The sequence below is a fragment of the Streptomyces sp. NPDC041814 genome (assembly GCF_055590565.1).
The window spans coordinates 57,402-113,000 of record NZ_JBVJAM010000015.1 but is presented as its reverse complement, the minus strand read 5'-3'; the positions used below and the strand labels follow the sequence as shown (position 1 = coordinate 113,000).

At 72.6% G+C, this 55,599-nt stretch carries 49 protein-coding genes, 1 tRNA gene and 1 riboswitch (2 of these 51 running past the window's edge); of the genes, 19 read left to right on the top strand and 31 right to left on the bottom strand.

The genetic code is table 11. The features are described 5' to 3' along the window. From ACZ6C6_RS30565 to ACZ6C6_RS30540, 6 genes are all read right to left on the bottom strand, one after another. Positions 1–1,600, bottom strand: the 5' portion of a protein-coding gene (locus ACZ6C6_RS30565; RefSeq protein WP_469207439.1) for a catalase. It extends 59 nt beyond the left edge of the window; the window shows 1,600 of its 1,659 coding nt (coding positions 1–1,600); it begins with the start codon at positions 1,598–1,600; its stop codon lies off the left edge, out of view. A 154-nt stretch (positions 1,601–1,754) separates the two neighbouring features. Continuing rightward, positions 1,755–2,000 carry a DUF6480 family protein gene (locus ACZ6C6_RS30560; RefSeq protein WP_469207437.1) on the bottom strand — a complete coding sequence of 82 codons (246 nt, stop codon included), beginning with the start codon at positions 1,998–2,000 and terminating at the stop codon, positions 1,755–1,757. Between the two features lie 118 nt (positions 2,001–2,118). Continuing rightward, a complete protein-coding gene (locus ACZ6C6_RS30555; RefSeq protein ID WP_469207435.1) occupies positions 2,119–2,385 on the bottom strand; it encodes a DUF4235 domain-containing protein in 267 nt (88 codons plus the stop codon). Continuing rightward, complete coding sequence (locus ACZ6C6_RS30550; RefSeq protein ID WP_469207434.1) at positions 2,382–2,696, bottom strand: hypothetical protein; 315 nt, start codon at positions 2,694–2,696, stop codon at positions 2,382–2,384. The genes ACZ6C6_RS30555 and ACZ6C6_RS30550 overlap by 4 nt, the downstream gene beginning before the upstream one ends. A 251-nt stretch (positions 2,697–2,947) precedes the next feature. Next, positions 2,948–4,492, bottom strand: a complete 1,545-nt coding sequence (locus ACZ6C6_RS30545) for a pectate lyase family protein (RefSeq protein WP_469207432.1) — start codon at positions 4,490–4,492, stop codon at positions 2,948–2,950. A 205-nt stretch (positions 4,493–4,697) separates the two neighbouring features. Next, positions 4,698–5,123 (bottom strand): DUF3592 domain-containing protein, encoded by a 426-nt coding sequence (locus ACZ6C6_RS30540; RefSeq protein ID WP_469207430.1) that lies wholly within the window; start codon positions 5,121–5,123, stop codon positions 4,698–4,700. Between the two features lie 326 nt (positions 5,124–5,449). On the opposite strand from ACZ6C6_RS30540, the gene ACZ6C6_RS30535 reads away from it, so the two are divergent. After that, on the top strand, positions 5,450–6,364 hold the full coding sequence (locus tag ACZ6C6_RS30535) for an AurF N-oxygenase family protein (RefSeq protein WP_469207429.1): 915 nt from the start codon (positions 5,450–5,452) through the stop codon (positions 6,362–6,364). Positions 6,365–6,385: 21 nt separating this feature from the next. Next, complete coding sequence (locus ACZ6C6_RS30530) at positions 6,386–8,020, top strand: FAD-dependent oxidoreductase (RefSeq protein WP_469207427.1); 1,635 nt, start codon at positions 6,386–6,388, stop codon at positions 8,018–8,020. An 11-nt stretch (positions 8,021–8,031) separates the two neighbouring features. Here the strand turns inward: ACZ6C6_RS30530 and ACZ6C6_RS30525 are convergent, their stop codons facing one another. Then, entirely contained in the window at positions 8,032–8,559 is a 528-nt protein-coding gene (locus ACZ6C6_RS30525; protein WP_469207425.1) for a DoxX family protein, read from the bottom strand. A 234-nt stretch (positions 8,560–8,793) separates the two neighbouring features. Here ACZ6C6_RS30525 and ACZ6C6_RS30520 point away from each other — a divergent pair, with 234 nt between their 5' ends. Both ACZ6C6_RS30520 and ACZ6C6_RS30515 read left to right on the top strand, forming a co-directional pair. After that, positions 8,794–10,809, top strand: a complete 2,016-nt coding sequence (locus ACZ6C6_RS30520; RefSeq protein WP_469207423.1) for an FAD-dependent oxidoreductase — start codon at positions 8,794–8,796, stop codon at positions 10,807–10,809. A 199-nt stretch (positions 10,810–11,008) separates the two neighbouring features. Then, a complete protein-coding gene (locus ACZ6C6_RS30515; protein WP_469207421.1) occupies positions 11,009–11,539 on the top strand; it encodes a PadR family transcriptional regulator in 531 nt (176 codons plus the stop codon). 10 nt (positions 11,540–11,549) lie between these two features. Here ACZ6C6_RS30515 and ACZ6C6_RS30510 read toward each other — a convergent pair whose 3' ends face one another. Both ACZ6C6_RS30510 and ACZ6C6_RS30505 read right to left on the bottom strand, forming a co-directional pair. Then, on the bottom strand, positions 11,550–12,485 hold the full coding sequence (locus ACZ6C6_RS30510) for a DMT family protein (protein WP_469207419.1): 936 nt from the start codon (positions 12,483–12,485) through the stop codon (positions 11,550–11,552). After that, complete coding sequence (locus ACZ6C6_RS30505; protein ID WP_469207417.1) at positions 12,482–13,297, bottom strand: phosphatase PAP2 family protein; 816 nt, start codon at positions 13,295–13,297, stop codon at positions 12,482–12,484. The genes ACZ6C6_RS30510 and ACZ6C6_RS30505 overlap by 4 nt, the downstream gene beginning before the upstream one ends. A 148-nt stretch (positions 13,298–13,445) precedes the next feature. Here ACZ6C6_RS30505 and ACZ6C6_RS30500 point away from each other — a divergent pair, with 148 nt between their 5' ends. From ACZ6C6_RS30500 to ACZ6C6_RS30480, 5 genes are all read left to right on the top strand, one after another. Further along, a complete protein-coding gene (locus ACZ6C6_RS30500; protein WP_469207415.1) occupies positions 13,446–14,075 on the top strand; it encodes a TetR/AcrR family transcriptional regulator in 630 nt (209 codons plus the stop codon). Between the two features lie 207 nt (positions 14,076–14,282). Further along, positions 14,283–15,290, top strand: a complete 1,008-nt coding sequence (locus ACZ6C6_RS30495; RefSeq protein ID WP_469207414.1) for an SPFH domain-containing protein — start codon at positions 14,283–14,285, stop codon at positions 15,288–15,290. After that, positions 15,287–16,186 carry a diacylglycerol kinase catalytic domain-containing protein gene (locus ACZ6C6_RS30490; protein WP_469207412.1) on the top strand — a complete coding sequence of 300 codons (900 nt, stop codon included), beginning with the start codon at positions 15,287–15,289 and terminating at the stop codon, positions 16,184–16,186. Before ACZ6C6_RS30495 ends, ACZ6C6_RS30490 begins: the two co-directional genes overlap by 4 nt. A gap of 105 nt (positions 16,187–16,291) precedes the next feature. After that, positions 16,292–16,798: a nucleotide triphosphate diphosphatase NUDT15 gene (locus ACZ6C6_RS30485; protein WP_469207410.1), complete on the top strand. Its 507-nt coding sequence runs from the start codon at positions 16,292–16,294 to the stop codon at positions 16,796–16,798. 50 nt (positions 16,799–16,848) lie between these two features. Beyond that, the gene (locus ACZ6C6_RS30480; protein ID WP_469207408.1) at positions 16,849–17,343 is read left to right on the top strand and encodes an FBP domain-containing protein; all 495 of its coding nucleotides are present in this window, start codon (positions 16,849–16,851) and stop codon (positions 17,341–17,343) included. A 55-nt stretch (positions 17,344–17,398) separates the two neighbouring features. Here ACZ6C6_RS30480 and ACZ6C6_RS30475 read toward each other — a convergent pair whose 3' ends face one another. The 6 genes from ACZ6C6_RS30475 to ACZ6C6_RS30450 form a co-directional block, all read right to left on the bottom strand. Beyond that, entirely contained in the window at positions 17,399–20,446 is a 3,048-nt protein-coding gene (locus ACZ6C6_RS30475) for a beta-galactosidase (RefSeq protein WP_469207406.1), read from the bottom strand. A gap of 85 nt (positions 20,447–20,531) precedes the next feature. Beyond that, entirely contained in the window at positions 20,532–22,787 is a 2,256-nt protein-coding gene (locus tag ACZ6C6_RS30470; RefSeq protein ID WP_469207404.1) for a DUF4838 domain-containing protein, read from the bottom strand. Further along, positions 22,784–23,812 carry an aliphatic sulfonate ABC transporter substrate-binding protein gene (locus ACZ6C6_RS30465; protein WP_469207402.1) on the bottom strand — a complete coding sequence of 343 codons (1,029 nt, stop codon included), beginning with the start codon at positions 23,810–23,812 and terminating at the stop codon, positions 22,784–22,786. Before ACZ6C6_RS30465 ends, ACZ6C6_RS30470 begins: the two co-directional genes overlap by 4 nt. Next, positions 23,809–24,591 carry an ABC transporter ATP-binding protein gene (locus ACZ6C6_RS30460; RefSeq protein ID WP_469207400.1) on the bottom strand — a complete coding sequence of 261 codons (783 nt, stop codon included), beginning with the start codon at positions 24,589–24,591 and terminating at the stop codon, positions 23,809–23,811. The genes ACZ6C6_RS30465 and ACZ6C6_RS30460 overlap by 4 nt, the downstream gene beginning before the upstream one ends. Before the next feature lie 3 nt (positions 24,592–24,594). Then, entirely contained in the window at positions 24,595–25,446 is an 852-nt protein-coding gene (locus ACZ6C6_RS30455; RefSeq protein ID WP_469207398.1) for an ABC transporter permease, read from the bottom strand. Beyond that, a complete protein-coding gene (locus ACZ6C6_RS30450) occupies positions 25,443–26,930 on the bottom strand; it encodes a sulfatase-like hydrolase/transferase (protein ID WP_469207396.1) in 1,488 nt (495 codons plus the stop codon). The genes ACZ6C6_RS30455 and ACZ6C6_RS30450 overlap by 4 nt, the downstream gene beginning before the upstream one ends. A 204-nt stretch (positions 26,931–27,134) precedes the next feature. Between ACZ6C6_RS30450 and ACZ6C6_RS30445 the strand changes: the two genes are divergently transcribed. Together ACZ6C6_RS30445 and ACZ6C6_RS30440 are read left to right on the top strand one after the other, a co-directional pair. Next, positions 27,135–28,331: an ROK family transcriptional regulator gene (locus ACZ6C6_RS30445; protein WP_469207394.1), complete on the top strand. Its 1,197-nt coding sequence runs from the start codon at positions 27,135–27,137 to the stop codon at positions 28,329–28,331. 43 nt (positions 28,332–28,374) lie between these two features. Continuing rightward, positions 28,375–28,468, top strand: a riboswitch (TPP riboswitch). After that, positions 28,459–29,841 (top strand): purine-cytosine permease family protein, encoded by a 1,383-nt coding sequence (locus ACZ6C6_RS30440; RefSeq protein WP_469207392.1) that lies wholly within the window; start codon positions 28,459–28,461, stop codon positions 29,839–29,841. Its footprint overlaps the riboswitch before it by 10 nt. A 6-nt stretch (positions 29,842–29,847) precedes the next feature. Here the strand turns inward: ACZ6C6_RS30440 and ACZ6C6_RS30435 are convergent, their stop codons facing one another. The 5 genes from ACZ6C6_RS30435 to ACZ6C6_RS30415 form a co-directional block, all read right to left on the bottom strand. Beyond that, positions 29,848–31,440, bottom strand: a complete 1,593-nt coding sequence (locus tag ACZ6C6_RS30435) for a TROVE domain-containing protein (protein ID WP_469207390.1) — start codon at positions 31,438–31,440, stop codon at positions 29,848–29,850. 274 nt (positions 31,441–31,714) lie between these two features. Then, a complete protein-coding gene (locus ACZ6C6_RS30430; protein ID WP_469207388.1) occupies positions 31,715–32,650 on the bottom strand; it encodes a helix-turn-helix domain-containing protein in 936 nt (311 codons plus the stop codon). Between the two features lie 355 nt (positions 32,651–33,005). After that, a complete protein-coding gene (locus ACZ6C6_RS30425) occupies positions 33,006–33,134 on the bottom strand; it encodes an LPFR motif small protein (protein ID WP_275408390.1) in 129 nt (42 codons plus the stop codon). 168 nt (positions 33,135–33,302) lie between these two features. After that, positions 33,303–33,376 (bottom strand) — tRNA-Pro (locus tag ACZ6C6_RS30420). A gap of 50 nt (positions 33,377–33,426) precedes the next feature. Continuing rightward, positions 33,427–36,060 carry an ATP-binding protein gene (locus ACZ6C6_RS30415; protein WP_469207386.1) on the bottom strand — a complete coding sequence of 878 codons (2,634 nt, stop codon included), beginning with the start codon at positions 36,058–36,060 and terminating at the stop codon, positions 33,427–33,429. Between the two features lie 110 nt (positions 36,061–36,170). Here ACZ6C6_RS30415 and ACZ6C6_RS30410 point away from each other — a divergent pair, with 110 nt between their 5' ends. Together ACZ6C6_RS30410 and ACZ6C6_RS30405 are read left to right on the top strand one after the other, a co-directional pair. Next, complete coding sequence (locus ACZ6C6_RS30410; protein ID WP_469207384.1) at positions 36,171–36,665, top strand: DUF309 domain-containing protein; 495 nt, start codon at positions 36,171–36,173, stop codon at positions 36,663–36,665. A gap of 79 nt (positions 36,666–36,744) precedes the next feature. Continuing rightward, entirely contained in the window at positions 36,745–37,152 is a 408-nt protein-coding gene (locus tag ACZ6C6_RS30405) for a hypothetical protein (protein WP_469207382.1), read from the top strand. 12 nt (positions 37,153–37,164) lie between these two features. Here the strand turns inward: ACZ6C6_RS30405 and ACZ6C6_RS30400 are convergent, their stop codons facing one another. From ACZ6C6_RS30400 to ACZ6C6_RS30390, 3 genes are read right to left on the bottom strand one after another with little or no spacing between them, the layout of a single operon-like run. Beyond that, the gene (locus tag ACZ6C6_RS30400; RefSeq protein WP_469207380.1) at positions 37,165–38,379 is read right to left on the bottom strand and encodes an NAD(P)/FAD-dependent oxidoreductase; all 1,215 of its coding nucleotides are present in this window, start codon (positions 38,377–38,379) and stop codon (positions 37,165–37,167) included. After that, a complete protein-coding gene (locus tag ACZ6C6_RS30395) occupies positions 38,376–39,800 on the bottom strand; it encodes an FAD-dependent oxidoreductase (RefSeq protein ID WP_469207378.1) in 1,425 nt (474 codons plus the stop codon). Before ACZ6C6_RS30395 ends, ACZ6C6_RS30400 begins: the two co-directional genes overlap by 4 nt. Positions 39,801–39,828: 28 nt before the next feature. After that, positions 39,829–41,262 carry an FGGY family carbohydrate kinase gene (locus ACZ6C6_RS30390; RefSeq protein ID WP_469207376.1) on the bottom strand — a complete coding sequence of 478 codons (1,434 nt, stop codon included), beginning with the start codon at positions 41,260–41,262 and terminating at the stop codon, positions 39,829–39,831. 328 nt (positions 41,263–41,590) lie between these two features. Here ACZ6C6_RS30390 and ACZ6C6_RS30385 point away from each other — a divergent pair, with 328 nt between their 5' ends. Continuing rightward, positions 41,591–42,577, top strand: a complete 987-nt coding sequence (locus tag ACZ6C6_RS30385; protein WP_469207374.1) for a hypothetical protein — start codon at positions 41,591–41,593, stop codon at positions 42,575–42,577. Positions 42,578–42,633: 56 nt separating this feature from the next. Beyond that, entirely contained in the window at positions 42,634–44,163 is a 1,530-nt protein-coding gene (locus tag ACZ6C6_RS30380) for an amino acid permease (RefSeq protein WP_469207372.1), read from the top strand. 283 nt (positions 44,164–44,446) lie between these two features. Here the strand turns inward: ACZ6C6_RS30380 and ACZ6C6_RS30375 are convergent, their stop codons facing one another. The 4 genes from ACZ6C6_RS30375 to ACZ6C6_RS30360 are packed head-to-tail and all read right to left on the bottom strand — an operon-like array spanning position 44,447 to position 48,182. Then, complete coding sequence (locus tag ACZ6C6_RS30375) at positions 44,447–45,214, bottom strand: sulfite exporter TauE/SafE family protein (protein WP_469207370.1); 768 nt, start codon at positions 45,212–45,214, stop codon at positions 44,447–44,449. 36 nt (positions 45,215–45,250) lie between these two features. Continuing rightward, positions 45,251–45,883: a LutC/YkgG family protein gene (locus ACZ6C6_RS30370; RefSeq protein ID WP_469207368.1), complete on the bottom strand. Its 633-nt coding sequence runs from the start codon at positions 45,881–45,883 to the stop codon at positions 45,251–45,253. Next, positions 45,880–47,418 (bottom strand): LutB/LldF family L-lactate oxidation iron-sulfur protein, encoded by a 1,539-nt coding sequence (locus tag ACZ6C6_RS30365; RefSeq protein WP_469207366.1) that lies wholly within the window; start codon positions 47,416–47,418, stop codon positions 45,880–45,882. Before ACZ6C6_RS30365 ends, ACZ6C6_RS30370 begins: the two co-directional genes overlap by 4 nt. Then, complete coding sequence (locus ACZ6C6_RS30360; protein ID WP_469207364.1) at positions 47,415–48,182, bottom strand: (Fe-S)-binding protein; 768 nt, start codon at positions 48,180–48,182, stop codon at positions 47,415–47,417. The genes ACZ6C6_RS30365 and ACZ6C6_RS30360 overlap by 4 nt, the downstream gene beginning before the upstream one ends. 196 nt (positions 48,183–48,378) lie before the next feature. Here ACZ6C6_RS30360 and ACZ6C6_RS30355 point away from each other — a divergent pair, with 196 nt between their 5' ends. Next, positions 48,379–50,055 carry an L-lactate permease gene (locus ACZ6C6_RS30355; RefSeq protein ID WP_469207362.1) on the top strand — a complete coding sequence of 559 codons (1,677 nt, stop codon included), beginning with the start codon at positions 48,379–48,381 and terminating at the stop codon, positions 50,053–50,055. Between the two features lie 40 nt (positions 50,056–50,095). On the opposite strand, the gene ACZ6C6_RS30350 is transcribed toward ACZ6C6_RS30355, so the two are convergent. From ACZ6C6_RS30350 to ACZ6C6_RS30335, 4 genes are all read right to left on the bottom strand, one after another. Next, positions 50,096–50,845, bottom strand: a complete 750-nt coding sequence (locus ACZ6C6_RS30350; RefSeq protein ID WP_469207360.1) for a FadR/GntR family transcriptional regulator — start codon at positions 50,843–50,845, stop codon at positions 50,096–50,098. Between the two features lie 92 nt (positions 50,846–50,937). After that, a complete protein-coding gene (locus ACZ6C6_RS30345; RefSeq protein WP_469207358.1) occupies positions 50,938–51,981 on the bottom strand; it encodes a S66 family peptidase in 1,044 nt (347 codons plus the stop codon). A gap of 9 nt (positions 51,982–51,990) precedes the next feature. Further along, positions 51,991–52,410: a nuclear transport factor 2 family protein gene (locus tag ACZ6C6_RS30340; RefSeq protein ID WP_469207356.1), complete on the bottom strand. Its 420-nt coding sequence runs from the start codon at positions 52,408–52,410 to the stop codon at positions 51,991–51,993. 30 nt (positions 52,411–52,440) lie between these two features. Next, positions 52,441–53,181: a class I SAM-dependent methyltransferase gene (locus tag ACZ6C6_RS30335; protein WP_469207355.1), complete on the bottom strand. Its 741-nt coding sequence runs from the start codon at positions 53,179–53,181 to the stop codon at positions 52,441–52,443. A 176-nt stretch (positions 53,182–53,357) separates the two neighbouring features. Between ACZ6C6_RS30335 and ACZ6C6_RS30330 the strand changes: the two genes are divergently transcribed. The 3 genes from ACZ6C6_RS30330 to fusA all read left to right on the top strand — a co-directional run. After that, positions 53,358–54,272 (top strand): DUF2510 domain-containing protein, encoded by a 915-nt coding sequence (locus tag ACZ6C6_RS30330; RefSeq protein WP_469207353.1) that lies wholly within the window; start codon positions 53,358–53,360, stop codon positions 54,270–54,272. 102 nt (positions 54,273–54,374) lie between these two features. Then, the gene (locus ACZ6C6_RS30325) at positions 54,375–54,674 is read left to right on the top strand and encodes a hypothetical protein (protein ID WP_469207351.1); all 300 of its coding nucleotides are present in this window, start codon (positions 54,375–54,377) and stop codon (positions 54,672–54,674) included. Between the two features lie 303 nt (positions 54,675–54,977). Continuing rightward, positions 54,978–55,599: the 5' portion of an elongation factor G gene (gene fusA / locus ACZ6C6_RS30320; RefSeq protein ID WP_469207349.1), read on the top strand. It continues 1,463 nt past the right edge of the window; 622 of the gene's 2,085 nt are visible here — the first part of the coding sequence; it begins with the start codon at positions 54,978–54,980; the stop codon falls past the right edge of the window.

The window sequence follows — 55,599 nt, the reverse complement described above, 5'->3', positions numbered from 1 at the left end:
CGTCGCGCGGCGGGTTGTCGCCGAGGCGGGAGAGGCGCTGCCGGTCCTCGTCGGTGAGGGTCTGGCCGGGCAGCGGCTCCAGACCCTTGACGTCCGCCGGGGTGATGCGGAGCCCTTCCCCGATCTTGAGGCCCAGTTCGTTCTCCACGAGCAGGAAGTGCCAGACCATCCGCTCCTGGACCGGCCGGTCGCACTGCGACAGCAGGTTGACGAGGTTGAGCACGAGGTCGTCGCGCTCCCACTGCTCCATCAGGAGGTAGCGCTGCCCGGCCTGGAGATAGTCGTTGGTCCGGGGGATGCGCTTGCGGGTGAGCCGGCCGCGCACCTCGGGGCCCACCTCGTCGTGGGTGGGGTGGCCCGCCTCGCGCAGGCCGCCCGTGATGGACGGCTCGTAGTTGACGATCGGGTTCCCGCCGCCGCCGTCCACGTGGTAGGTCATCAGGCCGTCGCGCTGGTTGGTGCGCACGGTGGCGTTCTTGGCCTGGTTGACCGGGAGTTGGAGGTAGTTGGGCCCGACGCGGTAGCGCTGGGTGTCGCTGTACGAGAAGGTGCGTCCCACCAGCATCTTGTCGTCGGAGAAGTCGAGCCCGTCCACCAGCACACCGGTGCCGAAGGAGATCTGGTCGTTCTCCGCGAAGTAGTTCTCCGGCATCCGGTCGAGCACCATCCGGCCCACCGCCCTGGGCGGGAAGTCCTGCTCGGGCCAGGTCTTGGTGTCGTCCAGCGGGTCGAAGTCCAGCTCCGGATGGTCGTGGTCGTCCATCAGCTGGACGAGCAGCTCCCACTCCGGGTGGGCGCCGCGCCCCACCGCCTCGTACAGGTCCTTCGTGGCGTGGCCGAGGCTGTCGGCCTGTACGTTCGCCGCGTCCTCCTCGGTCATGCTGCGCACGCCCGCCTTGGGCATCCAGTGGTACTTCACGAGGAAGGACTCACCGGCCTCGTTGACCCACTTGTACGTGTTGACGCCGAAGCCCTGCATGTGGCGGTAGTCCGCCGGGATGCCGCGCGGGCTGAACAGGTTGACCAGCATGTGCATCGACTCGGGCGTCTGCGACATGAAGTCGAAGATGCGCCTCGGCTGCTGCTCGAACGTGACGGGGTCCGGCTTGAGCGCGTGGATGACGTCCGGGAACTTGATCGCGTCCCGGATGAAGAAGACGCCCAGGTTGTTGCCGACCAGGTCCCAGTTGCCGTCCTCGGTGTAGAACTTCACCGCGAAACCGCGCGGGTCGCGCGCCGCCTCGGAGGAGTCCCGGCCGCCGATGACGGTCGAGAAGCGCACCGCGACGTCCGTGCGCTTGCCGCGCTCCTGGAAGAGCTTGGCGCGGGTGAACCGGGCGACGGGCTCGTCGCCGAGGGTGCCGTACGCCTCGAAGTAGCCGTACGCGGTGACGCCCCGGGCGTGCACGACGCGCTCGGGGATCCGCTCGCGGTCGAAGTGGCTGATCTTCTCCAGGAACTGGTAGTTCTCCAGCGTGGCCGGGCCGCGGGCGCCGACGGTGCGCTGGTTCTGGTTGTCGTACACGGGATGGCCCTGCCGGTTGGTGAGCGTCTCGCGCTCGTCACCGGCGGCGGGCCCCCTGCTCGATACGTCCGTCACGTGTGTCGACTCCTTCGGAACGTGTACGTATGCGCCTTTTCCTCAAGCTATGCGAGGTTTGCGCAACAGGCAGGGCGGGTCGCCCGTGCGGGCGTGCCGGGACGGCCCACCCGTTCCGGGCGGGTTCGGCCGTTCGGGTCGCCGCTCCCCCGTGTCAGAGCAGCAGGATGATCGCGTACACCAGGAAGAACGCCGCGATGAGCAGCGTCACGCCGATGATCAGCGCCATCGGGGCCTTCGCCCAGCCTTTCGGCGGGTTGTACGTGATGTCCTGGGGGCCCGCCCCGGACAGGCCGCCCTCCGCCGGCGGCGTCTCTTCGGGCGGCACTCCGCCGCCTGGTGCCGGTGGCCTGGTCTCGCGGGGTTCCGGATCCGGGTCCGGGGTCTGCGAAGGAGTCATGTGATCCACGTTCCCCGAAGACCGTCCGGTTCGCCCGCGCACGGCCCCGCGCACCCCGGTGGACAGAGGGGGCCGACGCCCTTGAACCGGCGTCGGCCCCCTCCGTTTCCGCTGCTCTTCAGCCCGGCCAGCTGCCCGTCAGGCGGCGGGCGGTCACCGCACCCGAACGCTCTATCGCCGCCTTGACCACGGCGAAGATCGCGCCCTGGACGGCCGCGGCGAGCAGAATCTCCCGCCACCTGCGGTCCTCGTCCATGGCGTCGGGGGCGTCGCCCTCGCCCTCGATGACCTTCCACACCTGCTTGAACGCCATGCCCGCGACCATGCCGCCCGCGGCGCCCAGGATCAGCCCGACCGGCTTGTACGCGATCTTGGCCGCGTTCACCGGCGGTGGCCCCGGCCGCGGCGGACCAGCACGACCACCGCGAGCAGTGCCCCGGCCGCGAGCAGGGGGGCGCGGTGGGTGCGCGCCGCGGTGGCGGCCCGGCCCGCGGTCTCCCGCAGCGGGCCGGGCGCCTTGTCCGCCGCGTACTGTCCGGCCCGGGCCGCGCTCTCGCGTACCTGGGCGGCGGCCTGGGCCGTCTTCTCCATGACGGGGTCGGGCGTGCGTTCCCTCAGCTTCTGGGCGACCAGTGCCGCCTTGTCGCGCACCTGGCCGGTGGCCAGGGCCGCCTTCTCCGCGGTCTGCTGCCTCACAGCGTTCGTCCTCTCCTGCGCCTTCGCCGTGCTGTCGGCCTCGGCGCTGTCGTCGGTCTGCTCGGGCGGTGCCCTTGCCGTACCGCCTGCCCGGCTCCATCGTGCTCATACGAGGCGGGCCGCCCTTCCTCGACCGCCCGGATCGCGGGCCGCGCCCATCCGTCCGGCTCAGTGGCACCCCGCGACACGCGAAGGGCCGGCCCGGGGAGGGTGAGGCTCCCCGGACCGGCCCGGCCGTGCGGAAGGGCGGGCTAGCCCGCGTACGTCTCGAACTCGGCGATCCTCGGTGTGCCACTGGCCGAGGTGATCTCGAAGGTGATCTTGCGCAGGGACGTGGCCGGGATGGTGATCGTGCCCGCGCCGCTGCCGGTCTTGAGGACCGCGCCGGTGTCGGCGTTCAGCAGCCGCCAGGAGCCGGTCACGCCCTGGGCGCCCGCCGCCTCGCGGATGGTGACCGCCGAGACGGTCGTGTCGGAGGCCCACTTGACGGACACGGAGCCGGTCGAGCCGGCCGGGGACCAGTAGGTGTTCAGGTCACCGTCGCGCACGTTGCCGTAGCTGGTTCCGCTCGCCTTGCTGGAGCCGTCCGCCCCCGCGCCGAGGCTGAGGTTGGTGCCCGCGGGAGGTGTGGTCGGGTCCGTCGGGTCCGTCGGGTCCGTCGGGTCGGTCGGGTCGGTCGGGGTCGTGGTGGAGCAGTCGCCGTCCGAGACCTTGAGCCCCTTGTTGGCGCCCGCCGTGCTGGTCACGATGGAGGGCACGCAGGAGGACGCGTCGAGGGTGTACGCGTAGGGGATGCTGACGGTGGTGTTGGACTGCGGGTCCGGTCCGGCCGGGTGGTTCTCGGTGCCGGGTGAGGACCAGGTGACGTTGTCGAAGGTGTTGCCGCTGACCTGCCAGTACCCGATGGCGTCGGTGTAGAAGGTGCCCAGGACGTCCTTGGAGTCCTTGAAGTAGTTGTTGTCCACCTTGGCGTGGGCGCCGGCCCGGGAGTTGATCCCGGACTTGTTCAGCTTCACGTAGTAGTTGTTGTAGATGTGGGCGACGCCGCCGCGCAGCAGCGGTGTGCGGGAGTCGACGTTCTCGTACAGGTTGTGGTGGAACGTGACGTAGCCGTTGTCGAGCTGGGTCTCGCTGGAGCCGATCAGGCCGCCCCGGCCGGAGTTGCGCAGGGTGCTGTACGACAGCGTCACGTACTGGGTGTTGTCCTTCATGTCGAAGAGACCGTCGAAGCCGTCGTCCTCGCCGCCGGACGCCTCCAGCGTCGCGTGGTCGACCCAGACGTTGCGGACGTCGCTCTCCATGCCGATGGCGTCACCGCCGTTGGAGGTGGGCGAGCCGGACTTCTTGACGTTCCTGACGGTCACGTTCTGGATGATGATGTTGCTCGACTGGCGTATGTGGATGCCCAGTTGATCGAAAACGGCCCCGCTGCCGACGCCGATGATGGTGACGTTGCTGATCTGCTTGAGCTCGATGACACCGTCCGCCGTGTTGCAGCTGTCGCCCGACACCTTGGCGGTGTTGGCGTGGTTGATGGTGCCCTCGACCTCGATGGTGATCGGCGTGCTGCTGCTGGCCCGGCCGCACAGGGCCTGGTGGATCTGGGTCCCGGTGGTGGCACGTACGGTCTGCCCGCCCGCGCCGCCCGTGGTGCCGCCGTTCTGGCTCGCGAAGCCGGTGGCGCCGCCCGCGACGGCGGCGGATGCCGAGGGCATCGTCAGGACGGCTCCGGCCGCGGCCGCCAGGGCCATCGTGGACAGCGCCGCAGAAAGTCGCAGCGCGACTGGTCGCCTCATGTTCGTTCCCATTCGTCGAAGAGAGAGGGAAAGCGCTTTCTGGTTGGCGAGGATAGGCACGCCGAGACAGGCCGTACAAGGATGTGAACGCGAAAAGATGGCGCTTTCTTGAATTGGGCACGTCAAGAAGGGGACGTTCCGGACCCAACCGGGCTTTACGTTTCCAGGGCTCCGCCCCTCGGGAGCGAAGGCGCCAGGACGCCGGTCAGAGCACCTCGGCGAGGACCGCGGCCGTCACCAGCGCGAAGGCGCACCCCAGCCCGGCCACGACCTCCCTGGCGCGCCGGGCCCCGAAGGTGGGGACCTGCGCGGTGGCGTCGTCCGGGGCATCCTCCGCGTAGTACACGGTCACGAAGTCACCCTCAGCCACGTCGAGTTGACGCCGCCGCTCCTCGAAGGTGACGGTCCGGCCGGACTCCGTACGGAACTCCAGAGTGGGGCGCGTCCGGGTGACGGGTATGCCGTCGGCGTCCTGCGTCTCCTCCGTGCGGACCCCCGTGCACCGCGCCTCGGCGGTGCGCCCGGCCCACGCGGCCCGCAGCCGGGGGCCCTCCATCTGCCGGTCGAGACTCCGCGCGAGGCTCACCGCCGCGGCCGTGGCGATGACGAAGTAGACGGCGGCGATGACCATGGCGCTCCCCCGGGGTCGGCCGGTCCGGGGCCGATGCCACCGGGCCGCGGCGGACCGCCATGATCCCCCCGGCCCCGATCCGCGGACAAGGCCCTGTGGCTGCAACCCGATGCCGCGCGCACCGGCACGCCGTGGAGAGAACGTGCGAATTTCCTACGCGGGGGTAGTGAGTGCGCCGCTCTTGCTATACCTTCCGTCTAACAGCTTGCTAGACGCAGCGTCTAACAAGCGGGGGCGGCGTCCGACGGCCGGCGATCTCAGTGGGCCGGTACACCACGAGGGCCGGACGGCGCCGGGGCCGATCTCACGAGTCAAGGAGCCGCAGCATGGCAAGCAGCACCGTTCGGCCGGAGGACCAGGACCGGGCCGCCGAGCAGGACGTCGCCCGGCGCCTGCTCGATTCGTCCGCGAAGCTCTCGTACGACCCGGCCACCGAGGTGGACTGGGACACCCCCCTGGACACAGACCACCACGGGGCGAGCCCCGAGTGGAGCACGCTCTACGCCACCGCGTACTGGGGCGAACTGACGGAGGATCAGCGCAAGGCGCTGACCCGCCAGGAGGCCGCATCCGTCGCCAGCACCGGAATCTGGTTCGAGATGATCCTCCAGCAGATGGTGCTGCGGGACATGTACGCCAAGGACCCGACCGACCCGCGCTTCCAGTGGGCCCTGACCGAGGTCGCCGACGAGTGCCGGCACTCGATCATGTTCGCCCGGGGTGCGGCGAAGCTGGGCGCTCCGGCGTACCGGCCGCGCCGCCCGGTGCTCGAACTGGGCCGCGCCTTCAAGACCCTTGCCTTCGGCGAGGCGGCGTACGCGGCGATCCTCGTGGCCGAGGAGGTGCTCGACGTGATGCAGCGCGACTGGATGCGGGACGAGCGCGTCGCGCCGTTCGTCCGCACGATCAACAACATCCATGTGGTCGAGGAGTCCCGCCACATGAAGTTCGCCCGCGACGAGACCCGCAAGCGTCTGCGCGACGCGGGCCCGGTGCGCCGCCACCTCAACGCGCTCGTCGTCGCCATCGCCTCGTACTACATCGTCACCAGCATGGTGAACCGGGACGTGTACGCGAACGCCGGACTGGACGCCGCACGGGCGCGGGCCGAGGCGAAGACCAACGAGCACCACAAGTCCCTGATGCGGTCGAGCTGTTCGGGGCTGATGGAGTTCCTGGCCTCGGCCCGTCTGCTGACGAAGCCGGCCCTGTTCTTCTACAAGCGCGCCCACCTGATCTGACCCGAGCCGAGAGCCCGAGCCATGACCTACGCCATCACCCAGACCTGCTGCAACGACGCCACCTGTGTCGCCGTGTGCCCCGTCAACTGCATCCACCCGACGCCGGAGGAGCGGGACTTCGGCCGTACGGAGATGCTGTACGTCGACCCGGAGACCTGCATCGACTGCGGGGCGTGCGCCGACGCCTGCCCGGTGGACGCGATCTTCCCGGTGGACCGCCTCTTCGGGCCGCGCAAGGAGTACGCCGCCATCAACGCGGCCTACTACGCGGACCGGGAACCGGAGCCCGTCACCGGTCCCAACTTCCATGCCTGGGGCGCCCCTTCCTTCGAGCGGAGCCTGCCGGCGGACTTCGCGCCGATCCGGGTGGCGGTCGTCGGGACCGGGCCCGCCGGGATGTACGCGGCGGAGGACCTGCTGCTGCACACCAACGCCGAGGTGACCCTGATCGACCGGCTCCCGGTGGCCGGCGGACTCGTCCGGTACGGCGTGGCGCCGGACCACCCGGGGACGAAGGGGGTCGGCGAGACGTTCGCACGGTTCCACGCCCACCCCAGGGTGCGGATGCACCTCGGGGTCGAGGTCGGGACGCACATCTCCGCCGAGGAGCTGTCCGCGCACCACGACGCGGTGATCTACGCGGTCGGAGCGGGCGCCGACCGCAGGCTCGCCATCCCGGGCGAGGACCTGCCGTCGAGCATCGCGGCGACCTCGTTCGTCTCCTGGTACAACGCGCACCCGGAGGTGGCGCCGGACGCGGTGGACCTGTCGCGGGCCGAGCGGGTGGTCGTCGCCGGGAACGGCAACGTGGCGCTCGACGTGGCGCGCATCCTCGTCGCGGACCCGGCCGGGCTCTCGGGCACCGACATCGCCGACCACGCCCTGGCCGCCCTGCGCGGCTCCGGGGTGCGCGAGGTCGTGCTGCTCGGGCGGCGCGGCCCGGAGGACGCCGCCTGTACGTCGTCCGAGCTGCTCGCGCTCAGGCATCTTCCGGGTGTGGAGCTGGTGGTCGACGACCACGATCCGCGCATCGGCCCGGCGATCGAGGAGGCGGCGCCGGGCGGACCGGCCGCCGTGCTGCGCGGGGTCCGCCGGGAGCGCGTGGACTGGTCGGGCCCGCCGGCGGACGGGCGGCGCATCGTGCTCCGCTTCCACTCGGCGCCCGTGGAGGTCACCGGCCGGAACGACGTGGAGGGCGTCCGGGTCACGGCGGACGGGGGCGAGTCCGCGATACCGGCGCAGCTGTTCCTGCGGGCCATCGGCTACCGGGGGCTGGCGGTCCCCGGGCTGCCCTTCGACGAGGTGAGCGGCACGGTGCCGCACGAGGGCGGCCGGGTGGCGGGCCGGCCCGGCACCTATGTCGTCGGCTGGATCAAGCGGGGGCCCTCCGGAGGCATCGGTGCCAACCGCACCTGCGCCGCCGAGACGGTCGGCACGCTGCTCGCGGACGCGGTCGCCGGTGCGCTCCCCTCCCCCGCCCACCCCGCCAAGGCGTTCGGCCGCCTGGTCCGGGGCCGCAGCCGCCAGGTGGTCGACGCGCGCGGCCTGGCCGCGATCGACCGCGCCGAACGGGCCCGGGGCCGGGACGGGGGCCGTCCGCGGGTGAAGTTCGGCACGGTCCCGGAACTGATCGCGGCATCGAAGGGGCGCCGCTGAGGGGCGCCCCCTCAGAACTGCTCCGGCTCCGGCACCTGCGCCCGGGCGCGGCGTCCGACCACCGCCGCGGCCGCCGCCGCGCTGCCCCCGAAGGCCAGGGCGACCATCCACGGCTGGTTGAACGCGTGGCCCGTGGCGTGGTCGACCGAGTAGCGGCCGGGGCCGGTCAGACCGATCGCGGCGGCGGTGAAGCCGAGGAACGCCGGATATTCGTAGCCGCCGCCCTGGGCGAAGAAGCCCGCAGGGGCATGGACGGCCACCGCGCCCGCCATCGCGCCGGCCGCCGCCGCACCGGCGGCCGGGGTGGCCAGGCCCAGGGCGAGCAGTACGCCGCCGCCCGCTTCGCCGAGCCCGGCGGCGAGCGCGCTGTGCTTCGGTGGATGGAAGCCCATCGCCTCCATCGCGGCGGTGGTCCCCTCGATTCCCCCGCCGCCGAACCAGCCGAGGAGCTTCTGGGCTCCGTGCGCGGCGAGCACCGCGCCGGTGCCGGCGCGCAGGACGAGCAGACCGAGATCGTGACGGTTGAAGCAGCAGCCCATGGGGGTCTCCGGTGGGGTTCCGGGCCCCGCCCGGACGGCGCGGGCCCCTCGTTTCCGTACGTCACCACTCTCCGCGCCCCACGGGGCACGGGGACCTTGGTGTTACTCCATCCGGGCGAGTCACGTCGGGGCGTGAGCCGTGACACAGTGCGACGAACACCATTGTGCAACTTGTTGCAGAATGGTGCGGCGGTGGTTTAGAACTGGGGCGACGCCACAGCGAGGAGCCGCCGCATGAGCCCGTATCCGCACCTTCTGAGCCCCCTCGACCTCGGGTTCACCACCCTGCCGAACAGGGTCGTGATGGGGTCGATGCACGTCGGCCTGGAGGAGGTCGAGAACGGCTTCGAGCGCATGGCGGCCTTCTACGCCGAGCGCGCCAGGGGCGGCGTCGGCCTCATGGTCACCGGCGGCATCGCGCCCAACGAGCGCGGCTGCTCCTTCCCCGGCGGGGCGAAGATGACCACCGAGGCGGAGGCGGCGGAGCACGCCCGGGTGACCTCGGCGGTGCACGAGGCGGGTGGCCGGATCGCCATGCAGATCCTGCATTTCGGCCGTTACGCGCACCACCCGGACCTGGTGGCGCCCAGCGCGCTCCAGGCGCCGATCAGTGCGTTCACCCCGCACGCCCTCACCGACGACGAGGTCGAGGCGACGATCGAGGACTTCGCGACGGCGGCGTCACTGGCCCGGAGCGCGGGGTACGACGGCGTCGAGATCATGGGCTCCGAGGGCTACCTGATCAACGAGTTCATCGCCGCGGCGACCAATCACCGCGAGGACCGCTGGGGCGGCTCGTACGAGAACCGCGTCCGCTTCCCCGTCGAGATCGTGCGCCGGGTCCGCGAGCGGGTCGGCGACGACTTCATCATCATCTACCGGCTCTCGATGCTGGACCTGGTGCCCGGCGGCTCGTCCCTGGACGAGGTCGTGCGGCTGGCGCGGGAGATCGAGGCGGCCGGTGCGACGATCATCAACACGGGCATCGGCTGGCACGAGGCCCGCATCCCCACCATCGCGACCTCGGTGCCCCGGGCCGCGTTCACCTGGGTCACCGAGAAGCTGCGCGGGGCGGTCTCCGTGCCGCTGGTGACGAGCAACCGCATCAACACCCCCGAGGTGGCCGAGCAGGTCCTCGCGTCCGGCCGTGCGGACATGGTGTCGATGGCCCGGCCGTTCCTCGCCGACCCGGACTTCGTCGCGAAGGCGGCGGCGGGCCGCGCGGACGCGATCAACACCTGCATCGGCTGCAACCAGGCGTGTCTGGACCACATCTTCAGCGGCAAGGTCACCTCCTGCCTGGTCAACCCGCGCGCCTGCCACGAGACGGAACTCGTCCTGTCGCCGACCCGCACCCGCAAGCGCGTCGCCGTCGTCGGCGCCGGGCCCGCCGGACTCGCCTGCGCGGTCACGGCCGCCGAGCGCGGCCACGAGGTGACGCTCTTCGACGCGGCCGACGAGATCGGCGGCCAGCTGAACGTGGCCCGCCGGGTGCCCGGCAAGGAGGAGTTCGACGAGACGCTCCGCTACTTCCGCACCCGGCTCGCGGAGGAGAAGGTCGGCCTGCGGCTGGGCACTCCGGTGGGCGCCGGGGATCTCGACGGCTACGACGCGGTCGTGCTCGCCACCGGGGTCACTCCCCGCACGCCCGCGATCCCCGGCATCGACCACCCGAGCGTCGTCAGCTACCTGGACGTGCTGCGCCACGGCGCGCCGGTCGGCGACCGGGTCGCGCTCGTCGGGGCGGGCGGGATCGGCTTCGACGTGGCGGAGTTCCTGACGGACGGCGGCGAAAAGGCGAGCCTCGACCCGGAGGTGTTCTTCCGGCAGTGGGGCGTCGACACCGAGTACCGCGAGCGCGGCGGCCTCGCGGCCCCGGAGCGCCCGAGGACCGCGCGCACCGTCCACCTGCTCCAGCGCAAGGCGAGCAAGGTCGGCGCGGGCCTCGGCAAGACGACCGGCTGGATCCACCGCACCGAGCTCCGCCACCGCGGGGTCACGATGACGGCGGGCGTCACGTACGACCGGATCGACGACGAGGGCCTGCACATCACGGTGGGCGAGGAGCGGCACGTACTGCCGGTCGACACGATCGTGCTGTGCGCCGGGCAGGACCCGCGCCGGGACCTGTACGAGGAGCTGCGCGCCGCCGGTCGCGAGGCGCACCTGATCGGGGGCGCCGACGTCGCGGCCGAGCTGGACGCCAAACGCGCGATCCGGCAGGGCACGGAGCTCGCGGCCGCCCTCTGAACCGGACGGCCGGGCCCGCCCGGCCGTCCCCCCGGGGGTGTCTTGTCGGTCAGGGCCGGGTCCGCGACGCCTGGCACGGCACCTCTCCGCGTTGCCGAAACGCCCTGATCGCTCCGCGATGAGGAGGCCCCGGCGCCTTGCAATGCACCGCACCGGACGCCGCGGCCTGACCGACAAGACACCCCCTAGGCTGCACCCCATGTCACTGCCGCACGCGATCCTCACCGCCCTGCTGGAGAAACCCTCGTCGGGGCTCGAACTGACCCGCAGGTTCGACCGGTCGATCGGCTATTTCTGGTCGGCGACGCACCAGCAGATCTACCGCGAGCTGGGCAAGCTGGAGCAGGCCGGGCAGATCCGGGCGCTGGAATCCGCGCAGCCGGCCCGGGGGCGGAAGAAGGAGTACGAGGTGCTGCCGGCGGGCCGCGAGGCGCTGTCCGCGTGGGTGGCCCGGCGGGAGGACCCCAAGCAGGTACGCGACCCGCTGCTGCTGCGGATGCGGGCGGCGGCCGTCATCGGGGCGCCCGGCCTCGACGCGGAGCTGCGCCGCCATCTGGAACTGCACCGGCGGCAGCTGGCGGAGTACGAGGCGATCGAGATCCGGGACTTCCCGCCGGAGCGCGACACCCCCGGGGACCGGCTGCGGCATCTGGTGCTGCGGGGCGGGATCGACCTGGAGAACTTCTGGATCGGGTGGATCAGCCGGGCGCTCGCGGACTATCCCGCGTGACGGCCGCGCCTCAGTAACGTCCCGCGCCCACCCGGCGGCGCTGCTCGCGGCGGGCGACGCGGGGGCTGCTGATGACCACCCGCGAGGGGGCGGTCCGCGGTGCGGCGGCCACCGCGGGCGCCGTCTGCGCCTGGGCGCGGGTCAGCAGGATCACGCCCCGGACCGCCGCCACGGTGCCGAGCAGCGCCGGGATCAGACCGGCCGGTCCGCCCTGGAACCGCTCCCCCAGCAGCGCCAGGCCGATCACCGCGGCCGCGACCGGATTGGCGAGGGTGACGACGGCGAGCGGGGCCCCGAGCCCGCCCCGGTAGGCGGTCTGGGAGAGCAGCAGCCCGCCCATCGCGAAGGCGGAGACCAGGACGGCGACGACCACCAGGCGGGCGCTGAGCAGCGGTCCTGTGTGGTCGGTGGCCGCGACGGTGAGGGTCTGGGTGAGCGCGGACGCGACGCCGGACGTGATGCCGGAGGCCGCCGCGTGCCGCAGCCCGGGGCGGGCGCCGGGGCGGCTGAGCCCGGCGACGAGCGCCATGGTCCCGGCGGCCACGGCCAGCGCCTCGGTCATGGTCAGGGTCTCGTGCGGGGCGGCGCCGCCCGCCGTCAGGAGCAGGGCGCCGAGGCCGAGCAGGGTGAGCAGCGTGCCGCGCCACTCGGTGACCGTGACCCGGCGGCCCGCCGCCCGGGCACCGAGCGGGACGGCCGCCACCAGGGTCAGCGCGCCGAGCGGCTGGACCAGGGTGAGCGGCCCGTACTTCAGGGCGGCCACGTGCAGCAGGGCGCCGCCCGCGTTCAGGCCGACCGCGCACCACCAGGCGCCGCGCCCGAGGAGCCGGAGCGTGCCGGTGCCGGGCGCGGTGCGGCCGGCCAGCCGGGCCTGGGCGACCGCGGCGGCGGCGTACGCGGCGGCGGAGACGAGGGAGAGCGCGACGGCGGCCAGGGTGGCGTTCACCGGTGCGCCCCGGAGGCGGCGTACGCGGCGGCGTGCTCCCGCTGCCGTACGACGGAGGGCCAGGGCTGCGGCGGACGGACCGGTTCGGCGCGCGGGAGGCGGAGCGCGGCGAGCGATACGGAGAGCAGCGCGGCCACCACGATCGAGTCGAGCCAGTAGTGATTGGCGGTTCCGACGATGACGAAGAGGGTGATAGCCGGGTGCAGCAGCCACAGCCAGCGCCACCGGGAGCGGGTGGCGACGACCAGGCCGACGCCGACCATGACGGCCCAGCCGAAGTGCAGCGAGGGCATCGCGGCGAACTGGTTGGCCATGGAGTCCGCGGCCGGCTGGGCGCCGTACACCGAGGGCCCGTACACCCGGCCGGTGTCCACGAGGTGGGTGGCGGCGAGCAGGCGCGGCGGGGCGAGCGGGAAGAGCAGGTGGAGGGCGAGCGCGGCGCCGGTGAGCGCGGCGAGGACGCGGCGCGCCCAGACGTAGTGGCGGGGGCTGCGCCAGTAGAGCCAGACCAGGAAGAGCAGCGTGGCCGGGAAGTGCACGGTCGCGTAGTAGGTGTTCGCCAGGTGGATCAGCGTCTCGTCGTGCAGCAGCAGGCCCTGGACGGCGCCCTCGCCGGGCAGGTGCACGGCGCGCTCGGCGTCCCAGACACGGCCCGCGTTGCGGAACGCCTCGTCCACATGGCCGTTGGCCGCCTGGCGGCCGAGCTTGTAGATCAGGAAGAGCCCGACGACGAGAAGAAGCTCGCGGACCAGGGGCGGGCGGGCGAAGCTGTCCGGCTTCCGATCGGCGGGCGTGGTGCCGGTGTACATCACCCGGTGCCCCTTTGCTGATGCGTTTCGGCGGACGTCCGCCCTTATCGATACGCCAGTGTACCGATACGGCGGCGTATCGGTACACACGCGTATCGGTACACTGGCGTATCGATGGACCTCGTCGCAGAGTCGCAGAGAGGGAAGGCACATGTCGCCGCAGCGGACCGATCAGGAGCAGCCCCCCGCGCAGCGCCGGTCGAAGATCACGCCGGAGCGGGCCCAGGAGCTCTACACCGCCGTGCTCGACATGCTGAGGGAGAACGGCTACGAGTCGCTGACCATGGAGGGGGTCGCCGCACGGTCCCGCTGCGGCAAGTCGACGCTCTACCGCCAGTGGGGCTCGAAGCCCGAGCTGGTGGTGGCCGCCCTGCACGGCACCCGGCGCGGCGCGCTGCGGAAGATCGACACCGGTTCACTGGCGGGTGACCTGATGGAGGCGGCGCGGGCGATCGGCGAGGGTGCGGGGCGCGACACGTCCCTGATGCTGGCGCTGAGCCATGCGGCGCTGCAGAGCCCGGAGCTGCTGTGCGCGCTGCGCGAGTCGCTGATCCTGCCGGAGCTGGCCGCGATCGACGCGCTCGTACGGCGCGGAGTGGAGCGCGGCGAGGTGGCGCCCGACAACCCCGCGGTGGAGTTCGTCGCCGCGCAGCTGCTCGGCGTCATGCGGGCCCGGCCGATGCTGGCGGGGGCCCACGCGGACGAGACCTACCTGGTCCGCTTCGTGGAGGGCGCCGTCCTTCCCGCACTCGGCCTGGACGCCCCGGCGTCCCGGCCCTGACAGACGTGGGCCGTCGTCCGAGCGGATGACGGCGGCCCGCCCGCGCCGCACCGTGGGGACGGGGGCGGCGCGCACCCGGCCGGCCGGTGACTTCTCCGAAGTCACCGGCCGTTCGCGTACCCGGCGCCCCGCTTTATTCGTCCCCTTGACGATAAGGCGGGATTCCCCTTATCGTCGTCATGACGAAAATGAGATCAGGGGGTCCCCATGGCCGACATCACCCGCCGCTTCGGCTGGCGCCATCTCCGCTCGGCGCCCACCGCGCACATCCGCCACCACAAGCGCGGCACGCTGACCCACGACGGCGCCGGACTGAGCTTCTGGTACCGGTCGCTGAGCGCCGCGCTCTCCGAGGTGCCGGTCAACGACCGCGAGCTGGCCATGGCGTTCCACGCGCGCACCTCCGACTTCCAGGACGTCACCGTCCAGGCCACCGTCACCTACCGGATCATCGACCCGGCCGAGGCGGCCGCCCGCCTCGACTTCTCCATCGACCCGGACACCGGGGCCTGGCGCGGCGCCCCCCTCGAACAGATCGCCACCCTGCTCACCGAGACCGCCCAGCAGCACACCCTCGACGTGCTGGCCCGCACCCCGCTGGCCGGCGCCCTGGTCGACGGGGTCGCCGCCGTCCGCGAGCGGGTGGCGGCCGGCCTCGCCGCCGAGCCGAGGCTCCCCGCCACCGGCATCGAGGTGGTCGCCGTCCGCGTCGTCGCCATCCGCCCCGAGGCCGAGGTGGAGCGCGCCCTGCGCACCCCCGCCCGCGAGCAGATCCAGCAGGAGGCGGACCGGGCCACGTACGAACGGCGTGCCGTGGCCGTCGAGCGCGAGCGGACCATCGCCGAGAACGAGCTCGCCAGCCAGATCGAGCTCGCCCGGCGCGAGGAACAACTGGTCGAGCAGCGCGGCACCAACGCCCGCCGCGAGGCCGAGGAGAGCGCCGCCGCCGACGGGGTGCGCGCCGAGGCGGAGGCCGCCCGCACGGTGCGGCTCGCGGGTGCGGAGGCGGAGGCGGCCCGGCAGGTGGGCGCGGCGCGCGCCGAGGCGCAGGCGGCCTGGCTGCGGGCGCACGGCGAGGTGGACGCCGCGACGCTGCACGCGCTGGCGGCCACCCGGCTAGCCGAGAACCTGCCGCACATCGACAGCCTCACCCTGTCGCCCGACGTGCTCACGGGCCTGCTCAGCAAGCTGGGCCGGCCGGAGGCCGGGGCGTGAGCCTGGCCCCGCGGGCGGTCCTGGTCCACCGCACCACGGAGTACGAGGAGCTGCTCGCCCGCCACGGCACGCACGGCCAGGCCGCTTTCCTCCTGGCCGCGCGGGGCCGGTCCATCGAGGAGGTGGCCCGCCGGCACGAACGGACCCGGCAGGCCCTGGCGGATGTGGCGGCGGCCGTTCCGCTCACCTGGCGGCACTGCCGGGTGGAGCGGGCCGACCTGGACCGGTTCCTGTTCGCGCCCGAGGACGTGGTGGTGGTCGTGGGTCAGGACGGCCTGGTCGCCAACGCCGCGAAGTACCTCTCCGGCCAGCCGGTCATCGGCATCGACACCGACCCCGGCCGCAACCCCGGCGTCCTGGTCCGCCACCGCCCGGCCGACGCGGGGGCGCTGATGCGGGCGGCCGTGACGCCCGGCGGGCGGGCCGACGCGCTGACGATGGTGGAGGCGGTGGCCGACGACACGCAGCGGCTGCTGGCCCTGAACGAGGTCTACCTCGGCCCGCCCGGCCACCAGACGGCCCGCTACCGGCTCGGGCCCGACACCGCGGACTCCCCCGCCGAGCCGCAGGCGTCCTCCGGTGTCCTGGTGGGCACGGGCACCGGGGCGACCGGCTGGCTGCGCTCGGTCTGGCAGGAGCGCCGCAGCACCCTCCCGCTGCCCGGGCCCGCCGATCCCCGGCTGCTCTGGTTCGTCCGGGAGGCGTGGCCCTCGCCGTCGACCGGCACGTCGTTCGTCGCGGGCGAGCTGGGTCCCGGGCAGGGGCTGCGGCTGACCGCGGAGTCGGACCGGGTGGTGGTGTTCGGCGACGGAATGGAGGCGGACGCGCTGGAGCTGACGTGGGGGCAGAGCGTGCGGCTCGGCGTCTCGGAGACCTCGCTGCGGCTGGCGGTGTGAACGCGGAGGCGGCATCCCCGTAGCGCCCGTCCGGCGGAGCGGGGCCCGGCATCCCCGTAGGCTCGACGCCCGAACCGGACCGCCCGCCCCCTCCAGAGGAGCACCATGGCCACCGAGAGCTCCGCCACCCCCTCCCGTAACACCCGGCCGCCCACGGCGCAGGCCGCGTTGGGGGTCGGCGTGATCGTGCAGGACGCGCGGGGCCGGATCCTGCTCGGCCGTCACCACAGCGGCACCTGGGAACTGCCCGGCGGCAAGGTCGACCCGGTGCCGGAGTCCGTAGCGGCGGCCGCCGTACGGGAGCTGCGCGAGGAGACGGGACTGGCGGTCCCCGAGGACGAGGTCACCGTCTTCGCGATGCTGCACGACGCCCTCGGCGGGATCAACCGGGTGACGATGGCCGCTCTGGTGCGCGTGGACACGGGTACGGCGCGGGTGACCGAGCCGCACCTGATCAGCACCTGGGAGTGGACCCCGCTCGACGCCCTCCCCTCGCCGCTCTTCGACCCTTCGGCGCAGATCCTCGCGACCTGGCGCCCGGACCTCGGCATCCCGCACCCGCCCGTGCACCGTCTCCCCCTGATGCCCGAGAAGCCCCAGGTGAGCCCCTAACTGAATTAATAGTTTGCCTAGACACCATAGGCAGAGTTAGCTTCGTGGGTATGAAGGCCCTGACCGAGCAGGACATCCGCTCATCGTTCGTGAATTGCTCCAAGGGGGAAGCCAAGCGTCTGCCGCTCCCCCGTGATTTCGAGGAGCTGCCGTGGGACGACCTCGACTTCCTCGGCTGGCGCGACCTGTCCGCGCCGGGACGCAGCTACATCGTCACCGAGCACGAGGGCAGGACCGCCGGGATCTCGCTGCGCTTCCCGTCGCAGCAGCGCGGCTTCCTGCACCGGAGCATGTGCTCGCTCTGCCTGACCACGCACCCGGGCAGCGGGGTCTCCCTGATGACCGCCCGCAAGACCGGCCCCGCCGGACGCGACGGCAATTCGGTCGGCCTGTACATGTGCACCGACCTGGCCTGCTCGCTGTACGTGCGCGGGAAGAAGCAGGTGGACTCCGGCGCCCGCTTCAAGGAGAGCCTGACCACGGAGGAGCAGATCGCCCGTACGGTCGGCAACCTCCACGCGTTCGTCACGAAGCTCTTCGGCTGAGCCTGACCAGGCGGACGCGCGCCCCGGGTGGTCCTCCGGGGCGCGCGGCCGTCCGTCACCTCGTGAACAGGTCGGCGTAGTCCGGTGCCGTGTTGGGCTCGCCGCCGACGCCGCCGAGCACCGTGCCCTGGTCCACCAGCCGGACCGAGTCCGGGCCGACGCCCGTCTCCTCGGCGGTGACCGCCAGTGCGACGGTGTTGACGCCGTGCGGCTTCAGGAAGCCCGACGGGATGACGAACTCCCGCTGCGGTCCCACGTTGTTGACGTACTGACCGGTGTTCCAGCCGTTGACGAAGAGCTGGACGCGGTACTTGTCCGTCCGGCCCCCGTCGTCCTCGATCCGCAGCGCGAGCGCCGTGTCGGTGCCCTCGGGCAGGTCGAGCCGGGCCGTGGTGCGGTACCAGCGCACGCCGGGCCGGTCGCTCTTCAGCGAGCCGGTCCGCGCCCACGACGCGTCCGGCGCCCCCGGCAGGTGCCAGCCGAGGCGTTCCCCGTACAGGCCCCCGTTGTTGTAGAGGCCGCGCGCGGTGTCGGCGGGCTCGTCACCGCCCCGGGCGCCCTGGATACGCCACTCGGCCTTCCCGGCACCCGCGATGGCGACGTCGGCGAGGCCGCGTCCGCCCTTGGACCGGCCGTCGGAGCTCCAGTCCTCGTACTGCCCCATGTTCCGCACCAGGATCGCCAGCACGGCGGGTCTGCCGGGCCCGGTCAGGCCCTCGGGGACGGTGTACGTGGCACTGCCGTCGCCCTGGGCGCCCAGGTAGCGGCCGTCGAGCCACACCAGGGCGTGCCCGGCGGTCCCCGTCCTCACCGTCACCTCGACGGTGCTGCCGGCCGCGGTGGGCGTGTAGTGGCCCCGGTACCAGGTGTCGCCCTCGTGGAAGCCGTACTCGTCGGTGTCCAGGACGACCCCGGAAGCGGCGCCGGGTCCGTGCCGGGTGTTGGCGGCGGTCGTGCGGTCCGCCCTGGTCCACGCCGAGTCGTCGAAGTCCGCCGCGCGCTCCGGGTCGGACGCCGCGCTGCGCCAGGTGTCCAGTGCGGGCACTTCGGCCTGCGCCGGGCCGGGCAGGCGGCCGGTGAGCGCACCGGCGGCGTCGCGCTCCACCCGGACGGTCCGGCCGTTCCAGGTCAGGGTCCGTACCCCGGCGGGCGCGAAGACCCTCAGCGGGCCGGCCTCGCGGGTGTCGCCGGTGAGGTCGAGGCGATCGCCCCGGACGCGGGCGGTCCGGGCCAGTTCGGGGCCGGTGACCAGGACCCGGCCGCTGCCCGCGTCGAGCTGCCAGGTGGTGGCGACGCCCTCGCGGTCGCCGATGAGGACGGTGAGGTCCGGGGCACCACCGCCGGTGACACGCACGGTCCGGGGCGCGCCGTGCGCGTAGTTCAGCCGCAGGTCCTTGGCGACGGGATCCCAGACGGTTTCCACGGGCTCGCCGCCCGTGGTGGTGACCCGGGGCCGCGTCGCGTACCGGAGGACCGTCTCGCCGTCCGTGCCCCTCGCGCCGTCGAGGACGAGCAGATCGCGCCCGGCGGTGAGGTGCGTGAGCACCTGCGAGGTGGAGTAGACGAGCCGGTGCGGGCCGAAGGCGTAGTCCGCGACGAGCGTGGTGGCGTCCCGTCCGTCCACCGTGATCCCGGTCCCCGCCTTCTGCGGGACCCGCGCGTAGGCGGCGCCGGCGCCCAGGTCCAGCGGAAGGGTGACACGGCTGGTCGAGGTGTCGTTGGAATCGGGGTGGCGGAGTGTCAGGAGCCGCATGCCGTTGCCGGATACGGAGGTGGTGGCGGCCTGCTCGGTGGACCGGCGCTGCTGCGCCTTCACGGGGCCGCCACCGGTGACCGTGACGGCGGGCGCGGTGTCGGGCCCGGCGGAGGCGATCGGCCGCACGGCGCCCTGCAGGTAGCCGAACTCCTTCTGGACGGCCAGCTTCGGGGTGATCGCGCGGTTCTCGGCGATCGCCGCCCCGTAGTCGTAGGAGGTGAAGCCGGAACCGGGGTCACCGGTCCAGCCCCAGTTGGTGCCGCCGTACTCCATGTAGGTGTTGGAGAGGGTGGCACCGTTGGCGAGGTTGTTCACGGCGAACTGCCGGGTGAACGCCTCGTCCGCGAACTTCGCGCACTCGCCCGTCTGGAAGTCCCGGCCCCACGCGGTGAACGCGCCGCCCTGGCCCTCGGCGACGAAGACCGGGGTGGAGGGCGAGTAGCCGCGCACCCGGGATTCGTAGTCGCCGAGCTTCTTCCGGGGCCCGGCGCAGTCGAAGCCCAGCGGGTAGGTGTCGAACGCGTACAGGCCGAGCCGGGATCCGCCGGGACCGCCGGGCACGTTCCAGCCGTGCCCGTTGCCGTAGTCGTTGTGGAACAGCGGCACGGTGATGCCCTGTCCGAGCACGGCGCTCTGGAGCTTCTCGATGTAGTCGACGTGCTTCGCGGAGTTGTCGATCTGCTCGTTCTCGACCTGGTAGGCGATGACGCTGCCGCCGCCGTCGGTGATCTGGTGCTCGCGGATGACGCCGTTGACGGCCTTCAGCCACTCCAGGTCGGCCGCCAGGTTCTGCGGGTCGGCGGTGCGCTGCTCACCGGCGTACGTCGTCATGTACGGCGGCAGCCCGCCCATGCTCACTTCGGCGTTGATGTACGGGCCCGGCCGGGCGATGACGTACAGGCCCTCCTGCCCGGCCATGGTCAGGAGCCGGTCGATGTCGCGGACGCCGGTGAAGTCGTACGAGCCCGGCTTCGCGGAGTGGTAGCCCCAGAAGAAGTAGAGCGACACGGCGTTGAAGCCCGACGCCTTCAGTTTCTGGAGCACATCGCGCCACTGGTCCGGGCTGGGCAGCCGCCAGTAGTGGAATTCGCCGGACCACACGACCAGCCGCTGACCGTCGATCCGGAGGGACTTCGCGTCCCAGGTGACGGTGTGCGGGCGGTGGTCGTTGCCCGGGAAGCGGTGTGCGGTGGCTCCGGCCGCCGGCCCGGCCGGGCGCGCGGGGTGCGCGGAGACCGGGGGCGGGGAGAACAGGGACAGCGCGAGACCGGTGGCCAGGCCGGTGACGACCGCGCGCCGCCGTAAACGGCGCGGCCGGGTGCGCGGACGGTGGGGGTGGTGGGTCATGGACGCCCTTTCGCTGGTGTGCTCATGGTGCGTTTCCGTGGTCCGTGGAGCCGGTCGGGCTGGGCCGTGCGGGTCAGGGAGCCGGTCAGCGGATGTCGGTCACCACCTGCGAGGCGACCAGGCGTGTGCCGTCCGCGAGGCTGAAGTCCAGGGTGAGCAGTTCCGTGCCCGCCGCCGCGTCCGCCGTGGCGCTGACGGCGACCCGCTGGGCGTCGCCCCGGGTCCCGCGCACCCGCAGCGTGCCCCGGGGCGGCTCCACGCGGACGCCGTCCGGTGCGGTGGCCGTCCAGTGGACCGTGTGTCCGGCGAAGTCCACGTCCTGAGCCTCCACATCGAGCGGCACGGCGCCCCCTTCTCGTTCCAGCAGGAGCACCCCGGGGTCACCGAACCCGGCGGCGGGGCTCGCGTACGCGTCGACCACGGCCTGCCGGATCTTCGCGTCGTCGTACGGTGCCTGGCCCTGCGGGCCGTTCCACCGCCACCACGCCTGCATGTGGGGCAGGCAGACCCCGTTGAACCGGTTGCGGTGCACCAGCGCGCGGTACTCCCGGCGGGCGGCGTCGAGTTCGGGACTGCCCGCCGGAGCCAGGCCGATGCGCATGTCGGCGAGCGCGAGGCCCGCGTTGCGGGTCAGCCGGTCCAGGACCGTGCGGGGCGCCGCGTCCGTCACCTGCCCGGCCGCCTCCCGCAGCGCCGCCAGTGCCTGCTCGTAGGCCGTGCCGAGCGCGGCGGCGGTGTGCGTGTCCGGGTCGAGGCGCGTCAGGTCGTAGTAGGTGCGCATGGCGGGGACCGCGGGCTCCCCGAAGCGGGCGTGCAGGTAGCCGTCGAGGTACGCCTGCCCGTCCAGGGAGTCGTCCCAGGCCAGTGCGGCGACGAGGCTCTGGACGTGCTCGTAGGTGATCCAGTCGGCGGGTTCGCTGTACATGCCGATCCCGTCGAGACCGAGCCCCGCCTCGAAGGCCAGGTCGCCCGCGATGGTGGTCAGCGGGTGCACGGGCAGGCTGCGCCAGCGGTAGCGCCGGTAGTACTCGTACATGGCGAGCGGTCCGGTGTGCGTGGCCCGCCAGGCGCGCAGCGCGTCCGCGAACGGCACGTTGGCCTTCACGGCGGGGTCGCCGAGGTGGCCGTCGTAGGTGCGGGAGTACGCGGCGAAGTCCACGACCACCTCGGGATCGCTCGCGTGCTCGGCGTCCGGCGGGCGGACCGTGGACGCGTACGCGATGCGCTCGATGCGGACGCCGGGCAGCTCGCGGCGCACCACCCGGGCCAGCTCGTTGACCACCACGGACTCGGCGTTGGAGGCGGTGCCGTAGCGGTCGAGCACCGGCTTCTGGAAGGCACCGACGTCCGGGGGCCAGCAGTCGAAGAGGGTGATCTCCGGGCGCTCCCGGAGAAACGCCACGACCTTGTCCACGTAGGCGTTCAGGGCGTCGGGGTTGTAGATGTCGAACACCGGCCCGCCGGACTCGTAGTACTGCGGGTAGTCGGCCTTCGGCAGGAAGCTGTCGTAGCCGTGGCCGCCGGTCTCGATCCGCAGGCTCCGCTTGCCTGCCTCACGCGCGAGGACATCGCGCACCTTGTCGTACGTGGTGACGCCGAGGCCCAGGTAGTCGGTGGGGTACACGAAGGTGTTGAGCCGGTTCTTGGCCATCCAGTCGAGCAGCGGCGGCAGGCTGGCCGCCGTGTGGCTGAACCCCTCCTCGGCGTACTGCCGCCGCAGTCGCGTGGCGGGCCGGTCGGTGTGGCGTACGGGCGGCAGCGCGAGGTCGGGGGTGTGCGGTACGTGTTCGTGGTGGCCCTCGTACGCGGGGAAGGCGGGCGCGAAGAAGCGGACGCCGGTCCGCTCCAGGAGGGCGTACACCGCGTACAGCGGGGCCCGGTCGCCGTGCCCCGTCAGCAGGAGGCAGGTGCCGTCGCCGAGCAGGGTGAAGGAGTCCTCGGGGGCACCGGCGAGCGCGCGTCCGGCCTCGGCGAGGCGGCCCGGGGCGATCCGGCCGCCGCCGGTCCCGGTGTGCAGGGCCACCAGGCCGGTGACGCCCTCGGGGCGGGCGGCCGGGGCGGGTACGGCGCGCAGCGGAAGGCGGGCGCCGGTGATCCTGTGGAGGTAGTCGCGCAGTTCGGCGGCGGCGAATCCGGCGCTGCCGCCGCCCCACCACAGGATGGCGGCGCGGGCCCGGCCGCCGGAGGTCACGCGGAGCGCGCCGTCCGCCGCCGCGGCCTGCGTCGTCGTGGTCCCGGCCAGGAGCGCGGCGCCCGCGAGGCCGGCGGCTCCGGCCAGGAAGCCGCGGCGTCTCACGCCGTCCGGTGCGGTGCGGGGGTCGTGGTGCGGCGAGTCGTTCATGAGCGGTCCGCCCTTCCGGCCGCGGTGTAGAGGTCACCGAGGTAGTAGTCCTGGGCCTTGCCCGGGTCGGGCAGCTTGCCCATGCGGTGGAAGCCGGCGGCCAGTGCGTCGAACCAGCCGGCGACCGTGCCGTCCCGGGTGAGCTTCGTCAGCTCGCCGGAGGGCAGGATCTTCACGTACTTCGTGGAGCCCTTGAGCTGCCCGGCCGGGAGCTTCAGGAAGTCGGCGGTGACCGTCTCGGACTCCTCCGGGTGGGCCGCGATCCAGTCGCCCGCCGCCTTGAGGACGCCGGTGACCCTCTTGACGAGTTCCGGGTCGCCGGAGGCCAGTTCCGGCTGGGTGACGAAGACGTTGGGGAAGGTCAGCTTCGGGTAGTAGTCCTCGGTCCGGGTGATCTCCTTGAGGCCGGGGACCTTCTTCTTCATCGTATCGATCAGCGGGTACCAGGTGGCGGCGGCGTCGACCCGGCCGGAGGAGAAGGCGGTGACGACGGTGGAGGCGTCCATGGCGACCTTGGTGATGTCGTCCGGCTTCAGCCCGGCCTTGCTGAGGGCGAGGTTGAGGATCATGTCGCCGGAGGTTCCCTCGGCGACGGCGACCTTCTTGCCCTTGAGGTCCGCGGGCTCGCCGATGCCCGAGCCGGGGCGGGCGATGACCCGGTCGGCGAGGCCCAGCATGTTCACGGAGACGATGGAGGCGCGGCCGGACGCGGGCAGCCACAGGGCGCCGGGGCCGAGGTAGCCGAAGTCCAGGTTGCCGGTGCCCAGGGCCTGGACCTGAAGGGGTCCGTTGGTGAAGACCTTCAGTTCGGGGGTGACCCCGGCCTTCTCCCACAGCCCTTGTTCCCGGGCGACGGCGAGGGCGGCGGCGCCGCTGTAGTCGGCGATGTAGCCGAACTTCACCTTCTTCGGCGCGTCGGCGGAGCCGGACGAGGAGCTGTCGTCACAGGCGGCGGTGGTGGAGGCGAGCGCCAGGGCGAGGAACAGGCCCGCCGTGCGGCGGCGGAGGGCGCGGATCGGCTTCATGACGCGATTCCTTCGAGCGGGGCGGGCTGGTGGTGCACGGCGTGCCACACCTGGGCGCGCAGTGCGGCGAACTCGGGCGACAGGCGCTGCTCCTCGGTCCGCGGGTAGGGCAGCGTGACCGGGATGACGGTGTGGACGCGGCCCGGGCGGGCGGCCATGACGACGACGCGGTTGGCGAGGAAGACCGCCTCGTCCACGTCGTGCGTGATGAACATGACGGTGCGCCGGTCGCGGCCCCAGGTGTCCAGGAGCGATTCCTGCATCCGGACCCGGGTGAGCGAGTCCAGGGCGCCGAAGGGCTCGTCCATCAGGAGCACCTTCGGGTCGACGGCGTAGGCGCGGGCGATGGCGCAGCGCTGTTTCATGCCGCCGGACAGGGTCTTCGGCAGGGCGTCGGCGAAGTCGGTGAGGCCGACGAGTTCGATGACCTCGCGGGCCCTGCGCCGCCGTTCGGCCTTCTTGACGCCGGCGACCTTCAGCCCGTACTCGACGTTGGCGGCGACGGTCATCCAGGGGAAGAGGGCGTACTGCTGGAAGATGACACCGCGTTCAGGAGCGGGGCCGCTGACGGGTGCGCCGTCGACGCGGACCTCGCCGGTGGTGGCGTCGAGGAGTCCGGCGGCGATGTTCATCAGGGTGCTCTTGCCGCATCCCGAGGGGCCGACGACGGTGACGAACTCGCCGTCCTCGATGTCCAGGTTCACGTGGTCCAGGGCGAGGAATCCGCCGTCGCCGACCGCGAAGTCCTTCGTCACGTCGTGGAAGTCGATGTGGGGCATGGGTTACCGCCGTTCCTGCCAGTGGGTGAGCCGGCGCTCGGCGAGGAGCAGGAGCCGGTCCATGGCGAGTCCGATCGCGCCGATCGCGATGAGCTGGACGAAGATGGTCGGCAGGTCGTAGTAGACCTGCGCCTGCTGCATGCGGTAGCCGAGTCCGCCCTGGGCGGCGATGAGTTCGGCGGCGACGACGGTGGCCCAGGAGGCGCCGAGCCCGATGCGCATGCCGACCAGGATGAAAGGGGTTGACGCGGGCACGACGACGCCGGCGAAGACCTGTGGGTCGCGGGCGCCGAGGACCCGGGCCGCGTTGACGAGGGTGACGTCGACGGCGACGACGCCCTGGAAGGTGGAGACGACACAGGACAGGAACGAGGCCAGGAAGATCACGAAAATCTTCGGGGTCTCGTCGATGCCCATGAGCACGATGGCGAGCGGGATGATCGCGAGCGGCGGCACCATGCGGAAGAACTGGAGCCAGGGCTCGACGAGCCGGCGGACCACCGGGTACCAGCCCATGAGGAAGCCGACGGGGATCGCGAGGGCGACGCCGAGCACGTAGCCGGTGAGGACGCGCTTCAGGCTGGCGCCCGCGTCCTCCAACAGCGTCCCGTCCGCGATGAGATCACCCGCGCGCCGGGCCACGACGACGGGCCCCGGGAAGCCGTTGATGCCGCTCCCGGCGAGGGCGGTCCAGGCGAGCAGCCCGAGCGCCGCGGAGGCGAGGCCGAGGAGCAGGGAGGTGAGCCGTCCCGTGCCGGGCTTCTTCTTCGGCCGCGCGGCCGCGCGTCCGGGGGCGGCCGGCGGGCCGGGGGGTTTGGCGGGGTGCGGTGCGCGGGGTTTGTCCTGCACGTTCATGCGACTTCCTCCGCGACCCCGTCGACGTCGGCGGCCCGGCCGCCGCCGATGTCGGCCATGTAGCTCATCCAGGTGTAGGCCGGGTCGCCGCGGCGCAGCAGTTCGCGGTAGAGCCTGACGGTGAGGTCGCGGCGGACCTCCGCGTAGGCGGGGGCCTCGTACACGTTGTGCAGTTCGTGCGGGTCGGTCTCCAGGTCGTACAGCTCGTGCACGCTCTCCGGGTTGTGGACGAGCTTGTGGCGCCGGTCGCGGATCATGCGCTGGGAGTACGGGAAGTGGTGTCCGTGGAATTCGGTGACGACCTGGTCGCGGGTGCCGTCGGCGCCCTCCCCCTGGAGCAGCGGCAGCAGGCTGGTGCCGTCGCAGGGTTCGGGGACGGGTGCGCCCGCGAGCTCCAGGATGGTCGGGTTGAGGTCGATGAGGGTGGCGAAGTCGTCGTCGGTGCGGGCGGGCGCGCCGGGGACGCGGGCGATGCCGGGGATGCGGTAGATGTCCTCGTACATCGCCGGGCCCTTGTCGTTGAGCCGGTGGGCGCCGGTGAACTCGCCGTGGTCGGCGGTGAAGAAGACCGCCGTGTCGTCCCACAGTCCGTGGCCCTTGAGTGCCTCGACGATGCGGGCGACCTGGTGGTCGATCATCGTGACGTAGCCCCAGTAGACGGCGATGAGCTTGCGCCAGGCGGCGGCGTCGAAGTCGTCGGAGGACCAATAGGCGCTGTACTGGCGCTGCACTTCGGGCTTGCCCGCGAAGGTCTCGGCCATGGAGGCGGGCAGGGGTACGTCGTCGGGGTCGTACAGGTCGTAGTAGGCGTCGGGTATCAGGTACGGCAGGTGCGGTCCGTACCAGTGGCAGGACAGCATGAAGGGGGTGCCGGACGCCTTCCATCCGGCGGCGTAGCGGTCCAGCAGGGCGAGGGTGCGGTCGGTGAGGAACGCCTCGACGGTGGCCTCGGCGGGCTGCTGGAGCCGGCCTGCGATGAGGTGGCCGCGCCCGGTGCCGTTGGCGGCGGTCCCGAAGACGGGCTCGCGTACGGCGAAGGGCGGGAAGCCGTTCGCGTCGAGCCACTTCTCGTACGAGGGGTGGTGTACGGGGTTGAGGGCGCCGGGCAGGTGTTCGCCGTCGAGTCCGTGGAACTCGGGGCCGTGCTCGCGGCCGATGTGCCATTTGCCGACGTGTCCGACGGAGTACCCCTGGCCCTGCAACTGGCGCCAGAGCATGGGGGTTTCGTCGGACAGCTCGTCCTTGCTGCCGCCGTTGCGCTCGGGGTTGTTGAGCATGCCGTGGCGGAACGGGTGCAGGCCGGTGGCGAGGGAGGCGCGGGCCGGGGTGCAGATCGCGGTCGGGGTGTAGAAGCGGTCGAAGCGGGTGCCCTCGGCCGCGAGGGCGTCCAGGGCGGGGGTCCGGACGAGCGGGTTGCCGTAACAGCCCAGGGTGTCGGTCCGGTGCTGGTCGGTCATCAGGAACAGGACGTTGCGCGGAGCCACTCGGGCCGCCCTTTCGGTGGTCGCTCTCGGTGGTGACGGTCGCCGGCCGGCACGCGGTCCCGGGGTGCTCGACGCGCACCGGTTCCGGCGATTGACGGGAACTGTAGGGAGGCCCACTTTTTTACGTCAACCCTTGGGAATAAACATCATGTGAATTCGTCCGCCGCGTTGACAGAAACCCCTTGACCGATCGACCATGCGTCCATGACCGAACGCACCGATGCCCTCCAGCGCCTGCGCAGAGCCAATGAAGCCGCCGTGCTCGGCGAGTTGCGCAGGTCGGGCGCGCTGAGCCGGGGCGAGCTCAAGGAGCGGGTCGGTCTCTCCCGTACGACGCTGTTCGCGATCGTGTCCGACCTGCTGGACCGGAACGCGGTGGTGGAGCAGCCGGCCCCCGATCCCGGGCAGCCGAGGGGCCGCGGCCGCCCGGCGCTGGAGATCGCGCTGAACTCGCGCGGCGCCGAACTGATCGGCATCGACCTCCAGCGCCACCACATGCACGTGGTGGTCGCCAACTGCGCCCACGAGATCGTCGGCCGGTACAGCGCCCCCGTCCCGGCGGACAGCCAGGCCGCCGAACGGGCCGCGCAGGCGATCCGCGCGGTGGAGGAGCTGGTGCGGCGCGAGTCCATCAGCCTCGCCCCGGTGCAGGGCATCGGCCTCGGCCTGCCCGGCTTCGTGCAGAACCCGGCATCGGCCGACCCGCACACCATGACTCCGTTCGCCGGGCATGTCGCCGCCGAACTCGGCCGGCACTTCGGCGCCCCGGTCCTCACCGACAACAACTCCCGGCTGGCCGCACTGGCCGAGGTCACCTGGGGCGCGGCGCGGGGCTTCGACAACGCCGTCTACCTGCGCTGGTCCCAGGGCGTCGGCGGCGGACTCGTCGTCAACGGCTCCCTCGTGCGCGGCGCGCACGGAGCGGCCGGCGAGATCGGGCACACCAGCTGCGACCCCGAGGGCAAGCCGTGCCACTGCGGCGGCCGGGGCTGCCTGGAGGGGCTGATCTCCGTACCGGCACTGCTCGCCGCGTGCGCCGAGCGCGGCGTGGGCGCCCGGGACGCCGAGGAGCTGATCGCCCTGGCCGCCGAGGGCCACCCGGAGGTGGCCGATGTCCTGCGGGACGCGGCCGTCACCGCCGGGCGGGTGCTCGCCGCGCTCGCCGCCCAGGTCGACCCGGAGTGCGTCGTGGTCTACGGCGAACCGGCCGCGCTCGACGACCTCGTCCTCGCCCCGATCCGGGAGCAGATCGCCGCGCTGTCGCTGCCGTCCGCCCCGCGCTCCATCGAGGTACGCGGCTCCGCCCTCGGGGGCGACGCCGCCGCGCTCGGCGGGGTCGCGCTGCTGCTGCGCACGACCGGGCAGGACCTGGCGGAACTGCTGGACCGGCCCCCGGGCTGACCCCCGCGACGGCATCGGACGGGCCGGCGCTATTCTGGCCGCCACACCGGACACGGGGTGCCCCGCACGGGGCTGAGATCACACCCGTCGAACCTGAACCAGTTAGCACTGGCGGAGGGATGTCTTCATGTCGTTGTCGCATGCCCAGGACGAGCGCGCCGCTTTCGGCGGGCGCATGCCGAGCGCCCCCGGCGATCTGCGCATCGAGGCGCATGGGATAGCACCGGTCCCCGAGGACCGCCGCTACGGCCGGGCGGGCCGGCTGTTCACCGTCTGGTTCGCGCCCAACCTGACCATGACCGGTGTCTTCACCGGCACCGTCGGCATCGCGCTCGGCCTGGACTTCGGGACCGCGCTCGCCGCCGTCGTGCTCGGCACCCTCGTCGGCGCCGCGCCGACCGCGTATCTCGGCACCTGGGGCAGTCGCACCGGGTCCGGTCAGCTCCCGCTCGCGCGGCTGGCGTTCGGACCGGGCGTCGTGCTGCCGGGCGCCCTCCAGTGGCTGTCGTCCATCGCCTGGGACGCCCTGATCGGGCTGTTCGGCGGGGACGCGCTGGCACAGCTGTGCGGCTGGCCGTTCTGGCTGGGGGTCCTGGTCATGATGGCCGCGCAGGGGGCTCTCGGCGTGCTGGGTTACGAGGTGATCCACCGGCTCCAGACCGTGATGACGTTCGCCCTGGCCGTCGCCTTCGCCGTGCTCGCCGCGAAGCTCCTGAAGGGGGTGGACCCGGTGACCGCCTCGACCGTGCACGGCGCGGACCGGGCCGGGGCGTTCATCCTGACCTGCACCATCGCCCTGAGCCTGGCGCTGTCCTGGGCACCGTACGCGAGCGACTTCAGCCGCTACCTGCCGAGCGGGACGTCCCGGACGCGGATGTTCTGGTGCACGCTCGGCGGGATCAGCGCCTCCTTCGTGGCCGTCCAGACCATCGGGCTGTGGGGCGCCTCGGTCTTCACGGACCAGACCGCGCGCGGCATCGACTCGCTGCTCGGCGGAGGCGCGCTCGGGGCGTTCGGGCTGCTCGCGGTGGCCCTGGCCGCGCTCTGCAGCAACGCGATGAACGACTACAGCGGTTCGCTGGCGTTGCAGACGATGGGGGTGCGCCTGCCCCGTCCGGTGGCCGCCGCGCTCGCCGCCGCGCTGGGGTTCCCGCTGGTGCTGTGGATGCACGCGGCGGACACGACCGCCCGCTTCCAGAACGTGCTGCTTCTCGTCGGCTACTGGATCCCCGGCTTCGTGGCGATCGTGTCCGTGGACTGGCTGGTCCGCGCCCGGGCCCGGCGGGGCGCCCCCGTCGACCTCGCGGCCGAGCACGCCCGGCCGCGCCCTTGGTGGCCGGCGCTCGCCGCGTTCGCCGTGGCCTTCGCGGCGGCGGTGCCGTTCATGAGCACCGGCCTGTACGTGGGCCCGGTGGCCGAGGCGCTGCACGGGGCCGACCTGGCGTACGGGGTGGCGTTCCTCGTGGCACTCGGGGTGTACGCCCCGCTGCGGATGCGCGGGGCGCGCTGACTGCGCTCACTCCTCGGTGGTCCACGGCCAGGCCCCCCGCCGCCCGCTCTCGATGAACCCGGCCATCCGGAACGCGGCGTCGGTGAGGCCGCCGAAGGTGTGCCGGTTCGGTCCGGTGGGACCGTGGGCGGGCCGGTATCCGGCGAGGTTCCAGGTGTATACGGGGACCTCGCGCGGGACCGGGTCCGGGCTGCCGGGCGCGTGGGGCAGGGCCTGTTCGTCGGTGACGAGGAGCACCCGGTCGTGGCCCCGGTAGTGGGTGCGCAGCGCCTTGGTGGTGTCGGTGCCGCCGAGGCGGCCGAACCGCTTGAGCACGTCGAGGACCGGTTCGCCGGGCGCGTACGGGACCGGCGCGCTGCGCCAGCCGAACTCCACCAGGTCCGCGTGCTCGGCGCGCAGGGCGAACGCGGTGCCGAACACGGCTGCCGCGTCGGCCCGGTTGAGCGTGGACCGCTCGGAGAAGGTGTCGAAGAACATCGAGTCGGACCGGTCGACCAGAACCAGCGTACGGCCGGGCATGGCGGGCACGTTCGCCAGGCAGTGGCCGAGAGCCGCTTCCAGCGCGGCGGCCCAGCGCGGTGCGGCGTGCTGGTGCGCGGCGAGGTAGCGGAAGGGGAACTGCCGGGCGCGGGCGACCTCTTCGGGGTCCGCGATGCGGGCGGCGACGCGCTCGGCGGCCTCGTCCGCGAGGCCGGCCCGGTCGAAGTTGCGGAGGTTGCGCAGGAGGGCCATCGGGCCCATGACGGGGATCAGCGCCTCCCAGACGGCGGCGTCCAGCGGCCCGTGCAGCCAGCCGGCCACGGACTCCCAGGTCATGCCCGCCGCGACCAGCCGTTCCGCGCCGCCGGGGCTGGTGATCAGGGCGCGCCGCTCGTCCACCGGGGTGTCCAGGAGCGCCCGGTGCGCGGTGAGCAGCCGGTCGCCGGCCGGGGCGGTCGCCCGGTCCGGGTGGTGGCGGCGGTCCAGGGCGTAGCGGAAGAGGGCGCCCTGCCACGGCCTGGCCGGGTCGGGGGTCGCGTGCACCAGGTTGAGCACGTCACCGAAGCGGAAGCCCTGGGAAGCGGTGTCGTACTTCAGCAGGGCGCGGGAGGTGTAGAGCCTGCGTACGGCGTCGGCGACGCCCCGCTTCACGGGCTGCGGCACCTGGCGCCCGTACGTCGCGATCCAGTACGCGAGCAGTTCGCCGGGCTCGTCGGCCCGTTGGAGCACCGCGTCGACCACGGACCGGTTGGAGGGCCCTTCGCAGGTCGGGGCAGCGAGCCGTGCGCGTACGTAGGCGGCGGCGCCGACCAGGGACGCGGTGCGCATGTTGCCCTCGCCGCGCAGCCACCGGAGCAGCCCTGCCGTCCACCCGGGGTGCTCGACGGCGAGGCGGGCGACGAGGGTGGTGTACCGGTCGTCGCGGTCCGCGCCGCTCTCGTAAAAGGTCTCCTGGGAGACGAGGTTGCCGACGGCGAGGAGGAAGAGCTCCTCGTGGGGCTCCCGGATGAAGGCCGGGCCGCCCTCGTAGGTGCGGAGGTCCCGTGCGGTGGATCCGGGCACGGACCGGGTGGCGGCCAGGTGGCGGGCGGCGGCCGAGACATGCGGGGCCACCAGCATCTCGGACCAGACCTTCGAGACGCGTCGGGAATGACGAGGCAGTGAATCCCCCCGGATTCGAGCGATGGTGAGACGCACGCGCCCGGCGAGATCAAGGAACATGGCGGCGGCGTCACTTGAGTGTCAGAAGGAAGTAGCCGCAACCGGGCGCACCGCCGGGCGCGGGCGCGTGGGAAACGTACAGGGCCCGCCGGGAGTCGCACCACCGAATTACCGCGCGCCCTTTCGACGGGCCGGGACCGGCGGTGGCCCGCCGGTCCCGGCCCCGCTTCCGTCAGGGCATCCGGGCCGTTCCCGTCGGCGCGCACTGCGTCTGCTTCTCGGAGGGGATCTCCCCGCACACACTCATGGAGTCGAGCGGCGCCTCCTTGGAGACCCCGAGCATCTTGGTGTACGAGTCGTGCTCGAAGCGGATGAAGGCGTCCAGCTCCATCCCCCGGGCGTCCTTGATGATCACCCTGTCGCCGACGGCGCCGCCCTCGATCCGGCCCCAGACCGCCTGGCAGGCGGCGCTGTAGCGCAGTTCGATCTGCATGCCGCGCAGGAAGGTGCTCTTGGCGGTCTTCGCGTCCCACTGGCACTCCATGGCCTGCGGATCGTTGCGCCAGCAGGTGGCCGACGTGCACTTGACCTTGATGTCGCCCGCGCCGGGCACGAGGTCCGCCCCCTGTCCGCCCGCCTTCTTGCTCTCGGTACGGGCCTTCGCGGCGTCCGGGCCCTGTTCCGCTCCCGCGAGATACGGGGAGAGCAGCCCGGTCGCCACCGAGCCCATCAGGGCGCCCGCGGCGATGTACCCGATCACCGCGCAGCGGCGCCGCCACGACACCCCGGTCCGCTCGCCCGGCGTCCGCCCGTCGCCTGCCGTGTCACCGGCGGCGGTGTGCGCCGCGGGGGGCCGGTCCGGGCCGCCGGGCACGACCGGCTCCGGCTCCGTGCCCGGCGCACCGGCCCTGGCCAGCAGGTCGAGCAGCGGCCCGGGCGGGGTGCCCGCCACGGCCGCCAGCTGCTCGACCGCCACGGGGGTCGGCAGCTGCTTGCCGTTGAGAAACCTCTCCCAGGAGGAGCGGCTGTAGTGCGTACGGCCGGCCAGCCCGCCGAAGCTGAGCTGCGCCCCCTCCTTGATCCTCCGCATTTCCGCGCCCAGTTGGGCGCGGGCCGTTGCGGTGGCATCCAGTGCCGGGTTCTTCGGATCCGACTTCACGTTCGACATGCAAGACCCCCCTCGTCATGTGCGCCCCACGCGTCATCTCCTCCCCCGGACCGACGCGGCGCGAGGGACACAATAGATGGGGTATGTGACAGCTCCGCAGCCTCTGAACCGCGTGGCGTGGCGCGGAACCGGGCCTGCCTGTCACACCGGCCGCGAAGCCGTTCCGGACACCGCGAAGGTCTGCGCGGATTGCCAGGATTCCGTGCACGCGGTGCCAAGTTCCCGAGCCCGGATCGCGGACCCGGAGTCGGCACGGCACGCTCATCCGTGCGCACGAGCTCCCGGACCTACCGAAGGGCGGCTCCGGATCTTTCCGGAACCGCCCTCCAGGGCCTGTGGCGACGTCGGTGTGGGCTCAGTGGTGACCGTGGGCCGTGCTCGACGCACCGCTGAAGAGCCGGGCGACGGCCCGGAAGGGGAGCGTGACGACCGTGGCGATGGCGCCGCCGATGGAACGGAACACATCTGCAATCGCCTTCAGCATGGCTACTCCTCTGGTCGGTCGCACCCCTGCGCCGGGGTGCCGCGGCGCTTCGTAGCCGACCGCGTACCCGGGCTTCCGGGGGAAAAACACCAGGGCGGGGTGCCGGACACAGACCAAGGGCCGGTTTCGGTGATCCCGAAACCGGCCCTGACCTACGACTCCTACGAGTCGGGACGACAGGATTTGAACCTGCGACCCCTTGACCCCCAGTCAAGTGCGCTACCAAGCTGCGCCACGTCCCGCTGCCGCTGACCCGGTTCGGCCGGGTGGCGGCTGCAGGGAAAACATTACCTCACTCGGTGGCCCGTATCGACGCGCGTGCCTGCTGGGCGCGGGCGGCCAGTCCTTCCGCGCCGCAGGCGGTGGCCAGTTTGTGGGCGCGGGCCAGTTCCCGGGGCGAGCGGGTGGCGATGCCGTAGTCGACCAGTGCCTGGGCGAACTCGTAGCCGGAGGGTGACGCCTCCAGGTGGCGGACCGCCTCACCCAGGAGGTGTACGGACTCCTCAGGGCGCGCGAAGAGGGCCACGCAGCGCAGGGCCTCGCCGATGGCGGTCTCCGTCCCGAAGCGCTCCGCGTGGACCCGGGCCGTGTTGGCGAGCTGGGCGGCGCGGCCGGGGTCCTCGTCGGCGAGGGCGCGGGCCAGGTCGCCGGCCCAGGGACCCCAGATACCGTTGAACCTGCCGCGCGGTTCCAGCGAGCGCCCGGCCGCCTCCAGCTCGGTCACCGCTTCCTTCGTACGGCCTTCGGCCAGCAGCAGGCGGCCCCGGACGCACGGCCCGTCCGGCAGCACCATCGCGCTCGGGTACGGCAGACCGAAGTCGTACTGGTCGGCGATCTTGCGGGCCTCGGGGACCCGGCCGCGGGCCAGCAGGGTGTCGATGAGCAGGCAGGCCGCGTCCCAGTGGACGGGGAGCCCGCTGCCGACGCGGTCCGCAAGGCGCAGTCCCTCGCGCAGGAAGCCCTCCGCCTCGGCGAGGCGGCCCCGGCGGCGGTGCACCAGCCCGAGCAGGGTGTGCGCGAAGGCCAGGTGGGCGCCGCTCCAGCCGGAGATCTCGAAGGCCCGGACCGCCTCGCCGAAGAGCTCCTCGGCGCGGTCGAGCCGGTCGGTGAAGGCATAGGTGATCCCGACCAGGGCGGGGAGCTCGAAACCCCACTCGGTGTCGGTCCAGCCGAGCCCGCGTGCGGGGTGGCCGTCGACCAGGGCGCGCTCGCAGAAGTCGACGATGATCTCCGCGTTCTCGCCGCGCAGCATGGCGTCGAAGGCGCGGAGCGTGAGCAGGGCGCGTTCGGCGTTGTCCCGGCCGGTGAGGTGATCGGCGTTGGCGGCGAGCCGGCGCGAGCGTCCGGGGCCGTCCTCCTCGGTGGCCCGCATGCCCTCCCAGAGGAAGTGGGCGGCCTGGAGTCGCATGAGGCCGGGTCCGGGTGCCGTGCGCTCGGCCTCGGCCGCGAGGGCCAGGGCCGCTTCCTTGAGCTGGTTGTTGTGGGACAGCGCGGCGGCAAGCCGGTACGTGGCGTCGACCCGCAGCTCGTCGGCGAGACCGGGCATGTCCAGCGCCGCCCGCAGGTGCTGCACGGTGGTGGCCGGGGAGCTGAGCAGCGTCGCGCAGCCCAGCTCGTACAGCAGGGTGGCGCGTACGTCGTGGCGCGGCGGCTCTTCGAGCGCGCGCTCCAGGCAGCGCCGGGCGGCCTCGGGGGCGCCGACGGCGAGGTGCTGATTCGCGGCGGCCCGCAGCTGAGCGACGAGTTCCTGGTCGTCGTCCGGGTGGACTTCGAGCAGGTGGCGGGAGGCCGCGGCGGGACCGAGTCCGGCGTTGGTGATGGCCCAGGCGGCCCTGCCGTGCATCGCGGTGCGGGTGGCGGGCGGGATGGAGCGGTAGACGGCCGAGGCGATCAGCGGGTGCACGAACTCCAGCGGGTCGAAGCCGGTGACGATACGGGCCTCGCGCAGCCGGGCCGTGCAGTCGGCGGCCTCGGCGGAGCTCATCCCGGCCAGGGACGCGGCAACATCCTGGGAGATGTCGGTGCCGAGGACGGCGGCCGCCCAGGCGAACCGGTTGGCGTTGGTGCCGAGCCGTTCGAGGCGGGCGACGAGGCCGCTGCCCCGGGCGGAGGCGCCGAGTTCGCGCAGGAGCCCGGCGGACTCCTCCAGCGGGGCCAGTTCCCTGTCCTGGACCTTGGCGACGAGCTCGACCGCCTCGTACGGGTTGCCGCCGGTGACGGCCCAGACCTCGCGGCAGAACGGGTCGTCGGCGTGCTCGCCGAGGGTGGCGCGGACCAGTTCGGCGGTGGCGTCCGGCGTGAGGGCGCGCAGGGCGACGCGGATCTGCGCGGGGTGGCCGTCGGCCGCGTTGCGCGCGGCCTCGCGCGCGGCCAGCTCCTCGGGGCGGTGGGCCTGGACGACGAGTACGCGCAGGTCGCCGAGGCGGGCGGTGAACGAGGCGAGCCAGGCGAGGGATTCGCCGTCGGCCCAGTGGGCGTCGTCGATGATGAGGAGCAGCGGGCGGTGGCTGAGCCGGGAGGCGAGGCGCTTCACGACGTAGTCGAGGCCGTCGCGCACACCCTGCGGATCGGGCTGCGGGCCGGTGGGCTCGGCGAGCCCCAGGGCCGGGGCGGCGCTGTCGAACCAGGGGCCGAACAGGGCCCGTACGTCGTCGGGCGGGAACTGGGCCAGGGCCGGTTGCAGCAGTTGGCGTACGACGTGGAACGGCACCGAGGTGACCGTCTCACCGCCGCGTGCCGACCAGACGGTGCACCGGTCCGCCGCCATGGCCCGGATCTCGTCCAGGAGCGCGGTCTTGCCGATGCCTGCCTCACCGCTGTAGATCAGCAGCCCGCCGGTGGCCTGTGCCCCGCAGAGCGAATCGATGGCTTGCGCGGCAGCGGCGAGTTCCGGTTCGCGCTCATAAAGCGGCCGGGACGGCTTCATGCCTACCCTCCCCCAAAGTGGTGACCATGGTTCCCGAGCCTAGTCGCGCGCGGGGCCCGACGGACAGTGGTTCGGACAGTTCGCCGCAGGTGCGGGGCACAATCGGGGGCGTGAACGAGACACGCAGGGACCGGGATTCCGAGGGACGGGCGCACAACGCGCGCCCCCGTGACGGGCTGGGACGCCCGCTGCCGTACGGGACACCGGGGGTCGAACGCCAGCCGGAGGGGGTCGAACGCACCGCCGGTGAGACCGTCCGCGAGGCGCAGCGGCTGCTGGACGAGGGCATGCCGTTCCACGCGCACGAGGTCTTCGAGGACGCCTGGAAGTCGGGTCCGGAGACGGAGCGGGAATTGTGGCGCGGACTCGCCCAGCTGGCCGTGGGTCTGACCCATGCCGCCCGGGGCAACGCGACGGGCGGGGCGCGGCTGCTGCGGCGCGGTGCGGCGGCGCTGGAGGCGTACGGCCCGGGTGCTGCGCACGGGATGGGGCTCGGGGAGCTCGCCGGCTGGGCGCGGGAGCTGGCGGTGCGGGTGGAGCGTACGGGCGCGGGTCCGGTGGACGCGGCGGCGGAGGCCCCGCGGCTGCGGTCCGGGCAGCCATGACGCACAACTCCGACCGGTTTCCGCGGTGTTGGTTGACAACGGCGAACAGACCGGGTTGGAGCCACTACGATCCGGCGTCATGAGCACTTCTGACCAGGACCGCGCCGTGGACGCCCCGATAGCCGAGGACACCGCCGAGCCCGCCACCGAGGACCCGGCAGAGGATGTCGCGGACGACCTCGCCGGCGATCTCGCGGGCGGTCTCGCGGAGGGTGAGGAGACCGGCGAGCGCCGGCTGACCCCGCGCCAGGCGAGACGGCTGCGCATCGTGCTCTCCTCGGTCGGCATGCTGGCGATGGCGGTGGTGCTCGGGCTGCGGCTCGCGAGCCGCGCCTCCGTCCTGGTGGTCGGGGTGTACGGGCTGGCGCTGATCCTGTGCGGGATCGTGATCGAGCTGAGCCGGAACGGGCGTACGCGGCTGGGAAGCTGGCTGCTGGCCGTCGGGCTGGTCGCCGCGATCGGCGCGGACTGGCTGCTGATTCCCTGAGCGGTACGGGGATCAGGCGATCCGGATGTGCACCGGGCCGCCCTGCGGGTCGACGCGTTCCAGCCAGGGGGCGGTGAGCGAGAAGGAACGGCCGGGCGCGACGTACCGGGCCAGGTGTTTTCGATGCAGCAGCGCCCCGTCCTGGCTGACGACGAGCAGCGGCGCTGACAGCCGCCCGCCGGTCCGCAGCAGCAGCCGGCGCCCGCCGGGCCCGGTGAGGTTGGGGGCGACCCATTCGAGCGGTGCGGCGACGGCGAGGGGCGGCCCGCCGGCCGGCCGTCCACCGCTGTCCAGGTGGGCCAGAACGGGCCCTGTGACGGCCCGGCCCTCGCGGGCGGCGGTGGCCGCGCTCTCCCCGCCGTGCAAGAGGTTGCCGACGGCGAAGACCCCCGGCTGTCCGGTGCGGAACGCGGGGTCGTGTGCCGGTCCCCTCGTGCCGGGATCCAGCGGGAGGCCGCCGCGCCGGGCGAGTTCGTGGTCGGGGATCCAGGCGGCCGTGAAGACCACGGTGTCGCAGGCCAGGGTGGTGGTGCGGCCGTCCGCGTGCCGCACGCGGACGCCGGTGAGGCGGGGGCGGCCGGTCAGGGCGGTGACGGTGGCGCGGGTGAGCAGGGGTGCGCCGCCGCGGACCGGGCGTACGGCCGTGAAGGGGCGGGGCGGGTGCTCCGTGACGCGGGCGACGAGGTGGACACCGGCGGTGCGCAGGGTGTCGGCCGCGGCGAGGCTGACCGGTTCGTCGCCGACGACCACCGCGCGGGTGCCGATGGGCTGGTGGTGGAGGTGGACGGCCTGCTGGAGTTCGCCGGTGGTGTAGACGCCGGCCGGGCGGGTGCCGGGAACGAGCCGGGCGGCGCGGGGGCGTTCGCGGGCGCCGGTGGCGAGGACGACGGCCCGGGCGGTGATGCGCTCCAGGCCGCCGGGGCCGGTGGCGTCGAGGGTACGGGGTCCGGCCCAGCCGGTGACCGTGATGCCGGTGCGGAGCGTGGCGCCGGCCGCGCGTGCCTCTGCCGCGCAGCGCAGTGCGTAGGCGGGGCCGGTGAGATCGCCGCTCGTGCGCGTGGCGAAGCCTCCGTGGGCGCAGTGCCTGGGGATGCCGCCCGGCGCCTGATCGCGTTCCAGCACCTCCACGCGCCGCACCCCGGCGGCGGCGAGTCCTGCCGCCGCCGCGAGGCCGGCCGGTCCGGCGCCGACGACCAGTACGTCGACGCGGTGTTCGCGGCGGGTCATGGGCGGGCCCCCTCGATGCGGGCGCGGAGCGCGGCCCCGCAGTGGAAGCCCTGGCAGCGTCCGTTGCCGGCCCGTGTCCTGCGGGCGAGTCCCGCAATCGAGCGCGGCGGGAGCACCGAGGCGAGGGTGTCGCGGATCTCGCCCTCCGTGACGCGCTCGCAGTGGCAGACGACCGTGCCGTACGCGGGGTCGCGCGCGATCAGTGCGGCGTCGAGATACGGGCGCTGCGACCCTTCGCCGAGGTTCGGCATGGTGAGCGGGGCGAGTTCGCCGGGCTCGCCCGGGTCGAGTCCGGCGCCGGGGAGCAGGGAGACGACGTGTGCGGCGATGGCCATGGAGGCGGTGAGCCCGGTGGAGCGGATGCCGCCGACGGTGATGAGGGCCCGGTCCGGGTGGGCCGTGATCCGGTAGTCCTCCTGGCCGGTGGCGGCCCGCAGGCCCGCGTAGACGGCGGTGACCTCCTCGTCGAGGAGCCGGGGCAGGACGCGGCGCCCCCGCTCACGCAGCTGGGCGAGTCCTTCGGCGGTGGACTCGGTGGCCTCCTTGTCGTCCAGGTCCTCGGCGGTGGGGCCGAGCAGGACGTTGCCGAAGACGGTCGGCGCGACCAGGACGCCCTTGCCGGCGGCGGTGGGGACGGGCAGCAGGATGTGGCGGACCAGGTCGCGGGCGAGTTCGTCGAAAACGATGAGCTGGCCCCGGCGTGGGCGCACGGTGAAGGTGTCGAGGCCCAGCATCCGGTCGATCGTGTCGGCGTGCAGCCCGGCGGCGTTGATCAGCAGGCGGCTGCGCAGGGTGCCCCGGGGGGTGGTGAGAGTGTGCAGGCCCTCGGCGTACGCGAGGTGCCGGACGGGGCAGTCGAGGTGGAGGTGCACCCCGGCCCGGACGGCTTCGGTCGCGTAGGCGAGCGGGGTGGTCCAGGGGCAGATGACGGCTTCGTCGGGGATCTCCAGGGCTCCGAGCGCGCCGGGGCCGAGATGCGGTTCGCGGGCGGCGGTCTCCTCGGCGTCCAGCAGCCGGGCCGCGTGGTAGCCGTTGCGTTCCGCCTTGGCCAGCAGGGCGGGGAGGGCGCCGAGTTGGTCCCGGTCCCAGGCGACGAGGAGGGCGCCGACGCGTTCGACGGGGATGCCGGTGCGGGCGGCGTACGCGGAGAGCAGGCGCTGCCCCTCGCGGACGAGGCGGGCTTCCAGGGTGCCGGGGGCGGCGTCGAATCCGGTGTGCAGGATCGCGGTGTTGGCCTTGGAGGTGCCGTTGGCGATGTCGTCGGTGGCTTCGACGAGGGCGGTGCGCAGGGGGTGGCGGGCCAGTTCGCGGGCGATGGCGGTGCCGACGACGCCCGCGCCGATGACCGTGACGTCGTACGGCGGGACGTCGGGCAGGGGCTGCCCGGTGCGGGTGACGGTGGGTGTGGCCGGGGCTACCACGTCGGACCTGTCCGGCGGGTCCTCGCGCTCACGCCCGCTCCAGCAGCCCGCGCACGGCGGTCCGGAACGCGTCGAGGCGTTCGGCCGCCTCGTCGGGTCCGATGCGTGGTTCGTAGACAGCGGCCGGTTTCCGCACGGGAACGGCCCGGGTGAGCGGGAGCGTGGGGTCGGCGCCCATACGGGCCACCGCGCCGACACCGAGGGCGGTGGCGTCGGGGAGCGCGGACACCTCGACCGGGCGTTGCAGCAGGTCGGCCTGGGTCTGCATGAGGAGGGCGGAGCGGGTGAGGCCGCCGTCGACGCGCAGGACGGACAGCGGTGTGCCCCGGTCGGCGGTGACCGCGGCGGCCAGCTCGGCCACCTGGGCGGCGATCCCCTCGCACAGGGCGCGCACCAGGTGCCCGGCCGAGGTGTCCAGGCCGAGCCCGGTGACCGCGCCGCGCAGGTCGCTCCGCCACCAGGGGGCGGCGAGGCCGGCGAGTGCGGGGACGAAGGTGACGCCGCCGGTGTCGGGGACGGTGGCACCGACCGGGTCGAGGTCGGCGGCGCCGGCGATCACCCCGAGGTCGGTGAGCCAGCGCACGGCGGAGGCCGCCGTGTAGACCTGGCCGTCCAGGCAGTAGCTGGTGCGCCCGCGGAGCCGCCAGGCCACGCAGCTGACCAGCCCGCCGGTGCCGCGGCGCGGGGCGGTTCCGGTCCCGGCGAGGAGGAACGCCCCGGTCCCGTAGGTGCACTTGGCGACGGACGGGTCCAGGGCGCTCTGGGCGAGCAGGGCCGCCTGCTGGTCGACGAGGAGTCCGGTGAGCGGGAGGTCGCCGCCGAACACCCCGGTTGTGCCGAAGATTCCGGCGGCGTCGGTCACGGTGGGCAGCCGTTCGTCGCCGAGGCCGTAGGCGTCCAGCGCGGCCGGTGACCAGGCGACGCGGTCCAGGTCGAGGAGCTGGGTGCGTCCGGCGGTGGCGGCGTCCGTGACGAAGGCGCCGGTGAGCTGATGGACGAGCCAGGCGTCGCTGGTGGTGACGACGCCCTCGCGGGTCCGTTCGCGGCGGATCCAGGCCATCTTGGGGGCGGCGAAGTAGGGGTCGAGCGGGAGTCCGGTGAGGTGGTGCAACTCCTCGCCGCGATGGGCGAGTTCCGCGCAGATGTCCGCGGCCCGGCGGTCCTGCCAGACGATCGCCTCGGTGAGCGGGCGCCCCGTGCCCGGGTCCCAGGCGAGAACCGTCTCGCCCTGGTTGGCGAGCCCGACGGCTTCGACGGTGCCGCCCGATTCGGCCAGGGCCTGCCGGCCGGCGGCGACGACCGATGCGAGTAATTCGGCCGGATCCGCCTCGACGGCACCACCGGGGCCGTACCGGGGCCGCACGGGGGCGGAACCGGAACCGGTCACACCCCGCTCGGGACAGATCACCAGCGCTTTCGTTCCCGATGTGCCCTGGTCGATTGCCAGCACCGGGCCTGTCATCGGTTCTCCAGCGGTACGCGAGCCCGGGGCTCGAACGGAATCGTGATCTTCGGTCGCGGCCCCCAGAGTGGTGCAGCCCAGCGGTTACGTCAAGCACGCGCCGGGGCTGTGTCCGGAACCTTGCGGAAGCGGCGGGAAGGCGCCAACACGAGTAACCAACAAGCGACTTGGGCCGAATCAATGATTCGTTCGAGAGTTCCACGCAAAGGGCTCTACACTCACCGCCGAGCAGCAACCGGAAGCCAAAAGCAGTTCGCACTTCAACTGTTTCTCCGTCGCAATAATCCCTGAGGATCGATGAATTCAGCCCCCCGCCCCGAGCGCGCCCATGGCCAACGGTGAATTCCGGCCGGTTTACCATCCGGCCGGCCACGACAATGAACTCCGAGCGGCGTTACAGGACTTACGTACCGGCCGCTGGATCGCCATGCGCGACCTGCTGGCGGGCACCCCGGACTGGGCCCGGTGGACCCAGCGCACCCAGGTGCTCGGGGCGGTCGCGGCGGGGACCGACGCGATACGGACCTGGCTGACCGAGGAGCCGGAGAGCAGCGCGGGGGCGGTGATGCGCGCCCGGGTCGCGGTGGAGCGCGCGGTACGGGCCAACCGCGCGGGCCACCCCAGCGGCCGGGAGCTGTGGCAGGAGGCGTGGGAGGCGTGCCGTTCGGCGGCGCACGCCGCACCGGCCGACCCGGTGCCCTGGGTGTGCCTGCTGGCCCTGTCCCAGCTGGACGAAGACCAGCGGCTCGCCGAGCACCGGCTGCCGCCGCCCGGTCCCATGCTGTTCCCCGGCCCGTGGGGGCTGCTGGCGGAGGCCGACCGGCGCGACCCGCACAACCGCGAGGCGTACCACCGGATGCTCCAGTTCGTGTACGCGCGCAGGGCCGGCGGCGCGCTCGTCGAGGCGGTGAACTTCGTTCAGTGGGCGTCGTCCACGGCGCCGGAGGGCTCGGCCCTCCATGTGCTCCCGCTGTACGTCCGGGTCGAGCGCTACCGCCGCGAGCACGACCACGACAAGGCCCTCGACCTGCACTGGGTCACCGAGGACGCCGAGCGCGAGGCCCTGCGCGCGCTGGAGGTCTGGTACCGCCGCTCCCCTGCCGCCACCCGGACCCTGCCCGACCTCAACCACCTGGCGCACGCCCTGTGGGGGGCGCTCCGGTTCGCCGAGGCGGCCGAGGTGTTCCGCGAGCTGGGCCCGTACTTCACCTCGCTGCCCTGGGCCTGCCGCTCCCGTACGCCCGACGACCCCGGCGGCGCCGAGGAGGTCTTCCTGCGGGCCCGTGCCCGGGCGCTGTCGGCGGCCCCCGGCTGAGCGTCCTCCCCGCATCTTTCCGAGTCGCCCGTCCACCCCCCACCAGGAGGTCCTCCATGTCCGTGTCCACCTCGCCCCGCAAGGGTGCCGGGACCAGTGCGCCGAAGGACGAGGAGCAACGGCTCCGTGAGCTCGGCTACCAACCGGTCCTGGCCCGCCGCATGGGCGGGTTCGGCAACTTCGCCATCAGCTTCTCCGTCATCTCGATCCTGTCGGGGTGCATGACCCTGTACGGCTTCGGCATGTCCACGGGCGGGCCGGCCGTGATGCTGTGGGGCTGGGCCGGTGTCGGCCTGTTCGTGCTGTGTGTCGGGATGGCACTGGCCGAGGTGACGAGCGCGTATCCGACGTCGGGGGCGCTGTACTACATGGCGGACCGGCTGGGCGGCCGCAAGTGGGGCTGGTACACCGGCTGGCTGAATCTGCTCGGGCTGCTCGGCGCCATCGCGGGCATCGACTACGGCGCCGCGCTGTTCACGGGCGCGCTCATGAAGATCCAGTGGGGCTTCACGCCCACCCCGGGAAAGACGATGGTCATCTTCGTCTGCATCCTGCTGCTGCACGCCGTCATCAACCTGTTCGGGGTGCGGCTGGTGAGCATCCTCAACTCGGTCAGCGTGTGGTGGCATCTGGCCGGTGTGGCGGTGATCGTCTCCGTGCTGGCGATCGTGCCCTCGCACCACCAGTCGCCCTCGTTCGTGTTCACCGAGTTCGTCAACGACACCGGCTGGCACAACCCGCTGTACGTGGCGGCAATCGGGCTGCTGCTCGCGCAGTACACGTTCTGCGGCTACGACGCCTCCGCGCACCTGTCGGAGGAGACCTCGAACGCCTCGGTCTCGGCGGCGCGTGGCATCGTCCGGGCGATCTGGGTGTCGTGGGTGGCCGGTTTCGTACTGCTGGCGGGGCTGACCTTCGCCATCCAGGACTACGCGGGAACGCAGAAGACCGCGACCGGTGTGCCACCCGCGCAGATCCTGATCGACGCGCTGGGCACCTCCGGCGCGACGGCGATGCTGCTGATCGTGATCGCGGCGCAGCTCTTCTGCGGGAACGCCGAGGTCGCCGCCGCGAGCCGGATGGTGTTCGCCTTCAGCCGGGACAACGCGCTGCCCGGTTCCTCGCTCTGGCGGAAGGTGAGCGCGCGCACGCAGACACCGGTTCCGGCGGTGTGGCTCTCGGTGATCGTCGCCGGGGTGCTGGCCCTGCCGTCGCTGTACTCGGCGACCGCGTACGGCGCGGTGACCGCGATCAACGTCATCGGAATCACGCCCGCGTACGCGATCCCGGTCTTCCTGAAGCTGCGGGCCAAGGGCCGCTTCCAGCCGGGGCCGTGGCACCTGGGCCGCTGGTCGAAGCCGGTCGGCTGGATCGCGGTGGTGTGGGTGGCGATCGTGACGGTGCTGTTCCTGCTGCCGCAGTCGTCGCCGGTGACCATCGACTCGATGAACTACGCATCGATCGCCCTGGTCGCGGTGCTCGTCCTGGCCACCGTGTGGTGGTTCGTCGCGCGGCGCTCGTACGGCACGCCGTCGGCGTACGGGAACGCGCGCGAGCAGGCGGAGATCGAGGAGGGCATCATCTGACCGGCGCCGCCGGAATACGAGGGGCGGGGGGCCCCCCCCCGCGGGGGGGGGGGGGGGGCCGCGGGGCCGCCGCCGGGGGGGGGGGGGGGGGGGGCCGCCCCCGCCGGGGGGGGGGGGCCGCCGCGCCACGGAGAGGGGCTGGTGGGTCGGGCCGGCGGTGGGGTTCGGGTACGGGGGGGTTGCTGGGTTTTTGGTGGGGGGTGGGTTGGGGGGGGGGGCGGGGGGGGCCGGGGGGGGGCCCCCGGGGGCGGGGGGGCGGGGGGGCCCGCCCCTCGTAACGCCTTCAGGTCAGGAGGAGTTGGAGGCCGCCGATGACGGTGGCGGCCAGGACGACGCGCTCGAAGAGCCGCTGGTTGATGCGGTCCACGCACCTGCGCCCGATCCAGGCGCCCGGCAGCACGAACACCAGCAGGCAGGCGTCCAGCAGCAGGGAGCGTCCGTCGATCAGCCCGAGGCCCACGCTGAACGGCACCTTCGAGGTGTTGACGATCAGGAAGAACCACGCCGAGGTGCCCAGGAAGCCCAGTTTCCGGAATCCGGCCGAGAGCAGATAGAGCGACATCACCGGGCCGCCCGCGTTGGCGACCATGGTGGTGAAGCCGCCGAGCACCCCGTACGAACGTGCCTTGAGCCGTTCACCGGCGGTCGGCGGCCCGTCGTCGGCGCCGGGTTCGGCGACGGCCTCCGCCGTGCGGCGGCGCCAGACGGTGACGCCGGCCATGAAGACCAGGATCGCGCCGATCGAGGTCCGCACGGTGGCGTCGTCGGCCCACATCATGAACAGCGTGCCCGCCACCACGCCGGCCGCGACGGCCGGGAAGAGCCGCAGCAGGGTCGGCCAGTGCGCGTGACGCCGGTAGACGAGGACGGCGAGCACATCGCCCGTGATCAGGATCGGGAGCAGTACCCCGGTGGATTCGCGGGCGGGGAGCACCGCCGCGAAGACCGCGAGGCTGATCGTGTTGGCGCCGCTGACGGCCGTCTTGGAGAAGCCGACGAGTGCGGATGCCGCGGCCAGTGCCGCCAGTTGCCAGAGGGTAAGTGTGTCCATGCCAGGCAGAGAGCGTAACCGGCCCGGCGCGATCACCTAAACGTCTGTGCGAATGACGACTGCGAGGGTGCGCGGGCCGTGGACGCCCTCGACCCGCTCCAGCTCGATGTCGGAGGTGGCCGAGGGTCCGCTGATCAGCGTGGTCGGGCGCTCCGGCACCAGTCGGGCCACCGCCTCGGGCACACCCACCTCCACGGTCGACAGGTCGACCACACACACATGCAGGTCGGGCACGAGGGACAGCGCCCGTCGCCCCTGGTCGGGCGAACCGTCCAGGAAGATGGTGCCGGTCTCGGCGCAGCTGACGGCGGACGCGGTGACGACACCGTCGAGGGCGTCCAGGCGCGGCGCCGGGATGTCCGCGGAGTCCTGCTGGACCTCACCGTCATAAGCGGCCAGCCACCCCGTGTCGAGCCCCGGGGGGACACCGATGCGGGCGGCTTCCCGCTCCCGCAGCACCTCGGCGACGACTTCGGCGGTCCGGTCGGCGGTGCACGGGTGGACCTGCGCCTTGTAGTCGACGAGCCGGTCGGTGAAGAGGGCGAGGCGTTCCTCGTCGGGGAGCGTGCGGCCGGTGCGGTAGGCGCGCGGGACGGGGGTCTCCCCGGCGGGCGCGAGGGCCAGCGCGTCCCGGACGCGGCCGAGCACGATGTCACGGGCGGTCGTCATTCGCCGTCCTCCTGCTGCTGGTTGCGGGTGTGCTCGGCGGACGCCTCGCGCATGGCGGCCGTGCCTTCGGCCGAGGCCAGCCAGGCACGGAAGGTCTGCTTCGGCGGGGCGGGAGTGTCGCGGCTGTCGCTCCAGCCGTTGAACGGGGGCGGCAGCGCCGGGAGCTTCCCGTCCCGGGCCAGGACGCGGCCGAGCCGGGACGCCTTCTGCGCGGCGGTGTAGACCTTGGGCCGGCCCATCACGGCGCCCGCCGCCTTCATCGCCAGCTTCTCGGCGGTGGTGCCGGACTGCTCGGTGTGCTGGTGGCGCAGCTCGACCAGCAGCGAGGGGATGTCGATCTTGACGGGGCAGGCGTCGAAGCAGGCCCCGCAGAGGCTGGAGGCGTACGGCAGCGAGCTGTTCGGGTCGTTCTTGGCGGCGTCCATCCCGGCGAGCTGCGGAGTGAGTACGGCGCCGATCGGGCCGGGGTAGGTCGATCCGTAGGCGTGCCCGCCGGCGCGCTCGTACACCGGGCAGACGTTGAGGCAGGCCGAGCAGCGGATGCAGTTCAGCGCCTCGCGGCCGACGCGGTCCGCGAGGGCAGCGGTCCGACCGTTGTCGAGGAGGACCAGGTGGAAGGTCTGCGGTCCGTCGCCGGGGGTGACGCCGGTCCACATCGAGGTGTACGGGTTCATCCGCTCACCCGTGGAGGAGCGCGGCAGGAGCTGGAGGAAGACCTCCAGGTCCTGGTAGCGCGGCAGGACCTTCTCGATGCCCATGACGGTGATCAGCGTGTCGGGGAGGGTCAGGCACATGCGGCCGTTGCCCTCGGACTCCACGACGGAGAGGGTGCCGGTCTCCGCGATCCCGAAGTTGGCCCCGGAGACGGCCACCCTGGTGGTCATGAACTTCTCGCGCAGGTAGGCGCGGGCGGCGGCGGCCAGGTGGGCGGGGACGTTGTCCAGGGCCGGGTCGACGCCGGGGATCTCCTTGAGGAAGATCTGCCGGATCTCGTCCCGGTTGCGGTGGATGGCGGGGACGAGGATGTGCGAGGGCTTGTCGTGCGCGAGCTGGACGATGAGTTCGGCGAGGTCGGTCTCGTGCGCGGTGACGCCGAGGGATTCGAGGTGTTCGTTGAGGCCGATCTCCTGTGTGGCCATCGACTTGACCTTGATGACCTCGTCGCTGCCCGTCTCCTGGATCAGCCGGGCGACGATCTCGTTGGCCTCGACGCCGTCGCGCGCCCAGTGGACGGTGCCGCCGCGTGCGGTGACGTTGCGTTCCAGCTCCTCCAGGAGTTCGGGGAGCCGGTTCATGGTGTCGGTCTTGATGGCGGACCCGGCGTCGCGCAGCTCCTCCCAGTCGGGTAGTTCGCCGGTGACGTGGAGGCGTTTGGCGCGGATGGTGCGGGTGGCGCGGCCGAGGTTGCGGCGCAGCTGCTCGTTGCCCAGGTCGTCGTGGGCGGCGGCGGGGAACTTCCGGTCGCCGCGCAGATTGCCCGTGCCGTACGGGGAGCGGGGCGGGGTCGCGGGCATGCCGAGAAACGTCGCGCTCATCGGGCGGCCTCCGTAAGGACGTGCGGCGAGTTGCGGGTGGAGGACAGGATCTGGGCGAGGTGCAGGGTCTTCGTTCCGGCCTTGATACGCGAGAGCCCGCCGCCGATGTGCATCAGGCAGGAGGAGTCGCCGGCGGTGCACACGTCGGCTCCGGTCGCGGTGACGTTGCGCATCTTGTCCTGGAGCATCGCCGTCGAGGTGTCGGCGTTCTTCACAGCAAAGGTCCCGCCGAACCCGCAGCAGGCGTCGGCCTCGCCCAGCTCCACCAGGTCGATCGCTTCGACGGCGCGCAGCAGCCGCAGTGGTTTGTCACCGACCCTGAGCATGCGCAGCGAGTGGCAGGTGGGGTGGTAGGTGACCCGGTGCGGGAAGTACGCGCCGACGTCGGTGACGCCCAGTACGTCCACGAGGAGTTCGGACAGCTCGTACGTCTTCGCCTTGACGGTGGCGACACCCGCGCGCAGAGCCGCGTCCCCGTACCGCTCGGCGACGATCTCGTGCTGGTGGCGGACCGATCCGGCGCAGGAGCCCGACGGCATGACGACGGCGTCGATGGAGGTGTCGCCGAACTGGGCGGCGAAGTTGCGGACCAGCGGGACGGGCTCGCGCTGATAGCCGGTGTTGACGTGCATCTGGCCGCAGCAGGTCTGTCCCGGCGGGAACACCACGTCGTGACCCAGGCGGGCCAGCAGCACCGCGGTGGATTTCACCGCCTCGGGGAAGAGCGTGTCTCCCAGACAGGTGGCGAAGAGCCCGATACGCATGGAGCCTCCCCGATCGCAGGTTATGGTCCGACCATACTACCCTCCGTCCGGTTTCGGCAGGGGCACGGCACAACTGGAGAGCAGCTGGAGCGGAAAGTGACCTGGCCGCCATTTGGTCTGACCTTATTGACATACGACATCTCTGGTGTCCTACTGATCGCTGAATCAGCTGCGTCACTCAGCGAGGAGTAATTCCGTGGCTTCCGCACCACCCGCCACCGTGCTGGCTTCGTACACGCCGGACGTCCACGCCATCGGGGGCAGTCTCCTGGCGACCGCGCTGGTGAGCCTGATCCCGCTCGGCGTGTTCTTCGTGCTCCTGATGGCGGCCAAGCGCTCGGCCCTGGTGTCCGCGCTGGGCTCGGTCCTCACGGCTCTGCTCGTCGCGGTGATCGGCTTCGGGATGCCGGTCGGACTGGGGCTGCTCTCGGCGTCCCAGGGGCTCGTCTTCGGCCTGTTCCCGGTGATGCTGATCGTCGTCGCGGCGATCTGGTTCTACGAACTCACGGTCGTCAGCGGCCGGTTCGAGGATCTGCGGCGGTCGTTCAGCGCCGTCGGCCGGGGCGACCTGCGCGTGCAGGCGATGCTCATCGCCTTCTGCTTCGGCGGCCTGCTGGAGGCACTGGCCGGCTTCGGCGCGCCCGTCGCCATCACGGCCGTGATGCTGCTGGCCCTCGGCCTGCCCCCGGTCAAGGCGGCGGTGACCGTACTCCTCGCCAACACCGCGCCGGTCGCGTTCGGCGCCATGGCCATCCCCGTCACCACCGCGGGCAACCTCACCGGCATTCCCCCCGAGGACATCGCCTCGGTCATCGGCCGCCAGTCGCCCCTGCTCGCGATCTTCGTCCCGCTTCTGCTGCTGTTCGTCGTGGACGGCACGCGCGGCATCCGTCAGCTGTGGCCGATCGCGCTGGTCACCGGCGGCGTCTTCGCCCTGACCCAGTTCTGGTGCGCCAACCACTTCGCGTACGAGCTGACCGATGTGGTCGCTTCACTCGTCGGATTCGGCGTCGCCGTGCTGATGCTGCGCTTCTGGAAGCCGCGGACCCCGGACGACCAGCGCTCCCAGGTGGAGAACGAGCCGCTCACCCGGCGTCGGGTCACCTACGCCGTCCTCCCGTACATCCTGGTGATCGCGATCTTCGGCATCGCCAAGCTGAACGTGGGCGGGCTGGACATGCCCGCGGTGCTCGGCCACGCCAACCTGAAGATCGAGTGGCCCGGCCTCTACGGCGAGCTGATGACCACGGGCGGTACGCCGTCGTCCAGCGCGGTGTACACGCTGGAGGTCCTGGGCAATCCGGGCACCCTGCTGATCATCTCGGGCCTTCTGGTGACGCTGATCTACCGGTTCGCCAAGGACCGTGACGTCTATCCGATGACCGGTGGCGTCGCACTCTCGGCAGCGGGCCGGACGCTGAAGAACATGCGGACCGCCATCGCGACGGTCGCCACGGTGCTCGCGCTGAGCTACGTGATGAACCAGTCCGGTCAGACCGTTGCCATCGGCACCTGGCTCGCGACGGCGGGCGGGCTCTTCGCCCTGCTCTCGCCGGTGCTCGGCTGGCTCGGCACCGCCGTGACCGGCTCCGACACCTCCGCCAACGCACTGTTCGCCAACCTCCAGCAGACGGCCGGGCAGACCGCAGGGATCGACCCGACCCTGCTCGTCGCCGCGAACACCTCCGGCGGCGTGGTCGCCAAGCTGGTGAGTCCGCAGAACCTGACCATCGCCGCCACCGCGGTCGCGATGCCGGGCTCGGAGCGCATCCTGCTGCGCAAGGTCGCCGGATACAGCGTGGGCATGCTGGCCGTCCTCTGCGTCCTGGTCTACCTCCAGTCCACGTCGGCGCTGTCCTGGATGCTGCCCTGACGACACCAACCCGGCGACGGAGCCCCGTGCGGCGGGGGCGCTACTCGGCACCCCCGCCGGAATCGGACCGGTCCTGGTCGACCAGCGTCCCGTGGAAGCCGCGGATGTGGCGCTCGGCGAGGTCGGCCGCCGCCTCGCCGTCGCCGGTGCGCACCAGCCTCAGCATCTCCGTGTGCTCGGCGTTGAGCCGGGCCTGGGTGGCGGGCCAGTCGTCAACCTCTTCGAGGGCCCGCAGGATGAGGGGCCGTACGGACTCCCGTACCGCGGCGGTCAGCGTGGAGGTCAGCGCGTTGCCCGAACCGCTCGCCACGTTGACGTGGAACTGCGTGTCGAGCTCGTTGAACTCCTCCGGTCCGATGCCCTCCCGCGCCATCCGGTGGACCACCGCACCGGCCGCGTCCAGGTCCTCGTCGGACGCGTGCTCCGCGGCGGCCGCGAAGCTGGAGCGCTCCAGGGCGACCCGGGCCTCCATCACGTCGTGCAGGCTGTAGCTGCCGAGGGCGAAGTGGAGGCGCAGCAGCCTGCCGAGCGCGTCGTCCGGGTTGCGCACGATGCGGGCCCCGGAGTCGTGGCCCCGGCCGGGCTGGGCGACCAGCACGCCGATCGTCTCCAGCACCCGCAGCGCCTCCCGGAGCGCGGACCGGCTCACCCCGAACACGGGGGCGAGTTCGCGCTCCGGCGGGAGCCGGTCCCCGGCCCTCAGCTTTCCGGCGAAGACCTGCTCCTCGATGCTCTGGAGCACGAGTTCATGGGTCCGGGCCTGCCGCACGGGCTGCCACTCGACAGGCATCCGCTCCTCCACTCCCCGTTCGGGCGTATGCGTACATCCCGACTATGTCACACACGCGATGTGGTCGGACCACACCTGGGGAGCCCGCCCGTTCAGTAGGTGACGGTGATACGCCGCGCCACGCCGTCCACCCGGATCCGGCCGCCGAACGGGATGATCACCTGCGGGTCCGTGTGACCGCAGTCGACGTCGAAGACGGCCATGGTGTCGGGGGCGTACTCCGCGAGGGCGCGCAGCACTGCCTCCCGCTGCTCCCGGCAGTACACCGCACCGGCTTCCGCGTCGAGCGGCTGGTCGAAGGACCAGTTCTTGGCGCGCGCCATCAGCAGGGCGGGGAAGCGCCGCAGCAGGCCGCGCTCCCCCATGTTGCGCAGGATGCGGTACACCTCGTCGGCGCGGGGCAGTTCCTCGGAGGTGTCGAGGAACAGCACCCGGCCCTCGTAGGCCTCCGGGGCCAGGATCTCCCGGTCGGCCATCAGCATCCAGGCCAGGATCTCCAGGTTGCCGCCCCAGCTCGCCCCCTCGACCACCCGGTCCGCGTTGTGCCAGGTCCAGCCGTCGGCGGGGAGCAGGTCGGGCTCCTGGTCGAAGGTGCGCGGGTCCTTCCAGTCGCGGTTGATGCTGCCGCTCTCCTTCGCCGGCGTCAGCTCGTACGTGTCGTGGGTGAAGAGCGCGGCGCGCAGGGACTCGGCCGTCTGCGGGTGCAGCGCGCCGGGACGGCCGAACTCGACCATCACGGAGCCGCCGTGATAGCCGACGATGCCGAGGTTGTCGAGGAACACCAGCAGATTGGTGTTGTCGCTGTAGCCGAAGAACGGCTTGGGGTTGGCGCGCAGCAAGTCGCGGTCCAGGTGGGGCAGCAGGGTGATCTGGTCGTCGCCGCCGATGCTGGCTATGACGGCCTTGATGTCCGGGTCGGCGAACGCCGCGTGGAGGTCGGCGGCGCGCTCCTGCGGGGTGGAGCCCATCTTCCGGGTGGAGGGATACTCCACCGGATCCAGGCCGAATTCCTCGCGGAGCCTGCGCAGCCCCAACTCGTAGGGCAGCGGGAGGATTCCGGGCAGACCGGAGGCAGGTGAGAGCACGGCGACGCGGTCGCCGGGGCGGGGCTTGGACGGGTAGCGAGAAGGTGTCATCGCGCGAGCCTACGCAGCGCCGCCGGGGGTGTCCGCCGGATTTTCGGCGGTGGCCGGCGCGGGACCGGCCGGGGTGCCCTGGTGGAAGTACATCCGCCACCGCTCACCGCTCCTTCGCCACAGGGAACTGCGCCTGAACAGCAGGCCGTTGCGCTCGGTGACGTACGTCAGGTGGACCAGGTCCGGGGCGAGCAGGGTTCCGGACAACTCGAAGACGTCCGGGCCGGGATCGTCGTCCTCGGCGGCGGAGGTGACGGTGAGGATGGAGGCCCGGTCGTATCGGCGTCCGGAGGCGCCGAATTCGGTGAAGTCCGGGTCGAGCAGTTCCGTCACCGCGTCGGGCGACGCCCGTACCTCCGGATCGAGCAGCCGCAGTTCGCCCGCCATGGCGGCCCGTACGGCCCGCCCTTCCTCGTCGCTGAGCCTCATATGGACGGACCTTACGTCGGCGGCACCTGGTCAGACCAGGACCAGCAGGTCCATCCAGCTCACGGCGGGCCGGTCCGGCTCCTGCTCCGCCGCCGTACGCAGCCGGCGCATCCCGCGTTCGAACTCGTCGTCGCCGAGGTCGCGCAGCTTCGCGTCGGTGTCCCGCCTGATCCGGTCGGCGAACGCGGCGAGGCTCGGCGCGCTCTGCTGCGGCACCGCGTGCAGGGCGACGCGGGCAAAACCGGCCGCGGCGAACGCCTCACACGTCTGCTCCACCGTGGGATAGCCGTCCACGATGCGTTCCGCGCCGGGGAAGAAGCGCACCCGCAGGTCCCGTGCGCACCGGCCCGGGAAGGAATTGCGGATGAGCACGGGAGCGCCGGGTTTCAGCGCTCTGCGCAACTCCCGGGCGGCGGCGGGCAGATCGCCGATGTGGTGGACGACCGAGCCCAGCCAGGCCGCGTCCGCGCAGCCGTCCGGCACCGGCAGCGCCTCCGCACGTCCGTCGAGGGCCTCGATGAGCCCGCTCCGGGGGATCAGCGCCCGCATGGCGGCGGCCGGTTCCACGGCCAGGACCCGGACGCCGAACCAGTCGGCGAAAGCAGAGGCGAAGGAGCCGGTGCCCGCGCCCACGTCCAGGACGGCGGCGCCCGGTGCGAGTTCCACCTCGGCGGCGACGGCTGCGCGCCATGCGGTCAGACCGTCGCGCGGGATCTCCCGGGCGAGGCGGTAGTCCTCCGCGAAACGACGGTCGGGGGCGGTCGCTTCCATGGGGCCCTCACTTCTGGGCGCGGTCAGGCGGGTCCGCCGCGCCTCGTCGGCGGATGCTAGCGACAGCCCTTCCACTTGTCTAGACCAAGGAAGATGACGTATGCGGACGGCGGGCGACAGGGGGTTCACCCACCCAGTTCATAGGATTCTCAGGCAGTCCGGTTACCGTGTCGGGCGTGACCCAGACGAGCCCGCCCGGCTGGCATCCAGACCCCGGGTATTCAGGATTTGGCCCCCGCCACGAGCGCTGGTGGGACGGCAACCAGTGGACCGACCATCTGCGCGTACCGCCGGCGGCCGTCCGCAGCAGGCGCATACGCATTGGGGCCGGCATCACCGCGGCCGTGGTGGTGCTGGCCGCCATCGGGGGCGGTGTCTATCTGCTGTCGGACGGCTCCGACGGCAAGAGCGACACCGCGGCCACCGCCCCCTCCGATTCCCCGTCCCCCGGACCCGAGCGACAGCGGGGCGACGGCAAGGGCAGCGGAGGCAACGGCGACGAACGCGGCGGCGGCAACGGTGGCGGCGACCAGTCGCCCGAGCAGGGTCAGCCGCAGATCGAGGACGGTTACGCGACGGACCTGGCCAGCGGCATCAGCATCCCGGTCCCCGACGGCTGGAAGGGCGAGTCGGGCATGGGCGCCGGGGTGACCACCGGGACGTACGCCTGCCCGGGTGACACCAAGGAGAAGTGTGTGCGCGGCGGGGTGTTCTCCGCCCCCGCCGAGGCGCTGAAGCTGACCACCAAAACGGCGAAGGCCACCGCCGAGAAGGACATCGGGACCAACGCCAACGAGTCATACGGCGAGAAGATCTACGGCGGCATCACCTCGCACGAGGAACTGAAATCCGAGGCGGTCACGGTGGCCGGGCAGCAGGGCTACCGGGTGCGCTGGAAGGTGGTGACGAAGAACGGCGACGACGGCTACGTCGAATCGCTGGCCTTCCCCTCCCCGCTGGCCAAGGACATGCTGGTGGTGATCCGCTCCGGCTTCGACATCAACAGCAAGGCGCCTTCGCTGTCCGTCCTGGACACGATCACGAAGGGCATCAAGGCGGCATCCGGCGGGGGCTCCGGCACCAACGCCTGAGGTCCAGCGGGGTGCGCCGCACGGTCCGGGTGAGTATCCGGGCCGTGCGGTCTGAGTACGTTCCCCGATCCCGGGCCGGGGCGCCGCCGCTGAGATGGGGTCATGGCTCCCGACCCGAAGCGCCTCCGCGTGCGGCACGTCACCAGTGCCGGTACCTCCCTGGCCCTCTCGCTCGCCCCGCTCGTGATCGGCGTGCTGTTCGCGCGCACGATGGCCCTGGACCCGCACACACCGGTGAACGCCCTGATCACCCGGGGCGGCCGGGGCATCGGCCCGTCGCCCGCCGAGTGGCGCGGCTGCGGCCGGAGCGCGCTGCGCCGGTGCCGGACCGCCTGCCGCCCCCTGGGTCCCGGACGCGCCCGGCCGAAAAACCGGTTCCCCCGCGCACCCCGCCTTCCCTAGACTCGCCGCACACCGCGCGCCGGCCGTCCGTCGGCGCGTCCGCCGTGACCGTTGAGGGGAGACCGCCGTGCGTTACCGCACCGCCGCCGTCGTCCCCCCGTCGCGGTTCGAGGTGATCCTGGTGTCTCGCGCCGCCCGGAGCCGGCTGCGCGGCCGGCCCCGGACCCCGTGACGAACACCCGGGCCCCGCACGTTTACTGACATCCAGTCATGTCACGCGGGTCCCGCAGGCCCGCATCCGGGCTGCTTCGTCCGGGGGTATCGCGCCGTCTTCTTCCGGATCATCCCGAAAGGCCACCGGCCGTGCGTACCCACCAGCACCGTTCCCCCGTCAGCGCTCTCACCACCGTCCGCAACCTGGGCATCCTGGCCCATGTCGACGCCGGCAAGACCACGGTGACCGAGCGGATCCTCTACACCACCGGCACCACCCACAAGCGCGGTGAGGTGCACGACGGCACGACCATCACGGACTTCGACTCCCAGGAGCGCGACCGGGGCATCACCATCTTCGCCGCGGCCGTCAGCTGCACCTGGGACGGTCACCGGATCAACCTCATCGACACTCCGGGGCACGTCGACTTCGCCGACGAGGTCGAACGTTCGCTGCGGGTGCTCGACGGCGCGATCGCGGTGTTCGACGCGGTAGCGGGGGTGGAGCCGCAGAGCGAGTCGGTGTGGCACCAGGCGGACCGCCATGCGGTCCCCCGGATCGCCTTCGTCAACAAGCTGGACCGGGCCGGTGCGGACCTGGACACCGCGGTCGCCTCGATCCGGGACCGGCTGCACACCGTCCCGCTCGTGGTGCAGTTGCCCATCGGGGCCGAGGACGCCTTCCGCGGGGTGGTCGACCTGGTGCGCATGCGCGCCCTGGTGTGGGCGGAAGGCGCCGACGCGTACGAGGAGGGCGAGGTGCCCGACGGGC

Bases quoted from the DNA above. Each gene is read 5' to 3' on its own strand.
- ACZ6C6_RS30560 (WP_469207437.1), bottom strand. From the start codon at position 2,000: ATGACTCCTTCGCAGACCCCGGACCCGGATCCGGAACCCCGCGAGACC.
- ACZ6C6_RS30545 (WP_469207432.1), bottom strand. From the start codon at position 4,492: ATGAGGCGACCAGTCGCGCTGCGACTTTCTGCGGCGCTGTCCACGATG.
- ACZ6C6_RS30540 (WP_469207430.1), bottom strand. From the start codon at position 5,123: ATGGTCATCGCCGCCGTCTACTTCGTCATCGCCACGGCCGCGGCGGTG.
- ACZ6C6_RS30535 (WP_469207429.1), top strand. From the start codon at position 5,450: ATGGCAAGCAGCACCGTTCGGCCGGAGGACCAGGACCGGGCCGCCGAG.
- ACZ6C6_RS30530 (WP_469207427.1), top strand. From the start codon at position 6,386: ATGACCTACGCCATCACCCAGACCTGCTGCAACGACGCCACCTGTGTC.
- ACZ6C6_RS30525 (WP_469207425.1), bottom strand. From the start codon at position 8,559: ATGGGCTGCTGCTTCAACCGTCACGATCTCGGTCTGCTCGTCCTGCGC.
- ACZ6C6_RS30520 (WP_469207423.1), top strand. From the start codon at position 8,794: ATGAGCCCGTATCCGCACCTTCTGAGCCCCCTCGACCTCGGGTTCACC.
- ACZ6C6_RS30515 (WP_469207421.1), top strand. From the start codon at position 11,009: ATGTCACTGCCGCACGCGATCCTCACCGCCCTGCTGGAGAAACCCTCG.
- ACZ6C6_RS30500 (WP_469207415.1), top strand. From the start codon at position 13,446: ATGTCGCCGCAGCGGACCGATCAGGAGCAGCCCCCCGCGCAGCGCCGG.
- ACZ6C6_RS30495 (WP_469207414.1), top strand. From the start codon at position 14,283: ATGGCCGACATCACCCGCCGCTTCGGCTGGCGCCATCTCCGCTCGGCG.
- ACZ6C6_RS30485 (WP_469207410.1), top strand. From the start codon at position 16,292: ATGGCCACCGAGAGCTCCGCCACCCCCTCCCGTAACACCCGGCCGCCC.
- ACZ6C6_RS30480 (WP_469207408.1), top strand. From the start codon at position 16,849: ATGAAGGCCCTGACCGAGCAGGACATCCGCTCATCGTTCGTGAATTGC.
- ACZ6C6_RS30475 (WP_469207406.1), bottom strand. From the start codon at position 20,446: ATGACCCACCACCCCCACCGTCCGCGCACCCGGCCGCGCCGTTTACGG.
- ACZ6C6_RS30470 (WP_469207404.1), bottom strand. From the start codon at position 22,787: ATGAACGACTCGCCGCACCACGACCCCCGCACCGCACCGGACGGCGTG.
- ACZ6C6_RS30465 (WP_469207402.1), bottom strand. From the start codon at position 23,812: ATGAAGCCGATCCGCGCCCTCCGCCGCCGCACGGCGGGCCTGTTCCTC.
- ACZ6C6_RS30460 (WP_469207400.1), bottom strand. From the start codon at position 24,591: ATGCCCCACATCGACTTCCACGACGTGACGAAGGACTTCGCGGTCGGC.
- ACZ6C6_RS30455 (WP_469207398.1), bottom strand. From the start codon at position 25,446: ATGAACGTGCAGGACAAACCCCGCGCACCGCACCCCGCCAAACCCCCC.
- ACZ6C6_RS30445 (WP_469207394.1), top strand. From the start codon at position 27,135: ATGACCGAACGCACCGATGCCCTCCAGCGCCTGCGCAGAGCCAATGAA.
- ACZ6C6_RS30440 (WP_469207392.1), top strand. From the start codon at position 28,459: ATGTCGTTGTCGCATGCCCAGGACGAGCGCGCCGCTTTCGGCGGGCGC.
- ACZ6C6_RS30435 (WP_469207390.1), bottom strand. From the start codon at position 31,440: ATGCTGGTGGCCCCGCATGTCTCGGCCGCCGCCCGCCACCTGGCCGCC.
- ACZ6C6_RS30430 (WP_469207388.1), bottom strand. From the start codon at position 32,650: ATGTCGAACGTGAAGTCGGATCCGAAGAACCCGGCACTGGATGCCACC.
- ACZ6C6_RS30425 (WP_275408390.1), bottom strand. From the start codon at position 33,134: ATGCTGAAGGCGATTGCAGATGTGTTCCGTTCCATCGGCGGCGCCATC.
- ACZ6C6_RS30415 (WP_469207386.1), bottom strand. From the start codon at position 36,060: ATGAAGCCGTCCCGGCCGCTTTATGAGCGCGAACCGGAACTCGCCGCT.
- ACZ6C6_RS30405 (WP_469207382.1), top strand. From the start codon at position 36,745: ATGAGCACTTCTGACCAGGACCGCGCCGTGGACGCCCCGATAGCCGAG.
- ACZ6C6_RS30400 (WP_469207380.1), bottom strand. From the start codon at position 38,379: ATGACCCGCCGCGAACACCGCGTCGACGTACTGGTCGTCGGCGCCGGA.
- ACZ6C6_RS30390 (WP_469207376.1), bottom strand. From the start codon at position 41,262: ATGACAGGCCCGGTGCTGGCAATCGACCAGGGCACATCGGGAACGAAA.
- ACZ6C6_RS30385 (WP_469207374.1), top strand. From the start codon at position 41,591: ATGGCCAACGGTGAATTCCGGCCGGTTTACCATCCGGCCGGCCACGAC.
- ACZ6C6_RS30380 (WP_469207372.1), top strand. From the start codon at position 42,634: ATGTCCGTGTCCACCTCGCCCCGCAAGGGTGCCGGGACCAGTGCGCCG.
- ACZ6C6_RS30375 (WP_469207370.1), bottom strand. From the start codon at position 45,214: ATGGACACACTTACCCTCTGGCAACTGGCGGCACTGGCCGCGGCATCC.
- ACZ6C6_RS30370 (WP_469207368.1), bottom strand. From the start codon at position 45,883: ATGACGACCGCCCGTGACATCGTGCTCGGCCGCGTCCGGGACGCGCTG.
- ACZ6C6_RS30365 (WP_469207366.1), bottom strand. From the start codon at position 47,418: ATGAGCGCGACGTTTCTCGGCATGCCCGCGACCCCGCCCCGCTCCCCG.
- ACZ6C6_RS30360 (WP_469207364.1), bottom strand. From the start codon at position 48,182: ATGCGTATCGGGCTCTTCGCCACCTGTCTGGGAGACACGCTCTTCCCC.
- ACZ6C6_RS30350 (WP_469207360.1), bottom strand. From the start codon at position 50,845: ATGCCTGTCGAGTGGCAGCCCGTGCGGCAGGCCCGGACCCATGAACTC.
- ACZ6C6_RS30345 (WP_469207358.1), bottom strand. From the start codon at position 51,981: ATGACACCTTCTCGCTACCCGTCCAAGCCCCGCCCCGGCGACCGCGTC.
- ACZ6C6_RS30340 (WP_469207356.1), bottom strand. From the start codon at position 52,410: ATGAGGCTCAGCGACGAGGAAGGGCGGGCCGTACGGGCCGCCATGGCG.
- ACZ6C6_RS30335 (WP_469207355.1), bottom strand. From the start codon at position 53,181: ATGGAAGCGACCGCCCCCGACCGTCGTTTCGCGGAGGACTACCGCCTC.
- ACZ6C6_RS30325 (WP_469207351.1), top strand. From the start codon at position 54,375: ATGGCTCCCGACCCGAAGCGCCTCCGCGTGCGGCACGTCACCAGTGCC.